We start from the raw sequence: 57,095 nt of genomic DNA, 5'->3' as shown, positions 1-57,095 counted from the left end.
AACCGTTGGTGCCGATGAGGCCGATCGCCTGGCCGCGGTAGGCGGTGAAGGTGACCCCCCGCACCGCGTGCACCTTGCGCACACCGCGTGGTTCGCCCTTGCCCCGGCGCATGATCCGGCTCAGCGCCGCGGTGGCGCTGCCCTTGCCGCCCCCCGTGCCGTTGACGCGGTACACGATGTGCACGTCGTCCGCGATCACGGTGGGGATGTGTCCCTGGGACGATTCCTCAGCCACGGCCGTACCGTTCCTCTGCCTTCCAGAAGTACACGAAGCCCACGACGCCCACCACGAGCGACCAGGCCAGCCCGACCGCCCAGACGTGCTGCGGCAGGTTCTCGGAGCCGTAGCCGTCGATCAGCGCGAAGCGGACCAGGTCCATGTAGATGGCCGCCGGGTTGTACTGAAGTACGTCGGCGATCCACTGCGGCTTGTCCGCCAGCATCACGGGGATGGAGAACATCACACCCGAGGCGTACATCCAGGTGCGCATGACGAACGGCATCAGCTGGGCGAGGTCGGGGGTCTTGCTGCCCAGCCGGGCCATCACGAGCGCCAGGCCGGTGTTGAAGAGGAACTGCATGGCCAGTGCCGGGATGACGAGCAGCCAGGAGAGCGCCGGGTAACTGCCGAAGGCGACCGTCACGGCGAGCAGCACGATCATCGAGTACATGAGCTGCTGGAGCTGCTGCAGCGAGAACGAGACGGGCAGCGAAGCGCGGGGGAAGTGCAGCGCCCGGACCAGTCCGATGTTGCCCGAGATGGAGCGCACCCCGGCCATGACCGAGCTCTGGGTGAAGGTGAAGACGAAGACACCCGTCACCAGGAACGGGATGAAGACCTCCTTGCTCATCCCCCTGGCGGTGCCGAGGATGATCCCGAAGATCAGGAAGTAGACCACTGCGTTCAGCAGGGGCGTGGCCACCTGCCACAGCTGGCCGAGCTTGGCCTGGCTGTACTGCGCGGTCAGCTTCGCCCTGGAGAACGCCAGGATGAAGTGCCTGCGGCCCCAGAGCTGCCGGATATACGCGAACAGCCCGGGCCGGGCGCCGCTCACCGTCAAGCCGTACTTGTCGGCGAGCTGGGACGCGCTCAGTCCCTCGTCGGCGGACGGCGGGCTGCTCAGCGCAATCCCGCCGTCGTGGGTCGTGTCACTCACAGTTAAGAACTCTCGTCTTCACAATGCGCAGCCGGTCGCGGGCGCGGCCGAGGCGGACAGGTTCCCCGTACGAATGAATACGGCTCATGGTCTCAGAGGAGAGCCTCTCAGATCACCGGCGGCCGGCCCAGCCTGGTCAGCCGCCATACCGTACGCCACCTCATCGGGCGCCGGGGTCCGCAGGGCTTCGTCCAGCCTTCCCGGAAACCTCCGAACCATGCTTTGAGAGCCGGGAGGGAGGGCCTGCGGACCAGGGTGAGGAGCAGCCAGACCCCGACGTAGAGGGGAACCAGGGGTGCGGGCAGGTTCCGGCGGGCGAGCCAGACGCGGTTGCGGGCCACCATGCGGTGGTAGACCGCGTGCCGCGAGGGAGCGGTGGTGGGGTGGTTGAGCACCATGTCCGCGCGGTACTCGATCGCCCAGCCCGCGTCCAGGGCCCGCCAGGCGAGGTCGGTCTCCTCGTGGGCGTAGAAGAACTCGCCGGGGAGCGGGCCCGCCTCGGCGATCACCTGGCTGCGCACGGCGTTCGCACCGCCGAGGAACGTCGTGACGCGGGACGAGCGCATCGGGTCGGAGGCACGCAGCCGCGGCACGTGCCGTCGCTGGGTGACGCCGGTGTCGGGATCCGCGATGCGGAAGGTGACGATGCCGAGCTTCGGGTCCGCCTCGAACGCCTGCCGGCAGAGCTCGGCGGTGTCCGTGTTCGGCAGGTGCCCGTCGTCGTCGAGGAAGAGCAGGGCGTCCACATCGGCTCCGGAGGGGCCGAACGCCTCGATGCCGACGTTGCGGCCGCCCGGAATGCCCAGATTCTCGGGCAGCTCGACGGTCCGTACGCCCGCGGGGACGTCGGGGACCGGGGCGCCGTTGCCGACGACGACCACCTCGATCCGGTCGCCGTCCTGCTTGGCGACCGAGTCGAGAAGGGCGCGCAGTTCGTCGGGGCGGTTGCCCATGGTGATGATGACCGCGCCGAGTTTCATGGGAGAGCTCACTTCAGCCTGCTGGACGCCAGGATCGACACCAGGTGCAGGACGGTCTGGAGAAGGGCGATGCCGGCCATGACGGCGACGGCGAGACGGCTGAAGAAGAGGTCGTCCCTGACCGTGTCGAGTACGGCCACCACCAGGATGACGAAAGACGCCTCGATGCCGAGGATCAGCCGGTGGAACTTGAGTGCGCCGGCCGCACGGCGGGCGAGCGCCATGCCGGAGGACCGGGGCTCGGACGCGGCCTCCTTGACGGGCGGCAGCCCGCCCTGGTGGCGCGCGACACCGACGAGATCGGTCTCGGCCTTGATCATGATGGCGCCGAGCGCGGCGAGCGTGCCCAGAAAGGCCCACAGCCAGTCGATGCGGCCCGTGCCCCACAGGTCGGCTGCACGCAGGCCGAAGCCGACCAGCACCGCCGCGTCGCAGAGGTAGGCGGCCACCCGGTCCAGATAGACCCCGCCCAGGGAGTACTGCTTCTTCCAGCGGGCCACTTCGCCGTCGACGCAGTCGAACAGCAGGTAGAGCTGGACCGCGACCACGCCGAGCAGCGCACCCGGGATGCCCGGGACCAGCAGGGCGGGCGCCGCGAGCACGCCGGCGACGGTCATCACGTAGGTCAGCTGGTTGGGCGTGACCCTCGTGGTCACCAGGCGCCGGGTGATGCGCAGCGAGATCTCGCGCATGTAGAGCCGACCCGCCCAGTGCTCACCGCTGCGCCGGTCCTTGACACCCGGCGGGTGCACGACCGGACGGAGTTCAGCTATGGATGGCTTTTGCATAGTCGGCGTACGCGTCCCTGATCTGGTCGGTGGACAGGTTGAGGTGCTCCAGGATCGTGAAACGTCCCGGGCGCGTCTGCGGGGCGTAGTCGACGGCCCGCACGAATTCTTCGGTGGTGAAGCCGATCTCCTCGGGCAGCACCGGCAGCCCGTGACGCCTCAGCACGGACGCCATGTGGACGGACTCCTCGTGCGCGCCCCGCAGGTGCATGGCGAAGCAGGCGCCGAGGCCGACCTGCTCGCCGTGGCTGGCGGCGCGCTTGGGGTACATCAGGTCGAAGGCGTGGTTGATCTCGTGGCACGCGCCGGAGGCGGGCCGGGAGTCCCCGGCGACCGACATCGAGATGCCCGTCAGCACGAGGCCTTCGGCCAGCACCTTGAGGAAGGCGTCGTCGCCGACCCCGCCGGGGTGGCGCAGCACGGCCTCGCCGGCCTGCCTGGCCATGGCGGCCGCGAGTCCGTCGATCTCCTCGCCCCGCACCTCGTGGGCAAGCTCCCAGTCGGCGACACACGAGATGTTGGAGACGGCGTCACCGACACCCGAGCGCACATAGCGTGCGGGCGCCTCACGGATGACGTCGAGGTCGATGACCACGGCGATCGGGGTGGGCACCCCGTAGGATCCCCGGCCGTTGTCGTTGTCCAGGGTGGCGACCGGCGAGCAGAGCCCGTCGTGGGACAGGTTCGTCGCGACGGCGACCATGGGCATGCCCACGCGGGCCGCGGCGTACTTAGCGACGTCGATGATCTTGCCGCCGCCCAGACCGACCACGGCGTCGTAGCGGTTGCCCTTGATGCCGTCGGCGAGCCGTACCGCGGAGTCGATCGTGCCGTCGACCACCGGGTACCAGTCGGCCCCCGGCAGCACCGGAGCGAGCCTGTCCCGCAGGGCACGCCCGGAACCCCCGCTGATGGCGATGGCGAGCTTGCCGGATGCGGAGATCCGCTGGTCGGCGAGGAGACCGGCCAGGTCGTCCATGGCACCGCGCCGGATGTCGACGACGACCGGGGACGGGATGAGGCGGGTCAGTACAGGCACGCGATCTCCCTGCCCCGGGCAAGGTCGTCGTGGTTGTCGATCTCGACCCACGTGACCTCTCCGATGGGGGCGACGTCGACCGTGAAGCCGCGGTTCACCAGCTCCTGGTAGCCGTCCTCGTAGTAGAGGTCGGGGTCGCGCTCGAAGGTGACCTTCAGGGCGTCGGCGAGCTCCTCGGCCGCCTCGGCCTCGATCAGCGTCACACCGATGTACTCGCCGGTCGCGGTGGCGGGGTCCATCAGCTTGGTGATCCGCCGGACTCCCTTGTCGCCCTCGGTGATGACCTTCATCTCCTCGTCGGCGAGGTTCTTCACCGTGTCGAGGGCGAGGATGATCTTCTGACCCTTGCCGCGCGCGTCCAGGAGGGTCTTCTCGACGGAGACCGGGTGCACGGTGTCGCCGTTGGCGAGGATGACGCCCTGCTTCAGGACGTCACGCGCGCACCACAGGGAGTAGGCGTTGTTCCACTCCTCGGCCTTGTCGTTGTCGATGAGCGTCAGCGTCACGCCGTACTTCGCCTCGAACTCGGCCTTGCGGGCGTAGACCGCCTCCTTGCGGTAGCCGACGACGACCGCGACCTCGGTGAGTCCGACCGCCGCGAAGTTGGCCAGCGTCAGGTCCAGGACCGTCTTCTCGCCGTCCACGGGCACCAGTGCCTTGGGCAGCGTGTCCGTGTAGGGACGCAGACGGCGTCCGGCACCGGCAGCCAGTACGAGGCCGATCATGCGAGTTCTCCTTCGTCGTGTACGGCAGGGGCCGAGGAGGACACCCAGAAGCGGATGGACTCCACGAGCACCACCAGAGCCACGGCGGCCGCGAGCGCGGTGAGAGCCGTGGTGAAACCTGAACCGTGGATCAGTACGGCGGCGAGGACGGCCACGACCAGGGCCCGGCCCTCGTGCCCGCCGATGGTGCGCACCAGCCACTGGGGCGGCGCTCCGGTGCCGCCCCGGATGCGGTACACCGTGTCGTAGTGATGGTAGGCGACGGCCGAAACCAGGCCGAATGCCGCGGGGACGGCGTGCGGCACGTCACTGCGGGCGGCCAGCACCAGGATCGTGCAGTACTCGGCGGCCCGGAAGACCGGCGGGACGAGCCAGTCGAGCGCACCCTTGAGCGGCCGCGAGACCGCGAGGCCGGAGAGGACCGCGTAGACCGCTGCAGCGCCGACGGTCAGCCATCCGCCGTAGGGCGTGAACACTGCGGCGGCGACCATCACCAGCGCCCCGGCGAGCGCCAGGAACGGGGCCGTGAAACCGCCTCCCGGGCGCCGGAGCACGGTGGCGACGGCCTGGGCGAGGGGTCCGGAGTCGGCGAGGTCGGCGAGCGCCCCGGCCGCCCGGTCGGTGCGCTGCGCCTTGCGGGTCAGCGACCGCAGCAGCCGGCCCGCCGTGGTGTAGCAGGCGGCCAGGGCGCAGCCGATGAGGAGGGCGTAGAAGACGATCCGGGGCGTGGTCACGGCGGTGAGCACGGCGATCATGGCCCATCGTTCGCCGATGGGCAGCACTATCATCCGGCGCAGCCAGACCGTCCAGCCGACGCTGTCGAGCTTGTCGGAGAGCGCGGCGGTGGGGCTCGTGTTGGACACCGCGTCGTGGTTGGCCTCGTTGAACGAGAAGTCGACGACATGGCGGCAGGCCTGGAGCACCATCGCGCCGAGCGCGAGGACCCACACGTCGTCGCCACCACGGGCGGCGCCGAGGGCGAGGCCCGCGTAGTAGGCGTACTCCTTGGCCCGGTCGAAGGTGGCGTCGAGCCAGGCGCCCATCGTCGAGTACTGGAGCGAGTAGCGGGCGAGCTGCCCGTCGGTGCAGTCCAGGACGAAGGAGAGGAGGAGCAGCACTCCGGCCGCGACGTAACCGCCGCGGGTGCCGGTCGCCGCGCTGCCGGCCGCGATCAGCGCGGTGATCAGCGAGGCGGTGGTGACCTGGTTCGGGGTGAGGCCCCGGCGTGCGCACCAGCGGGCGATGTAACGGGAGTACGGGCTGATGAAGTACGTGGTGAAGAAGCCGTCGTGGGCCTTCACCGCGCTGCGCAGCCGTACGGCCTCGTCGTCGACGGCGGCCACGGCGGTCCGCGCGGCGTTGCGTTCCTCGGGCGCGGTGGGCACCGCGGCCGTGAGTGAACCGAGCTCGGGGCGCTGCACGGCGGTGCCTTCCGCGTCCAGTGCCACGGCCAGCCGGCCGGGCACCGTGCGGTCCTCGGTGACGGGTTCGGCACCGGGAGGCGCGACGGGGATTCCCGCACCGACGGCGGCCACGGCCCGCTGGAGGGCGCGGAGCAGCGCGGGGCGGGCCTCGGGCTGCGCGGTGAGCGCTCCGGGGATCGACGCGGCGGCGAAGCGGGGGTCGGTGAGTCCGAGCCTGAGGGCGTGGACGTGGCCGACGAAGCGGGGGTCCACGAGCGCGACACGCCTGCTCGCGGGGACTGCGGCGAGCAGCTCGGCGGCCTCGGAGGCGTCGGCTGCGGCAGTCACGTCAAAGCCGAGTGACCGCAGATCGTCCTCGAGCGACGACCCGGGTACCGGCGCACCGGTGAGAATGGCGGTCGACAGACGAACTCACTCCTTGGTGCTGTGACGGGAACGGCGCGCGGCATGCGGCCCGGGGGCGGGCCGGCGGCACGTCGGCTGAGGCTATCGGATGAACGGAAGACCGAGTTCACCACCCGTTTGCGCTCCGTTCGGGCGAATCGGCCATCATGCGGCGCCGTTCGCGATCATCATCGTTGATCACCGCCTCGACTCACAAACCGCGTCCGGGCAGCGCATGGGGCGGCCGGCGATCGGTGGGCGGCCCTCCTCACCGGCCGGTCTAAGCTGACGGGCATGACGTGGTTGATCACAGGCGGAGCCGGTTACATCGGGGCACATGTGGCGAAGGCCATGGCGGGGGCCGGGGAGCGGGTGGTCGTCCTCGACGACATCTCGACGGGCATCGAGGCGCGGCTGCCCTCGAACGTCACGCTGGTAAGGGGGTCCGCCTCGGACCGCGAGGTCCTCGACCGGGTCCTGGCGGAGCACGCTGTCACGGGCGTGGTGCATCTCGCGGCGAAGAAGCAGGTCGGTGAGTCCGTCGAGAAGCCGCTGCTCTACTACCGGGAGAACGTGGGGGGCCTGACCGTCCTGCTGGAGGCCGTCGTGGCGGCCGGTGTGAGGCGCTTCCTGTTCTCCTCGTCCGCGGCGGTCTACGGCGTTCCCGACGTGGACCTGATCACGGAGGAGACGCCGTGCGCGCCGATCAACCCGTACGGCGAGACCAAGCTCGCCGGGGAGTGGCTGGTGCGCGCGACGGGGCGGGCCCACGGCATCTCGACGGCCTGTCTGCGCTACTTCAACGTGGCCGGGGCCGCCGAGCCCGAGCTGGCCGACACGGGTGTCTTCAACGTCGTGCCGATGTTCTTCGACCGGCTGACGCGGGGCGAGGCCCCGCGGATCTTCGGTGACGACTACCCGACGCCGGACGGCACCTGTGTGCGCGACTACATCCATGTGGCAGACCTGGCGGAGGCGCACCTCGCCGTAGCCGGACACCTGGACAAGAACCCGGGCGGCGGCGACCTCACCGTGAACGTCGGCCGGGGCGAGGGCGTGTCGGTGCGCCGTCTCGCCGAGCTGGTCGCCGAGGTCACGGGTGTGCGCACGGAGCCGGCCGTCGAGGCGCGGAGGCCGGGGGACGCGGCCCGGGCGGTCGGGTCGGCCGCCCTGATGACCGGGGAACTGGGCTGGACGGCGCGCCGCAGCATGCGCGAGATGGTCGAGTCGGCCTGGGAGGGCTGGTGCCTGCACCACCCGGAGGCCCGCAGCGCGCGCTAGGGGACAGCAGCTGCGCGACGCTCTGACCTGCGATCGTTTCCGCAGGTCAGAGCATATGACAACGGTGTTCAGTGCCGTGTTGCCCCCTGCCCCGCCCCCGTAGTTCACTGGCCGCATCGGGCGAGGTGAGTCCGAGCTGTCTCAGGGCTCGGCGGGATTGCGGAGGCGTTCACATGGGGGCTGGCCATGATCACGGGCATACGCACGGAGGGACGCCCCCTACGGGAACGGCAGCCGCCGCTTACCGGGGCCGGCTCCGGGTCGCCCTGGGCATCACCCTCGGCGTCATGGTCATGGAGCTCGTCGGCGGACTGCTCGCCGACTCGCTCGCCCTGATCGCGGACGCGGCCCATATGGCGACCGACGCGCTGGGGCTCGGCATGGCCCTGCTGGCCATCCACTTCGCGAACAGGCCCGCGGGCCCCAATCGCACCTTCGGCTTCGCCCGTGCCGAGATCCTCGCCGCACTGGCCAACTGCCTGCTGCTCCTCGGTGTCGGCGGTTATCTGGTCTTCGAGGCCGTCGACCGCTTCATCAGCCCGGCGGAGACCAAGGGCGGCCTGGCCATCGCGTTCGCCGCCGTCGGCCTGGTGGCCAACGTGGTCTCCCTGTCGCTGCTGACGCGAGGCCGGCAGGACAGCCTGAACGTGCGGGGTGCCTATCTCGAGGTCGTCGCGGATACGCTCGGCTCGGTGACGGTGCTCGTGTCGGCGGGCATCATCATGGCCACGGGCTGGCAGGCCGCCGACCCCGTCGCCTCGCTGCTGATCGGCCTCATGATCGTCCCGCGCACGGTGAAACTCCTGCGGGAGACGCTCGACGTACTCCTGGAGTCGGCCCCCAAGGGGGTCGACATGGAGGAGGTCCGCGCCCACATCACGGCTCTGCCCGGCGTGCTGGACGTCCACGACCTGCACGCCTGGACGATCACCTCGGGCATGCCCGTCCTCTCCGCCCATGTGGTCGTGCACCAGGAGATGCTGGACTCGATCGGGCACGAGAAGCTCCTGCACGAACTCCAGGGCTGCCTCGGCCACCACTTCGACGTCGAGCACTGCACCTTCCAGCTGGAGCCCAGCGGGCACGCGGAGCACGAGGCACGGCTCTGTCACTGAGCCGCCCGCGCCCAGTGCTAGTGTCTGGGCCGTGTCTCCGAGTCCGGAGCCCGGTGAAGCCAGAAGGAGCTGAGGTTGATGACGGTCATGACGACGGCTGCCCCGCGCGGCAATCAGTCCTTCATCTTCTTCCGGGTCACCGGCTGACCGCTCGCCCTTCCTGAGCCGCGTCGGCCGGGGCCCTCTCACTCAAGGGTTCCCGTCTTGACCGACAACACGTACAACGCATTCTTCGCACTGCACCACGGGCTGCCCCGGCAGAGCCCCGGTTCCGACGCCACCACCAGGCGGCTGCTCGCCATGGCGGGCCCGCGACCGGACCGCCCGCGCGTGCTGGACCTGGGCTGCGGCCCGGGCAAGGCCTCTCTGCTGCTCGCCGCAGAGGCCGGCGCCGAGGTGACCGCGGTCGATCTGCACCAGCAGTTCCTCGACGAGCTCACCGAGGCCGCGGAGGCCCGCGGGCTCGGTGACCGGATCCGCACGGTCAGGGCCGACATGGCCGACCTCACCGGACCGGACTTCGCGGACGGGTCCTACGACCTGGTCTGGGCCGAGGGTTCCGCCTGCATCGTCGGTTTCGACACCGCGGTGCGGGACTGGCAGCGGCTGCTCGCCCCCGGCGGATCGATGGTGATCACCGAGTGCGTCTGGACCACCGGCTCCCCGTCGGCCGGGGCGCGCGCCTTCTGGGACCCGCAGGCCTCGCTGCGCCCCGTCGCCGGGAACGCCGCGGCAGCCGTGGAGGCGGGTTGCCATGTGATCGGCGGGCTGGTGCAGCCGGACAGCGACTGGGACGAGTACTACGTCCCGCTGGCCGGCCGGGTCGCCTCGGCGGACCCGTCGGCTCCCGGCATGCCGGAGGCGCTCGCGGCCACCCATGAGGAGCTGCAGGTGCGCCGTCGCCACGGCGCGGAGTACGGCTACGCCGGCTATGTGCTGCGCCCGTTCGATTCCCGCTGGCGGACCCGCCCCGAGACGGCCGCCGACCGCGACGCGGTGCACGAGGTCGTCGGGGCCGCCTTCCCCACCAGGGCCGAGGCCGATCTGGTCGACGCCCTGCGCACCGACCCGGGGGCGTGGCTGCCCGGTCTCTCGTACGTGGCCGAGGCCCCGGACGGTTCCGTCGCGGCCCACGCGCTGCTCACGCGGTGCCTGGTCGGGGAGAGCCCGGCTCTCGCACTGGCCCCGGTGTCCACCGCGCCCGCCCACCAGCGCCGGGGCGCCGGGCGTGCGGTGGTCCGGGCGGTGCTGGACGCGGCGCGGCTGCGGGGGGAGTCACTCGTCCTGGTACTCGGGCACCCGGAGTACTACCCGGCCTTCGGTTTCGTGCCGGCGTCGAGGTTCGGGATCAGGCCGGGCTCCGAGGTTCCGGACGAGGCGATGATGGCCCTGGTCCTCGACGATTCCGTGCCGGTGCCGAGGGGCAGGATCCACTACCCGGAGGCCTTCGGAATCTGACGCCGTGTCCGTCCCGCCGCGCCCTCCGGGGTGCGGCGGGACGGACATGCCAGCGGCCGAAGTGCGGACAAGCGGCTTTTGTACGGCAGACTTGACCGCACTCGAGGGGTCCGGCGCACGAGGCCGGGAACCAAAGCGAAGGATGGGTATGCCGACCACACCAGCCACCGCGGCGAACAGCTCGTCGAACGGCACAGCAGACGCGATCATGCTCGAACTGGTCGATGAGAGCGGCACCACCATCGGCACCGCGGAGAAGCTCGCCGCTCATCAGGCCCCCGGTCAGTTGCACCGGGCCTTCTCCGTCTTCCTCTTCGACGAGCAGGGGCGGCTGCTGCTGCAGCGCCGTGCGCTCGGCAAGTACCACTCCCCCGGCGTGTGGTCGAACACCTGCTGCGGCCACCCGTACCCGGGTGAGGCGCCGTTCGCGGCTGCCGCCCGGCGCACGTACGAGGAGCTGGGCGTTTCGCCCTCGCTCCTCGCCGCGGCGGGCACGGTCCGCTACAACCACCCCGATCCGATGTCGGGCCTGGTGGAGCAGGAATTCAACCACCTGTTCGTCGGAATGGTGCAGGAGCGCCTGCGGCCGGACGAGGAGGAGGTCGGCGAGACGGCCTTCGTCACCGCTGGTGAACTCGCGGAGCGGCATGCCGCCGCGCCGTTCTCGGCGTGGTTCATGACCGTGCTGGATGCCGCGCGGCCCGCGGTCAGGGAGCTGACGGGGCCGTCCGCGGGCTGGTGAAGCCGCACACCGCGCAGGGGGCGGTCAGAGCTGCGTCTTCAGGGGCAGCGCCGCCCAGATGATCTTCCCGCCTCCCGCGGTGTGCTCCACGTCGCAGGTACCGCCGGCCTCGGCGGTGATCTCGCGCACCAGGAGCAGCCCTCGCCCGCCGGTCTGCGCGTAGTCGGTGACGAGTGCCGTCGGGCGGTAGGGGTGGTTGTCCTCGACCGAGACCCTGATCCACTCCGCCCCGATGGCCACCTCGACGGCCAGCTCCGGCGAGAGCAGCGCCGCGTGCCGGACCGCGTTGGTGACCAGTTCCGAGACGATCAGCAGCAGCCCCTGGAGGATGTCGTCCTCGACGGGTACGCCCTGACGCTCGAGCAGGTCCCGGACCGCGCGCCGTGACTGCGGGACCGAGACGTCGACGGCGGGGGCGGTGAAGCGCCACACGCCCTCGTACGCAACGGGATGGGCCGGAACACTCCCACGGCTCTCCATGGACCGCCACCCGCTCTCGACTCGCATGTCACTGACCATCGAGTAATGAGTGTCGGGAAGAGTGTGGTCCGGACCGCAGCTCTGACCGGAAGTGGTCTCTTCTTGAACCGATTTGACCGGGAGAGTGTGGCGGCGTCAGGTGATTGGACTACTTCTCGCCTTTTTCGGGCGTCATCTGGTCCGTCACCAGACTGACGACCTGTCGTCCGCCCACACCGAATGCGATCAGTCCGAGTCCGTCGAACAACAGGGCGAGTGAGAAGAAGCAGCCGAGTACGTAGAGGCTGCTGTGCGGCCAGTCGACGAGCACCAGCACGCCCAGCACGAGCCCGAAGGCCCCCTGCAGCAGGGTCCAGCCGAACTGCGGGCCCCGCACGACCACGCTGCCGACCAGCCGGAACACTCCCCCGGTGAGGAAGAGCAGCGCGGCGAACATCGTCAGTGCCTCGGCCGTCTCCACCGGATTCCTGATGACGACGACACCGGCGGCGATGTTCAGCGCGGCGACCACCACTCCGAGCCAGAAGAACGCGGTGCCGCGCGCCTGGACGGCGTGCAGGAGGCCGACGAGACCGCCGATGAGCAGCAGCCAGCCGAAGAGGATCATCGAGGTGAGTGTGGCGACGCCGGTGTAGACGAGGCCGACGAGCCCGGCGACGACCAGCAGGACGCCTAGCAGGGTGAGCCCTTTGAAGCTCCGGTCGAGCTTCCTGCCCTCGGTCGTGGGTCCGGCCATCGACGACTCCTCGCGGTGCGTGCTCGCTTCGGGACCCCTTCTTGATCATAGGTTCGGGCCGTACGGATAGCATCCGGCGCATGGACCCCACGGAGCAGCCGGCACGGACGGAGCCGGGGCTGGAGCACACGGTCGTGGACGGCGTCGCCACGGTCGTCATCAGCAACCCCGCCAAGCGCAACGCCATGTCCTCGGACATGTGGCAGGCGCTTCCGGTGCTGCTGGAGGGACTGGCCGCGGACCCCGGCGTACGCGTCCTCGTGCTCACCGGCGCCGGTGACACCTTCTGCGCCGGTGCGGACATCGCCTCCCTCCGGGACCCGGCCGTGCGGCCGCAGACGCTCGCCGTCCAGGCGGAGGAGGCGCTGGCCGCGTTCCCCCGGCCGACGCTGGCCGCCGTACGCGGCTACTGCGTGGGCGGGGGCAGCCAGCTCGCGGCCGCCTGCGACCTGCGGTTCGCCGAGGAGGGCGCGTCCTTCGGTGTCACCCCGGCCAAGCTCGGGATCGTCTACCCGTCCTCGTCCACACGGCGCCTGGTCGCGCTGGTGGGACCTTCCGCCGCGAAGTACCTGCTGTTCTCCGGTGAGCTGATCGGCACGGAGCGGGCTCTGCGCACGGGGCTCGTCGACGAGGTGCTGCCGGCGGGCGGGCTGGAGGACCGTGTGCTCTCGTTCGCGCGGGTCCTGGCGTCACGTTCGCAGCTGACGCAGGCCGCGGCGAAGGAGTTCGCCGACGGACGCCTGGACCGGGACGCGCACTGGTCGCGGCAGGCGCGCGGCAGCGGCGACACCGCGGAGGGGGTCGCCGCTTTCCTGGAGCGCCGCACTCCTCGCTTCACCTGGACGACGGGGAGCGCGGGGGCCACGACTACGTCAGGATGAACCGGCTCTTCGCCCGCCATTGCTCGACCATGGCTGCCGGGGCCTTCTCCGGTGATCCGTTGCCGTAGGGCGGCTGGGGATCGTACTCGGTCACCAGCCGTACGGTGCGGGCGTGCTCGTCGCCCGCGATCCTGCCCAGCGGAGTGAGGCCCATGTCGATGCCGGAGGAGACACCGGCGGCGGTGACGTACTTGCCGTCGATGACCGCTCGCTCCCCCGTCGGCTCGGCCCCGAAGGTGCTCAGGAGGTCGAGTGCGAGCCGGTGCGAGGTGGCTCGACGCCCGGTGAGCAGCCCTGCGGCCCCGAGCCCCGCGGGCCGGCGGTGCCGCCCCTGGACTACCTCACGTACCAACCAGTCGGTAACGTGCGGGCATGAGTACTCTTCCCCCGCGTGCCGGACGCCGCTGCCACAACGCGCTCAACCCGCTGCACTCCTGCGTCTACTTCTCCCCCGACCTCGGCAAGGAGTTCGGGGAGCTGGGCATCGACAACGAGAGCCGGGTCTACTTCGCCGCGCGGGGCGCGGCTCTGGGCGCGGTCGGCGCGGGCACGGTCACCGCGGCCTTCTACAACTTCAAGCACGAGCTGGTGGCCCGCCATCTGCCCGCCGTCTGGTCCGACATCACCCCCCGGGCGGCGCTCGACGCCCGTCTGCGGGCCGCCGACTCGACGCTGCGCCGGGTGCTCGGCGAGGAGGCCCTCGCCTCCCCTGAGATGGCGGAGGCTGCCGGGCTGGCCCTGCGGGCCTCCGAGGCCTGCACGCGTCACGCCCGTCCGCTGTACTCCGCGCACGCGGACCTGGACGTGCCGGACCAGCCGCACATGGCGTTCTGGCACGCGGCGACGCTGCTGCGCGAGCACCGCGGCGACGGACACCTGGCCGCTCTGCTCGCGGCCGGCCTCGACCCGCTCGAGGCCCTGGTCAGCCACACCGCCACAGGCAAGGGCATGGCGCCGCGCTGGATCGTCGCCACCCGCGGCTGGCGGCGCGCGGACTGGGACGCGGCGGTGGAGCGGCTGCGTGGCCGGGGCGTGCTGGACGCGGAGGGCGAGCTGACCGACGCGGGCACCGCGCTCAGGGCGGAACTGGAGGAGGCGACGGACCGGATGGACTCGGCACCGTACGAGCACCTCGGCGCCGGGGGCGTGGAGCGGCTCACGGAACTGGGCCGCGGGTTCCTCTTCAGGGCGGCCTCCGCCGGCGCGTTCCCCGACGACCTGGTCGGCAAGGGCTGAGCCACCGCACGTTTACGGCGGGCGCAACGGGCCAGGCGGTAGACACACCCTACGAAGGAGGCACACCGTGTTCCGTGCGATCGCCAACGCCCTGAGTACCGTCGGCTCGGCCATTGCCACCGTGGTGACTCTGCCCTTCCGGCTCCTGGCAGGCCTTTTCGGCGGCGCGTCGCGCAGCGGAAGGCGCGCGTGACCGGACCGTCCGGCACGACGCCGGGGGCCGTGATCGCCATGTGACCGACCAGGTCACGCGACACGGCCCCCGGCCACCCGGCACAATGCAGGCGAAGGGGACCACCGGGTGTGGATCACCCCGGTGGTACAGCCAGCACAGCCAGTACGAGAAGGCGAGTCGGGAAAACCGTGACGACGTCCATCGAAGGCAGGATCGCCGAGGAGCTCGGCGTACGTGAGCGTCAGGTGAAGGCGGCCGTCGACTTGCTCGACGGCGGGTCGACCGTGCCGTTCATCGCGCGCTACCGCAAGGAAGCGACCGAGATGCTCGACGACGCGCAGCTGCGCACGCTCGAGGAGAGGCTTCGCTACCTGCGGGAACTCGAGGACCGCCGCACGGCGGTCCTCGATTCCGTGCGTGAACAGGGCAAGCTCGACGCGGCCCTGGAAGCGCGGATCCGGGCGGCCGACACCAAGGCGCGGCTGGAGGACATCTACCTGCCGTTCAAGCCGAAGCGCCGGACGAAGGCGCAGATCGCGCGCGAGGCGGGCCTGGGACCCCTCGCCGACGCGCTGCTCGGCGACCCCTCCACGGACCCTCTCGTCGCCGCTGAGGCGTTCGTCGACGCCGAGAAGGGTGTGGCGGACCCGGCGGCGGCGCTGGAAGGCGCCCGGGCGGTCCTGACCGAGCGCTTCTCCGAGGACGCCGACCTGACCGGCGAACTGCGCGAGCGCATGTGGTCGCACGGCCGGGTCGTCGCGAAGGTGCGGGACGGCAAGGAGGAGGCGGGTGCGAAGTTCGCCGACTACTTCGACTTCGCCGAGCCCTTCACCGCACTGCCCTCGCACCGGGTCCTGGCGATGCTCCGGGGCGAGAAGGAGGACGTGCTCGACCTGGTCCTGGAGCCGGAGGAACCGTCGGAGCAGCCGGGCCCCTCGTCGTACGAGAGCATGGTCGCCCGGCGGTTCGGCGTCGCCGACCGCGGCCGGCCCGGGGACAAGTGGCTGGGTGACACGGTCCGCTGGGCCTGGCGTACCCGCATCCTCGTGCACCTCGGTATCGACCTGCGGCTCCGGCTGCGCACCGCGGCGGAGGACGAGGCCGTACGCGTCTTCGCGTCGAACCTGCGGGACCTGCTGCTCGCCGCCCCGGCCGGGACCCGGGCGACGCTGGGGCTCGACCCGGGTTTCCGTACGGGTGTGAAGGTCGCCGTCGTGGACGCGACCGGGAAGGTCGTCGCGACGGACGTCATCCACCCGCATGTGCCGGCGAACAAGTGGGACCAGTCGCTGGCCACCCTGGAGCGTCTCGCCAAGGAGCACCACGTCGACCTGATCGCGATCGGCAACGGCACGGCTTCCCGTGAGACCGACAAGCTCGCCGGTGAACTGTGTGACAAGCACCCGGAGTTGAAGCTCACCAAGGTGATGGTCTCGGAGGCGGGCGCCTCCGTGTACTCGGCGTCGGCCTTCGCCTCGCAGGAACTCCCGGACATGGACGTGTCGTTGCGCGGCGCCGTCTCGATCGCGCGCCGGCTGCAGGACCCGCTGGCCGAGCTGGTGAAGATCGACCCGAAGTCGATCGGGGTGGGGCAGTACCAGCACGACCTGTCCGAGGTGAAGCTGTCGCGCTCCCTGGACGCGGTGGTCGAGGACTGTGTGAACGGGGTCGGCGTCGACGTCAACACCGCTTCGGCACCACTGCTCTCACGGGTGTCGGGCATCGGGTCCGGGCTGGCCGAGAACATCGTGGCCCACCGGGACACGAACGGGCCGTTCCGCTCCCGCCGGGCGCTGAAGGACGTGGCGAGGCTGGGCCCCAAGGCGTACGAGCAGTGCGCGGGCTTCCTCCGGATCCGCGGCGGCGACGACCCCCTGGACGCGTCGAGCGTGCACCCGGAGGCGTACCCCGTGGTGCGGACCATGGTGAAGCGGACGGGCGGTGACGTCGCCTCGCTGATCGGGAACTCGGAGACTCTGCGCTCGCTCAGGCCGGACGACTTCGTGGACCAGAAGTTCGGTCTGCCGACGGTCACCGACATCCTCAGGGAACTGGAGAAGCCGGGCCGCGACCCGCGACCCGCATTCCGGACGGCCACGTTCAAGGAGGGTGTCGAGAAGCTCGGCGACCTGGCCCCGGGGATGGTGCTGGAGGGTGTCGTCACGAACGTGGCGGCGTTCGGCGCGTTCGTGGACATCGGCGTCCACCAGGACGGTCTCGTCCATGTGTCGGCGATGTCCCGGACCTTCGTCAAGGACCCGCGGGACGTCGTGAAGCCGGGTGACATCGTGAAGGTGAAGGTCATGGACGTCGACCTCCCGCGCAAGCGCGTCTCGCTGACCCTGCGGCTCGACGACGAGGCCGCGGCGGGTCAGGGAGGCGGACAGGGCCCGAAGCGCGAGCGGAACGCACCGCAGGGTGGCGAACGGCCGCCCCGGCAGCGGCAGGCGCAGGGGCAGGACGGCCGCCAGGGAGGCGGCGGTCAGCGCCATGACAGGCGCGGTGGCGGTGGCGCGGCGCGTCCCGCCGCGGCACCCGCCAACAGCGCGATGGCTGACGCGCTTCGGCGGGCGGGCCTGACGGGCGGCTCCGACAAGGGCGGACGCAAGCACTGAGGCGAACGGCGACGGGCGGACGGGGCAGCGCCCTGTGCGCCCGTCGCCGTTTCACCGAACCCGCACCGCTGACCGGGCACGACACCCTCGCACCGGACAGGTGTCGTCGGAACCATTGACATGCTCAGGACTCGCCATCACTCTGAGTGCCAGCCCGGGATGCAACCGGTTGCATCGCACTGGTTGCGTCCCGGCAGCACGGGCCGCATGCCGGAGGAGTGAGGTCCCCCCACCTCTCGCACCCCCATCGACTCCCCGGCGGAAAGGACTGCCGATGCCGCTCACCCCACGAAGACCCGTCAGCGCCGCCCCCGCCGCGGCGCCCGGAGCCACCCGCTCCGCACCCGCCCGGCCCTCTTCGGCTTCCTGACCCGTGACCGTCCGTGCAACCGGTTGCAGGTGACCAGGCCCGGCGGACGGTCGTGGCCCCGCTTCTCCGGTATGCACCGGGGTCCGGCAGGGGTACGTTCGGGGACAGGCGGCCGATGCCGCAGGGCGGGCAAGGGGATACGACCGTGGCGATGACCATCCGTGATGTCGCGCAGGCAGCGGGGGTGCACGTCTCCACCGTCTCGCGGGCCTTCTCGGCCTCCCATCTCGTGAAGCGGGAGACCCTGGACCGGGTGCTCGCCGTAGCGGCGGAGCTTGGCTACCAGCCCAACGAGACGGCACGGGCGCTCACCACGGGCCGCACCCGGAACCTCGGGCTGATCGTCTCCGACATCGCCAACCCCTTCTACCCGCCGCTCATCAAGGCCGCCCAGTCGTACGCCCGCGTCCGCGGCTACCAGGTCTTCGTCGCGGACACCGACGAGGACGTCCGGACGGAGGAGGAACTGATCCGGACCCTGGCCCGCCAGGTCGACGGTGTGGTCCTGGTCAGCCCCAGGCTGGCCAACGACGTCATCGCCCGGCTGGGCGGAGATCTGCCCTTCGTACTGGTCAACCGTCAGGTGCCGGGGCTCTCCGCCGTACTGATGGATGTGGCGCACGGCGCGGCCCTCGCGGTGGAACACCTCGCGGAGCTGGGCCACGGGCATCTGGCTCTCGTCGCCGGCCCGCGCGGGTCGTGGACCAGCGCCCAGATGCGCCGGGCCGCCGGGCGTGCGGCCGCGGACCGGGGGATCCGGTTCGACGTGGTCGGCCCCAACGCACCGACGGAGCACGGCGGGATCACAGCGACGGCAGCCGTACTGAGGACGGGAGCAACCGGGGTGATCGCCTACAACGACCTGGTCGCCATCGGACTCATCGAGGGGCTGCACGACCGGGACGTGCGGGTGCCGCGTGACCTCAGCGTGGTCGGTGTCGACGACACCGTGGCCGGCCGGCTGAACCGGCCGCGGCTCACCACGGTCGCCATGCCCACCGCGCCGGCCGGCCGGACGGCCGTCGACCTGCTGATCCAGACGGTGGAGACGGCGGACACCCGTCCCTCCACGGCGCAGACCACGCTGGCCACCTCACTGGTCGTCAGGGACTCCACCGCGACGGCGGATCCGTCGGCCCGCTGATCGTCCGCATCTCCTTCTTGACCGCTCCGAACAGGTGACGTACCGTCACCGCTGTTCGCATATCAGAACTCGGTTCAACATACGGAATCTTGTTTCCGGAGCCGGGAACAGCCTTCATCACCGCACCAACCACTGACAGGTGCCTGCGGAGGACGCCGCAGGCGGTGAAAGGAATGACCAGTGCGCACTGAGAATCAGCACGTCAGGAGACGGAGTGGCCGCGCGGCCGCCACCGTCGTCGCCGTGGTCTCGCTGCTCGCCGCGGGCCTCACGGCACTCTTCGCGGCCGGATCCGCCTCGGCAGCCCCGGCTGCGGGCTCGTACAAGCTGGCGAACGCCGGCAGCGGTCTGTGTCTGGGTGTACCGGGCTCCAGCACCTCGGCGGGGACCCAGCTCGCCCAGAGCTCCTGCACCGGCGCCGCCGACCAGACCTGGAAGCTCACCGCGTCGGGCGGCGGCTACACCCTGGCCGCCGCGAACAGCGCGAAGTGCGCCGGAGTGCGAGATGCCTCCACCAGCGCCGGCAAGGCCGTGGAGCAGCAGAACTGCAGCGGTGCGGCCACCCAGGTGTGGACGCTGACCGCCGTCAGCGGCAACACCTATCGCGTCGTCAACAGCAATGGCGGCAAGTGCCTCAACGTGAAGGACAGTTCGACCGCGGCGGGGGCCCTGGTCCAGCAGAACTCCTGCGACTCGGTGAGCAGCAAGAGCTGGACCTTCACCGCCTCGGGAACCGTACCCACGGACCCGCCCACCGACCCGACCGATCCGCCGACCGACCCGACCGATCCGCCCACGGACCGGCCGTCGTGGCCGACCGCCAACGGCAGTCAGGCCGTCTCATCGACCATCGAGGTCTCGGGGACCTACGACGGTGGCATGAAGCGCCTGTTCGGCAGCGGTGACCTGGGCAGTGGCGGTCAGGACGAGGACCAGCCCCCGATGATCAAGCTGGCGGACGGCGCCACCCTGCAGAACGTCATCCTGGGCGCCCCGGCCGCCGACGGGGTGCACTGCGCGGGCACCTGCACCATCAAGAACGTCTGGTGGGAGGACGTGGGCGAGGACGCGGCGACCTTCCGCGGCGGTTCCTCCTCGACGGTCCGCACGATCGACGGCGGCGGCGCGAAGCTGGCCGAGGACAAGGTGTTCCAGCACAACGGCGTCGGCACCCTGGTCGTGAAGAACTTCCAGGTCGACGACTTCGGCAAGCTGGTCCGCTCCTGCGGCAACTGCTCCACGCAGAACGCCCGGCACATCCAGCTGCAGAACATCTGGGCGACGGCCCCCGGCACGAGCCTGGTCGGGATCAACACCAACTACGGTGACACGGCCCGGATCTCGGACGTCACGATCTACGACGACGGCGACCGTGACATGAAGATCTGCACCAAGTACAAGGGCACGACGAGCGGTGAGCCGAGCGAGATCGGCTCGGGTGCGGACGGCACCAACTGCATCTACTCCTCGTCCGAGATCAGTTACGTCGACTGAGTCACGGCCCGTCCTTCGGAGCCCGTCCCCTCCCCCGTGGGGAGGGGACGGGCTCCTCGCGGATCAGGCGGGCTCGGTGACCCTGCCGCCGGACACCTCGATTCGGCGGGTGGTGCGGACCGCCTCCAGCATCCGCCGGTCGTGCGTGACCAGCAGGAGGGTCCCGGTGTACGCCTCCAGCGCCGACTCCAGCTGTTCGATCGCCGGAAGGTCCAGGTGGTTCGTCGGCTCGTCCAGGACCAGCAGGTTGACGCCCCTCCCCTGGAGGAGGGCGAGGCCGGCCCGGGTGCGTTCGCCCGGCGAGAGCGTGGTCGCGGGGCGCAGCACATGTGCGGCGCGCAGGCCGAACTTGGCGAGCAGGGTGCGCACCTCGGCGGGCTCGGTGTCGGGGACGGCGGCGCAGAAGGCGTCCAGCAGGCTCTCCGTGCCGTGGAACAGCTTGCGCGCCTGGTCGACCTCGCCCACCACGACGCCCGAGCCGAGCGTGGCGTGGCCCGCGTCGAGCGGAAGCCTCCCGAGCAGGGCGGCCAGCAGTGTGGACTTGCCGGCCCCGTTGGCGCCGGTGATGGCGACCCGGTCCGCCCAGTCGATCTGCAGGGTGGCCGGACCGAAGGAGAAGCCGCCGCGGACCACGGCGGCGTCACGGAGGGTGGCGACGACGGAACCGGAGCGTGGCGCCGAGGCGATCTCCATCCGCAGCTCCCACTCCTTGCGCGGTTCCTCGACGACGTCGAGGCGCTCGATCATGCGCTGTGTCTGCTTGGCCTTCGCGGCCTGCTTCTCGCTGGCCTCGCTTCGGAACTTACGGCCGATCTTGTCGTTGTCGGTGGCCTTGCGGCGGGCGTTCTTGACGCCCTTGTCCATCCAGCCACGCTGCATCTGGGCCCGGCCTTCGAGCGCGGAGCGCTTGTCGGCGTACTCCTCGAACTCCTCGCGGGCGTGGGAACGCGCACGTTCGCGCTCCTCGAGGTAGGAGGCGTAGCCGCCGCCGTAGAGGTTGATCTCCTGCTGGGCGAGATCGAGCTCGAGGACCTTGGTGACGGTGCGCATCAGGAACTCGCGGTCGTGGCTGACGACGACGGTGCCGGCGCGCAGCCCGGAGACGAAGCGCTCCAGGCGCTCCAGGCCGTCGAGGTCCAGGTCGTTGGTGGGCTCGTCGAGCAGGAAGACGTCGTAGCGCGACAGCAGCAGTGAGGCCAGGCCGGCGCGCGCCGCCTGGCCGCCGGAGAGGGCCGTCATGGGGAGATCGAGCCCGATGGTCAGGCCGAGGTCGGCGGCGACCTCCTCGGCGCGTTCGTCCAGGTCGGCGCCGCCGAGGGACAGCCAGCGCTCCAGTGTCTCGGAGTACGCGTCGTCCGCGCCGGGCGCTCCGTCGACCAGGGCCTGGGTCGCCGTGTCCATGGCGGTCTGGGCCTCGGCCACGCCGGTGCGGCGGGCGAGGAATTCACGTACGGACTCACCCGCGCGGCGCTCGGGCTCCTGCGGGAGGTGTCCGACGGTGGCGGTAGGCGGGGAGAGCCTCAGCTCGCCCTCCTCCGGCCGGTCCAGCCCGGCGAGCAGGCGGAGCAGCGAGGATTTGCCGGCGCCGTTGGCTCCGACGAGACCGATCACGTCGCCGGGCGCGACCACGAGGTCGAGTCCTGCGAAGAGTGTGCGGTCGCCGTGTCCGGCGGCGAGTTCCTTGGCGACGAGAGTGGCAGTCATCAGGGTGCCGATCCTAACGAACCGGAGCGGTCGTGCTGTCCGCCGGACCCCGGTGCGACCATGGCCACTCCGGCCCTCGGCAGGCGCGGGGCGGCGTGGACACAGAGGTGAGCACGGTGGCGGACGTGATCGTGGTGGGTGGCGGGATCAGCGGGCTGACCACGGCGCTGGTGCTGGCGGAGCGCGGCCTGCGGGTGCGGGTCTGGTCCCGGGACCCGGCTGCGGCGACGACCTCCGCCGTGGCGGGCGCGCTGTGGTGGCCGTACCGGATCGAGCCCGAGGCGCTGGTGGGCGCGTGGTCCCTCGAGACCCTCCGGGTGTACGAGGAGCTGGCCGCCGACCCCTCGGAGACAGGTGTGCGCATGGTCGCCGGGGTGCACGGGGGCCGGCGGCCGGCCGCGCTGGGGCCGTGGGCCCGCGGCCTGCGTCAGGTGTCCGAGGTGGCGGAGGGGATGCGGGTGACCCTTCCGCTGATCGACATGCCGGCCCATCTGCGCTGGCTGGAGGGCCGGCTGTCCGCTGCGGGTGGTGTGGTCGAACTACGTACGGTGCGCGGCTTCGCGGAGGCGGCGGCCGAGGCACGGGTGGTGGTCAACTGCACCGGGCTCGGCGCCCGCGAGCTGGTCCCGGATCCCGGTGTGCGGCCGGTACGGGGCCAGTTGGTGGTGGTGGAGAACCCCGGCATCGACGAGTGGTTCACCCGGGCGGATCCGGCGTCGAGCGCCACGACGTATTTCTTCCCCCAGCCGGGCGGACTGGTACTGGGCGGAACGGCGGAGGTGGATGATCCGCGTACGGAGCCCGATGCCCGTACGGCGCGGGAGATCGTGGAGCGTTGCGCACGGGTGCGGCCGGAGATCGCGGGGGCCCGTGTCATCGGCCACCGCGTGGGGCTCCGGCCGGCCAGGGACGCAGGAGTGCGCATCGAGGCGGAGGAGCTGCCGGGCGGCGGTCTGCTGGTGCACAACTACGGGCACGGAGGCGCCGGGGTGACGGTGGCCCGGGGCTGTGCGCGTGCTGCGGCCCAGCTGGTGGGCTGAGCCGCAGCACCGGGGTCAGGCCGGGGGTTCGCCCTTGTGACGTTCGTCGGCCGTGACCTCCGCGGGTCCGGGACCGATCCGGATCTCGAAGTCCCCGTCGTACTTGGCGTGTCCCTGGATGACCGCGGTTTCCACGGCCTCCACGCCGAACTCCCTGCGGACGATCATCGGGTCGTGCCGCAGGTCCCTCATCAGGGAGACGCACATGCCGATCATGACGATGGTGAAGGGTGCGGCCACGAGAATGGTCAGGTTCTGCAGTCCGGCGAGCGCGTCGCCCTGGCCGTCACCGATGAGCAGCATCACCGCGGCCACGGCGCCGGTGACGACGCCCCAGAAGATCACGACCCACTTGGCGGGTTCGAGGACGCCCTTCTGGGAGAGCGTGCCCATCACGATCGATGCGGCGTCGGCACCCGAGACGAAGAAGATTCCGACCAGGACCATCACCAGGATGCTCATGAGGGTCGCGACCGGGAACTGCTGAAGGACACCGAAGAGCTGTGCCTCCGGGGTGTCGCCGACACCCTTGAGCTGTCCCGCGTCCTGCAGCCGGATCGCCGAGCCGCCGAAGACCGCGAACCAGACCAGACTGACCGTGCTGGGCACCAGGATCACGCCGCCGACGAACTGACGGATCGTGCGGCCCCGGCTGATCCTGGCGATGAACATGCCGACGAAGGGCGTCCAGGAGATCCACCACGCCCAGTAGAAGACCGTCCAGCTGGCGAGCCAGTCGGCGACCTCTCCCTTTCCGGTGGCCTCGGTGCGCCCGGCGAGCTGGGCGAGGTCGGCGAAGTAGGCGCCGATGGACGTGGGCAGCAGGTCGAGCACGATGATCGTGGGCCCGGCGATGAAGACGAAGACCACCAGGATCAGGGCGAGCACCATGTTGATGTTGGACAGCCACTGGATGCCCTTCTCCACGCCGGACACGGCGGAGGCGACGAAGGCGATCGTGAGCACGGCGATGATCCCGACCAGCAGGCCCGTTCCGGTCTTCTCCATCCAGTCGAGTTCCTGGAAGCCGCTGCCGATCTGGAGCGCACCGAGGCCGAGCGAGGCCGCGGAGCCGAAGAGGGTCGCGAAGATGGCGAGGATGTCGATGACCCGGCCGATGGGCCCGTGGGCGCGCTTCTCACCGATGAGAGGCACGAAGACCGAGCTGATCGTCTGCCTCCTGTGCCGGCGGTAGGCGCTGTAGGCGATGGCGAGCCCGACGACCGCGTAGATCGCCCAGGGGTGCAGTGTCCAGTGGAAGAGGGTGGTCGCCATCGCCGTCTGCATCGCCTCGGCGGCGTCCTCGGGGCGGGTCCCCGGCGGCGGATCGATGAAGTGGGCCAGCGGCTCGCTCACTCCGTAGAACATCAGGCCGATGCCCATACCCGCACTGAACATCATCGCGACCCAGGAGACCGTACGGAATTCGGGCTCCTCTCCCTCCTGCCCCAGCGCGATCTTCCCGTAGCGGCTGATCGCGAGCCAGAGGGCGAAGACCACGAAACCCGAGGCCGCCAGCATGAAGGCCCAGCCACCGTTGTGGATGAGACCGTTGAGCAGCCTGCTGGAGACGTCCTCCAGCGAGTCGGTGGCCGTGGAACCCCAGACAACGAAGGCGACGGTCAGCACCGCCGTGACACCGAAGACCACCCGGTCGGTCGTGGGCCGCCGGCCGTGATGCGGATCGGCGGGTAGATCGGCCGTGACCGGGAGATAGTCCCCCCGCCCGCCCGAATCCTGCTCGTCGTGTGACACAAATGGCACCTTTCACGCAGTGCGAAATTTCGCTCTCCGTAGGCAGTACCACACGCGGTGTCCATCACGCGGGACCAACAAGCCGTTCCGGCTTGACCATTTGTGTCCCGATATGTAACCACGCTCACGGTGCGATCACCTGCCCGGATGCCCGGACCGGACGGTTAGGCTGACGGCGTTCGTGCCGAACCCGCCAGTTCCAGCCGTTCCCAGCCGGGACGCGCGTGTACGAGGAGCGACTCTTGCCCGACCCGACCCCCGACCCGCAGCGTGACGTCCGGCCCACCCTGGAGGCTGTCGCGGCTCTCGCCGGGGTGTCCAGGGCGACGGCGTCCCGCGTCGTCAACGGCGGCGCGGGCGTAAGGCAGCCCCTGGTGGACCAGGTGCGCCAAGCGGTCGAGGAGCTCGGCTACGTCCCGAACCACGCGGCACGGACGCTGGTCACCCGGCGCAACGGCGCGGTCGCCGTGATCATCGACGAGCCCGAGTTCCGGGTCTTCTCCGACCCGTTCTTCTCCCGCCAGATCCGCGGGATCAGCCGCGAACTCAACGCCCACGACGCGCAACTGGTCCTGCTCCTCGTGGAGGGCAGCGGCGACTTCGAGCGGGTCACCCGTTATCTGGCCGGCGGCCACGTGGACGGGGTACTGGCCTTCTCGCTGCACACCGACGACGGACTGCCCGCGATCATCCGACGGTTCCGGGTCCCGACGGTCTACGGCGGCCGCCCCGAACACCCGGCGGGCGGGGAAGCCCCACAGGTCCCGTACGTCGACTGCGACAACCGGGGCGGAGCCCGTGAGGCGGTACGCCATCTGGTCTCGCTCGGCCGGCGCCGCATCGCGCACATCGCGGGGCCCCGTGACCAGACATCGGCCCTCGACCGGATGGACGGGTATCACGACGTACTCCCGGACGCGGGAGGGGGTCTCGTCGCGGACGGCGACTTCACCGCGGAGGGCGGGGCCCGGGCCATGGCGGATCTACTGGACACCCATCCGGACCTCGACGCCGTCTTCGTGTCCAACGACCTGATGGCGTCGGGTGCCCTGAGGGTGCTGCGCGAGAGGGGCGTCCGGGTGCCGGAGGACGTCGCGGTGGTCGGATTCGACGACATGACCTCGGTGGCGGAGGCCGCCGTGCCGCCGCTGACGACGGTCCGTCAGGATGTCGAGGGTATGGGGCGGCTGATGGTGCGGCTGCTGATGGAGCGCCTGAACAGCGGCACGGGCGCATGGCCAGAGTCCGTGATCACCCCGACCGAGCTGGTCCGCCGGGCCTCGGCCTGAGGTCCCCCCGCGACGGCGGGTGGCGGTCGGGCCCGGCCCGGGGGGACTGCCGGACGGTCCGTCGGCCGGGTCCGGTCACCCCACCCCGGCCGGCCGTCGCAGGCCGGCGCGCCACTCGGCCCGCGCCGACCGGGCGAGCGGCAGGTAGCGCAGCCGTTCCGGGAGCAGGGGCACGATGCGCCGCACCACAGCGCCGAAGCGCCGCAGTCGGCGCTCCTGCCGCGGGGTCCAGTCGAGCCCGATGGCCTGCCGGGCGTCCGGCGGCATCAGTCCGACGGTGATGAAGCTGCGGAAACGGGCCAGCGGCGGGAGAAGCGCCGGCCAGAGCGCCTTCAGGCACAGCCGCAGCCAGAGGGGCCCGCGGTCGGGCGGTGGTACGGGGGCGTCCGCGGCGACCAGCTCCCTCACGACGACGGTGGCCTCCACCTCCTCGGCCAGCATCTTCCGGTAGTACGGCCAGAACTCCTCGATCGTCTGCGGCATGTCCCGGTCGTGGATGCCCAGAATTCGTCCGACCTGGAGCCATTCCCCGTACAGGGCACGTTCCTGCGCGCCGGTGAGCGGGCGGACCAGATAGCGAGCCGCGTGCTGGTAGACCGGGAACCCGGTGGCATGCACCCACGCGTAGTTCGCGGGCGTCAGCGCGTGGTACCGGCGGCCGCGGGTGTCGGTTCCCTGGATCGTCCGGTGCAGCCTCCTGAGCCTGCGCCCCTCCTCCGCCGCGGCCTCTCCCCCGTACACCCACAGCTGGAGCGATCTCAGGGACCGCTCGCCGCGCCCCCAGGGGTCGGTGCGGAAGACCGAGTGATCGTCGACACCGGCACCGACGGCCGGGTGGGCGACCTGGAGAGTGAGGGCGGCGGGCAGCATCAGCAGTCCGCGGACGTCCCCGGCGAGGCTCCACAGCACGCCGCCGGGCGGGGGCGGTGCGGGTTCTGCTGCGCCGGTCATGCGGGTGCTCCCAGGGGTCGGCGGGTGCGGGGATCGGTGCCCGGCCCGTGTCTGTTCCAGTATGCGATCGCGAGGGCGCCGGCGACCCGCAGGGGCGGGGGGACCAGCGTCACGAGCACCCGCATCTGCCGGACGAAGCGGCGCAGGGCGCGTTCCGCCCGAGGCTCCGGTCCAGGCCGAGGCGCTCACGCAGCACCGGGGGCAGGGTGCCGACGGTGACGAGCAGGGCGTAGCGGGCGGCCTCGGCTGTCGCGCTCATGTCCGTGCCCGTGCGGACCCCCTTCTTCGAATCTGTGTCAGCAGTGTTGACGCACCTCGTGAAACAAGTCAATAGTATTTGTAACTTTGACTCTCAAGGGCGAGAGGAGCCGGCAAATGTCCTATTCAGCAGGCGAGTTGAGCCCAGAGGGCCGGACCCACTGGAAGCGATCTGGGCACGCGGCGCTCCTGGCCGGGATCGAGAACGGATCGCCCGAGGGTGTCTGCGTATCGATGAAGCAGAGGCTTCCGCTGGTGGGTGAGGTCCTCGTCGACGCCGGCGACGTCCGCTTCACGGGGCTCCACCGCGGGCCCTTGCGCCTGAACCCCCCGTCCACAGAGGAGACGCACATCATGGGCCGATACAGCCGACTGCAGGAGATCCGCCGGATGGACCCCGCCCGGGACTGCGCCGAGATACTCCGGCTCATGTCCCAGTACGAGTTCCCGTGGGACTACAGACAGGGCATCAGCATCGCCTTCCTGCGCGACTACGGGGTGCCCAGGATCTCCGTACTGCTGGACCGCACTCAGGAGTTCGAGCGCAACGGACAGAAACGCTACGACGACACCGTCCTGTTCGGATACGAGATGGCGGCCGAAGGCTTCGAATCGGAGCGGGCCCGGGCCGCGGCCCGCCACCTCAACCGGATCCACGGCAGGTACCGCATCCCCAACGAGGACTACCTCTATGTACTGGCCACCACCGTCGTCGGGCCCAAACGCTGGATCGACCGGTTCGGATGGCGGCCGCTGTGCGCGCAGGAGGCGGGAGCGCTGGCCGAGGTGGGGCGGCGGATGGCCGCCATGATGGGGATCGAGGGCGCACCCGACACCTACGAGGGCTTCGAGGAACTGCTCGACGCCTACGAGGAGCGGATGTTCGCCTACGACCCGGCGAACCGCAGGGTCGCCAACGCCACCTTCCGGGTCATGGCCGCCTGGTACCCGGCCCCGTTACGCCCCCTGGTGGCCAGGCTCTCGCTCGCCCTGCTGGACGAGCCGCTGCTCGGGGCGCTGGGCTTCCCGGAGCAGCCACGGTGGGCACGAGCGGCGGCCGTACGACTGGTGCGCGCCCGGTCGCGCGGTGTCCGGCTGCTTCCGGCCCGGCCCCGGTGGCTGCCCTCCCGCCCCCGGCCGCGCAGCTATCCCTTCGGGTACGAGCTCGACGACCTCGGTCCGCACTGGGCACAGAACCGTCCGCTGGAATCCCTGCCCATGGAGAAGTCATGACCACCGGGACGGACCGTGCGGTGCGCGGCATCGCCAACACGTCGGCGCACTCGCCAAGGGTCACCCGGCGCTGAGCAGAGGCACCAGACAGCGGCGGGCGAAGACCCGCACCTGCTCGTCGTCGTCGAGTTCGAAGCAGCTCACCGGGTTGAGGAGGAAGGAGACGGTGATCCGCACCATGAGTTCGGCGATCGGTGTCGGATCCGTCTCCGGCCTGCCTTCGGCGCGCTGGGCGTGGCGGAGGCGGTCGGCCAGATACTCACGCATCGCGAGGAAGGCGGGGCCGCTCTCCAGCGTGAGGAAGGGCAGCATGATCTCCGGCTCCAGCCTCAGCAGCCCTCCCACCAGGGGGTGTTCACGAATGTGCTTGAGGACGGCGACGAAGCCGGCGACGAGCCGGTCCTCGATGGTCGGCAGCGCGGCCACCGCCTCGTCCACGTCCTCGACGAATCTTCGGTACTCCCGCAGCAGGCAGGCGGACACCAGGCTGTCCTTGTTGCCGATCCGGCGGTACACGGTGACGCGCGAGACCTTGGCGCGCTTGGCGACGTCGTCGACGGTCGAGCGGCGCAGCCCGAAGGTCATGAACTGTTCGCGGGCCGCGTCCAGGATCTGTTCGTTCAGCGCGTCGGAGGGAGGTGTCCCGACGAGCGCGCCGGCCAGCAGTGCCTCGTTCGTACCCGGTGCCGTCATGGCCCTTCTCCCGTCCGTCGTCACCACTCAACCACATCGACGATGCAACAGTGATACCCATGACGTCCCTTTGTAACGTGATGATGGGTGGCTACGGCTACGCGAGCGGGCTACGGCCTCCGAGGGCAACCGGCCGGGCGCCCCCGCTCCTGGGTGCCGTACCGCCCGAGGGCGCGCCCCGTGGCGCCCTCACCCGAAGTCGTACACCGTCACCTCGATGCCCCGGCTCACCAGCCGCTCGGCGACGAGAGGTTCCACCCGTGACCAGGTGCCGCCCGCCAGTCCGCATCCGATCCTCGGCATGTGGACCGAGGCGCCCAGCTCCGCGGCCCGTACCGCCACCTTGCGCAGACCTTCGTCGATCGCCTCGTAGCGCACCGGAACGCCCTTGCTGCCGGTGCGTATCCCCCGCTGACCCACCACGTTCGCCACCCACGTGAAGCGGTCGACCTGGACGAACTGCACGGCTCCCAGCCCGAAGTCGTTGCCCGAGCGCTCCCGGTGCCAGCGTCGGTAGGCGGATTCCGGCTCCGGCCAGCGCCGGGACAGGGCGAGGACGAAGCCCTTTCCCCAGCCGCCCAGGTCGTTGCAGACGTGCGCGATCAGCTTGACGCCCTTGCCCCGGGGAGCGGTGGCGTCCCCCTGCACATACGTGATCCCCGACATGCCGCCACTGACAGCGGCCGTCCTCACATCCGTCCTCCGCGTACAGCGCGTCGAGAACGAGCAGGGCCACGAGGCAGGAACGCCCGTCGCCGTGGACGAAGACCTGTCCTGTCTGCCGGACTGGCGGGTCCGTTCCGGCGGTGGGACTGCGCTTCGATGCTGCCGGACGCTTTCACAACAGTGGTGAGACAGCAATACTGTTGCACCTGATCGCTGCACAGGCGGAAGCACGTACGTACGGATACCAGCACCGGCGGCAGCGGTGCGCCGGCAACGAGGAGTGGACATGGCGACCGGTACGGACGAACCGACGCTGACCGTCGACGAACTGGCGGCGCGCGCGGGCGTCACCGTGCGCACCGTGCGCTTCTACGGCACCAGAGGTCTGTTGCCGCCCCCGGTGATCGGCCCCCGGCGCGTCGGGCACTACGGGCAGGACCACCTCTCTCGGCTGGCCCTCATCGAGGAGCTCCAGCACCAGGGCATGACGCTGGCCGCCATCGAGCGCTACCTCCAGCAGCTGCCGCCCGACCTCAGCGCGCAGGATCTGGCCATCCACCGCGCCCTGGTGGCGTCATGGGCGCCGGACTCGGCCGAGAACATGGAGCGCGCCGAGCTGGAGCGGCGGGCGGGCCGGGCCCTCAGCGGGCAGGACGTCGAACGACTGGCGGCCATGGGGGTGCTGGAGCGCCCCGCGACGCCGGGTGGGCCGTTCCTGGTGGACCCGGGTCTGCTGCGGCTCGGGGTGGAGCTCCTGGACGTACCCATCGCGCACGAGACGATCCTGGCCGCGCGCACGGTCCTTCTGGAGCACACCCGTTCGGCCGCCCACGAGTTGACCCGGCTGTTCCGGGACGAGGTGTGGAACCCCTACCGGGAGCGGGAGTCGGACCCGGAACACGTGAAGGCGATGAAGTCGCTCTCGGCCCATATGCAGCCGATGGTGCTCCAGGCGCTGCTGACCGCCTTCCAGCGCTCGCTGAAAGAGGAGTTGCGGGCCGCGTTCAACGCCGGCGAGGAGCGGTGAACACGGCCCGCGGGTGCGCCGTCAGTCGTGGAAGGTCTCGCCCTTCTCCGCCTTCTCCAGCAGCAGCGCGGAGGGCAGGAAGCGGTCGCCGTAGCGCTCGGCGAGCTGCCGGGCGCGCGCCACGAAGCCGGGCAGGCCGCCCTCGTACCCGTTGATGTACTGGAGCACGCCACCGGTCCAGGCAGGGAAGCCGATGCCCATGATGGAGCCGATGTTCGCGTCGGCGACGGTCATCAGGACGTTCTCCTCCAGGCAGCGGACGCTGTCCAGTGCCTCGGAGAAGAGCATCCGCTCCTTCATGTCCTCGAAGGGCACGTCGGTGCCGGACTTCGTGAAGTGCTCGCGCAGGCCCGGCCAGAGCGCGCCCCGGCTGCCGTCCTCGCCGTACTCGTAGAAGCCCGCTCCCCCGCTGCGTCCGGGCCGTCCGAACTCGTCGACCATCCGGTCGATGACCCCGTCCGCGGGGTGCGTGGCCCAGCTGCCGCCCGCCTCCTCGACTGCGCGCCGGGTCTCGTCGCGGATCTTGCGCGGCAGGGTGAGCGTCAGCTCGTCCATGAGGGAGAGCACCTTGGCCGGGTAGCCGGCCTGTGCCGCCGCCTGTTCGACCGACGCGGGCTCGACGCCCTCGCCGACCATCGCGACGCCCTCGTTGATGAAGTGGCCGATGACGCGTGAGGTGAAGAAGCCGCGCGAGTCGTTGACGACGATCGGTGTCTTCTTGATCCTGCGCACCAGGTCGAAGGCGCGTGCCAGGGCCTCGTCCCCGGTCTTCTCGCCCTTGATGATCTCGACGAGCGGCATCTTGTCGACGGGCGAGAAGAAGTGCAGCCCGATGAAGTCCACCGGCCTGCTGACGCCTTCGGCGAGCACGGTGATGGGCAGCGTCGAGGTGTTGGAGCAGAGCAGGGCGTCGGGGTCGATGACGTCCTGGATCTCCTGGAACACCTTGTGCTTGAGCGCGGTGTCCTCGAAGACCGCCTCGATCACGGCGTCGCAGCCCGCGAGGTCGGCCGCGTCCCCGGTCGGGGTGATGCGGGCCAGCAGCTCGTCGCGCTTCGCCTCGGTCGTGCGGCCCCGGGAGAGCGCCTTGGCGAGGAGCTTCTCGCTGTACGCCTTGCCCTTGGCGGCCGCTTCCGTGGAGACGTCCTTGAGGACGACGTCGATGCCTGCGCGGGCGCAGGAGTAGGCGATGCCCGCCCCCATCATCCCGGCGCCGAGGACGGCGACCTTGCGGACCTGGCGCTCCTCGACGCCCGACGGACGGCTGGCTCCGGAGTTGACGGCCTGGAGGTCGAAGAAGAACGCCTGGATCATGTTCTTCGCGACCTGGCCGGTGACCAGCTCGGTGAAGTAGCGGGCCTCGATGGTCTGCGCGGTCTCGAAGTCGACCTGCGCCCCCTCGACCGCCGCGGCCATGATGTTGCGGGGCGCCGGCATGGGCGCGCCGGCGAGCTGCTTCTTCAGGTTGGCGGGGAAGGCGGGCAGGTTGGCCGCGAACGTCGGGTTGGACGGGGTGCCGCCGGGAATCCGGTAGCCCTTGACGTCCCAGGGCTGCTGCGACTCGGGGTTGGCGTCGATGAAGGCGCGGGCCTTGTCGAGCATCTCCTCGCGGGTGGCGGCGACCTCGTGGACGAGGCCGTTCTCCAGGGCCCGCCGCGGGGTGTACTGGGTGCCCTGGAGGAGGACCTTCAGCAGTGCGTCGGCGATGCCCATCAGCCGTACGGTGCGGGTGACTCCGCCGCCCGCGGGCAGCAGGCCGAGGGTGACCTCGGGCAGGCCGATACGGGATCCGGGTGCGTCCAGGGCGATGCGATGGTGCGCGGCGAGCGCGATCTCGTAGCCGCCGCCGAGCGCGGCGCCGTTGACGGCGGCCACGACCGGCTTGCCGAGGGTCTCGATACGGCGCAGGGACCTCTTGATGGCGGTGCCGGCGTCGAACGCCGCCTGGGCGTTCTCGGGACCGATCCTGATCATGTCCTTGAGGTCGCCGCCAGCGAAGAAGGTCTTCTTGGCGGAGGTGTAGATGATGCCCCGGATGGAGTCCTTCTCGGCCTCGGCGCGCTCGGCGACGGCCGCGATGGACTCCTTGAAGCCCTGGTTCATCGTGTTGGCGGACTGGTTGGGGTCGTCCAGTACGAGGGTGACGACGCCGGTCTCGTCCTGTTCCCAGCGGATGGTCGTGCTCTCGGTCATGTCGGTTCTACTCCGTAAGCGGTGAGGGCCGGGGGACGGTCAGAGACGCTCGATGACGGTGGCGACGCCCATGCCGCCTCCGACGCAGAGGGTGGCGAGGCCGTAGCGCTTGTCCTGACGCTCCAGTTCGTCGACGAGCGTGCCGAGGATCATCGCGCCGGTCGCGCCGAGCGGGTGGCCGAGGGCGATGGCGCCGCCGTTGACGTTGACCTTGTCGAGCGAGAGGCCCATGTCGCGGACGAAGCGCAGCACGACTCCGGCGAAGGCCTCGTTGATCTCGACGAGGTCGATGTCGTCGATGGTGAGCCCGGCCTTGGCCAGCGCCTTGCGGGTGGCGGGGGCGGGTCCGGTGAGCATGATGGTCGGCTCGGATCCGGAGACGGCCGCGGAGACGATCCGGGCGCGGGGGGTGAGTCCGTAGCGCTCGCCGGTCTCCCTGGAGCCGATCGCGACGAGAGCGGCGCCGTCGACGATCCCGGAGGAGTTGCCCGCGTGGTGGACGTGGTCGATCTTCTCGACCCAGTGGTACTTCTGGAGGACCACGGCGTCGAAGCCGCCCATCTCGCCGATCGTGGCGAACGAGGGCTTGAGGGAGGCGAGGGAGTCGGCGGTGGTGCCGGGGCGCATGTGCTCGTCGCGGTCGAGGACGAGCAGGCCGTTGCGGTCCCTGACCGGGACGACGGAACGGGCGAAGCGCTCCTCCTTCCAGGCGGTGGCGGCGCGTTCCTGGGAGAGGGCGGCGTAGTCGTCGACGTCCCGGCGCGAGAAGCCCTCGATGGTGGCGATGAGGTCGGCGCCGATGCCCTGCGGGGCGAAGCCGGTCTCGAAGCTGGTCATGGGGTCCATGGCCCAGGCTCCGCCGTCGGAGCCCATCGGCACACGCGACATGGATTCGACGCCGCCGGCTAGGACGAGGTCCTCCCAGCCCGAACGCACCTTCGCGGCGGCGAGGTTGACGGCTTCCAGGCCGGAGGCACAGAAGCGGTTCTCCTGTACGCCCGCGACGGAGTCCGGGAGCCCGGCGGCGATGGCGGCGATACGGGCGATGTCGGAGCCCTGGTCACCGAGCGGGCTGACCACGCCGAGGATGATGTCGTCGATGGCGGCGGGGTCGAGGTCCGGGAATCGGCCCTGGATCTCGTGGATGAGGCCGACGACGAGGTCGATCGGCTTGGTGCCGTGCAGGGCGCCGTTGGCCTTGCCTCGGCCGCGCGGGGTGCGGATCGCGTCGTAGACGAATGCTTCGGTACTCAAGGCAGCTGCCTTTCGGGTTCGGTGCTGGGCGGGGAGGTCAGGCGAGCAGCGAGCGGCCGATGATCTCTTTCATGATCTCGGTCGTCCCGCCGTAGATGGTCTGGATGCGGCCGTCGGTGAAGGCCCTGGCGACCTGGTATTCCGTCATGTAGCCGTATCCGCCGTGTAGTTGCAGGCAGCGGTCGGCCACCCGCTTCTGCAGTTCGGTGGCCCACCACTTGGCCATCGACGCGTGCACGGCGTCCAGCGTCCCCTCGGAGTGGTCGACGATGCACCGGTCGAGGAAGGCCCGGGTGACGGCGCACTCGGTGGCCATCTCGGCGATCTCGAAGCGGATGTGCTGGAGCTTGGAGAGCGGGCGCCCGAAGGCCTCGCGCTCCTTGACGTACCGGGTGGTGATCTCGAGGAGGTGTTCGGCGGCGGCGATCCCGGCGACCGCTATGCCCATCCGCTCCTGGGCCAGGTTGGTCATGAGGTGGACGAAGGCGCCGTCGCGTTCGCCGAGGAGGTTCTCCTTGGGGACGCGTACGTCGTTGAAGAACAGCTCCGCGGTGTCCTGGGATTTCTGCCCGATCTTGTCGAGGTTGCGGCCCCGCTCGAAGCCCTCGGCACCGCGCTCGACGACGAGCAGCGAGAGGCCCTTGGCCCCGCCCTCCGGTGAGGTCTTGGCGACGACGATCACCAGGTCGGCGAGGATGCCGTTGGAGATGAAGGTCTTCGAGCCGTTGAGGAGCCAGTGGTCGCCCCTGTCCTCGGCCGAGGTGCGGATGCCCTGGAGGTCGGAGCCCGCACCGGGTTCCGTCATGGCGATGGCGGTGATGGTCTCGCCGCTGCAGAAGCCGGGCAGCCAGCGCCGCTTCTGCTCCTCGGTGGCGAGGCCGGTGAGGTAGGGGCCGATGATGTCGTTGTGCAGCCCGAGCGCGAGCCCGGGCGTCCCGGCCCGGGTGAACTCCTCGGCGATCACGGCGCTGTAGCGGAAGTCGGCGTTGCCTCCGCCCCCGTACTCCTCGGGTACCGCAAGGCCGAGCAGCCCCTGCCGGCCGGCCGCGAGCCAGGCCTCGCGCGAGACGATGCCGTCCTTCTCCCACTGCTCGTAGTGCGGGAGGACCTCCTTGGACAGGAAGGTGCGGACGGTCTCGCGGAACGCGTCGTGCTCTTCGGTGAAGATCTGCCGCTGCACTTCAAGCCCCCTGGAGCCAGTTCTTGACGGTGGAGATCAGCCGCGCCGGCTCGGGGCCGACGGGCGTGACGTTGAGCATGGTGACCCCGGCCTCCCCGAAGGCCTCGATGCGGTCGCGTACGTACCCCTCGGGGCCGCAGAGCGTCATGAGCTCGCAGAATTCGTCCGGGACGGCGGCCTCCGCCTCCCTCTTCTTCCCGGACAGGTAGAGCTCCTGGATGGTGGCGGCCTCCTTCTCGTAGCCGTAGGCGAGGTCGTTGTAGAAGTTCCTGCCCCGCGCGCGCATGCCGCCGACGTACAGCGCGATCTGCGGGCGGGGGCGGGCGTGCGGGAGTACACGTTGAGGATCGCCGCGCCGATCTTCAGGTGTTCCGTGCGGGCGGCGAGGTACCCCATGACGGTCGGCGAGTCGAAGCCGCACGCCTCGGCGACCCAGACGGCGTCGAGGCCGGCGGACTCGAGTACGGCGACCTCGTCGCAGGCTGCGCGCGGATCGCCCGCGTAGTTCAGCGGCAGGGAGAGTTCCATCAGAGGGTCGTTTCCTTCCCGGTGGTCAGCAGGCCCGGCACGCCCCAGTCCGCGGCGACGGCCTCGGTGTCCGCTCCGGGCAGCGCGGGTGCGCTGCGCACGGAGACGGGTGTCGCGGAGAAGCGGGGTGCGGGGGCGGGCTGGGTGAGGCCGCCGTGCTCCACGTAGGTGGAGCGGGCGGCGAGGTGGGGGTGGCCCGGCGCCTCACGGAGCGAGAGGACGGGAGCCACACAGGCGTCCGTCCCCTCGAAGACCTCGGTCCACTCGGCGCGCGTACGGGTGCTGAACCGGTCGGCGACCAGGGCGCGCAGCTCTTCCCAGCGCCCGGAGTCGTTGCGGTCGGGTGCCTCGTCCCCCAGCCCGAGGAGCTCGGCGAACTCCTCGTAGAAGCGCGGTTCCAGGGCTCCGACCGCCATGTGCAGGCCGTCGGAGGTCTCGTAGGAGCCGTAGAAGGGGCAGCCGCCGTCGAGGAGGTTGGAGCCGCGCCGGTCCTGCCAGCTGCCGGCGGCCAGCATGCCGTGGATCATCGTGGCGAGGTGGGCCGCGCCGTCCACGATGGCCGCGTCGACGACCTGCCCACTCCCGCCGGGCGTACGGGCGTGCTGGAGGGCGGCGAGCACACCGACGACGAGGTAGAGCGAGCCGCCCGCGTAGTCGCCGACCAGGTTGGCCGGCACCGTGGGCGGTTCGCCGGCTCTGCCGATCATGGACAGGGTGCCGGTGAGGGCGATGTAGCCGATGTCGTGCCCCGCCCGTCCGGCCAGCGGCCCGTCCTGGCCCCAGCCGGTCATCCGTCCGTAGACGAGCCGCGGGTTGCGCTCCAGGCAGGCGTCGGGGCCCACGCCGAGGCGTTCGGCGACGCCGGGCCGGTAGCCCTCGATCAGGACGTCGGCACGCTCGACGAGGTCGAGCACCTGCCCGGCTCCGCTCTCGGCCTTCAGGTCGACGAGGACCGACCGCTTGTTGCGGTTGGTCAGGTCGAAGGCGGGATCGATACCGATCACCGGGCCTCCGGGCCGGTCGACGCGCACCACGTCGGCGCCGAGGTCGGCCAGGAGCATGGCGGCGAACGGCCCCGGGCCGATGCCGGCCAGTTCGACGACGCGCACTCCGGTCAGCGGGCCCTGCGACCCGTGTCCTGTCGTTGCCATCAAGCCCCCAGCAGTGTGACACAACTGATGTAACATCGATGATGCTAAGAACGGACCACGCTCCGCACAACCCTTTTGGCCGAGCAAGCGCTTAGCTCTTCCCCGGATCCTCTCGCACGGAGCCCCTCCCGGCCGCACAGCGCCACGAACGGCTCCGCTACCCTCTGCCTGCTACATCGGCGTCGGCCCCCGCGGAGGCACTCATGAACAGGCAGAACAGGGCAGAACGCCCTTATGACGTCGTCCTTTTCGGAGCCACCGGCTTTGTGGGGGCGCTCACGGCCGAATATCTCGCCGCACATGCCCCGGACGGCTGCCGCTGGGCCCTGGCCGGCCGCAGCCGCGGCAAGCTGGAACAACTGCGCGACCGCCTCGCCGTGGAGAACCCGCACTGCGCGGACCTGCCGCTGCTGACGGCCGACGCGGACGATGACGGCGCCCTGCGCGAGCTGGCCGGTTCCGCACACGTGGTGGCGTCGACGGTCGGACCGTACGTCTGGTACGGCGAGAAGCTGGTCGCCGCCTGCGCGGAGGCCGGGACCGACTACACCGACCTCACCGGGGAGGCGGAGTTCGTCGACCGGATGTATCTGGAGCACGACGGCCGGGCCCGCGAGACGGGTGCCCGCCTCGTGCACGCCTGCGGCTTCGACTCCGTACCGCACGACCTCGGCGCCTACTTCACCGTCCGGCAGCTCCCCGAGGGGGTCCCGCTGACCGTCGACGGCTACGTCCGTACCAACGCGGTCTTCTCCGGCGGTACGTTCGCCTCGGCGCTCACCGCGATGGGCCGCGGCCCGCAGATGATGCGGGCCGCGCGTGAACGGCGTCTGCACGAGCCGCGTCTGGTCGGCCGGCGGGCCCGCGCCCCGCAGGGGTCACCGCACTTCAGCCCGGTGACGGGCACCTGGGCGCTGCCGCTGCCGACTCTGGACCCGCGCGTCGTGGAACGGTCCGCGCGCGGGTTGGAGCGCTACGGCCCCGACTTCCGCTACCGGCACTTCGCCTCGGTGAAGCGCCTCCCCATGGCACTTGGCGGCTCGGCGGCGACGGCCCTGCTGGTGGGGGCCGCCCAGATTCCCGCCGCGCGGGAGTGGCTGTCGGCGCGGGTCGCACCGGGCACGGGGCCCGGCGAGGAGCGCAGGAAGCGGAGCTGGTTCACGGTCCGCTTCGTCGGGGAGGGTGGCGGCCGGAGGGTCTGCACGGAGGTGTCGGGCGGTGACCCCGGCTACGACGAGACGGCGAAGATGCTCGCCGAGGCGGCCCTGGCGCTCGCTCTCGACGACCTGCCGGCGACATCGGGCCAGGTCACGACGGCCGTGGCGATGGGCGACGCACTGCTGGAGCGTCTGACGGCGGCCGGTCTGCGTTTCCGGGTCGCGGCGGTGCGCTGAACCCGGGAGGTGGGCCGCACCACCCGGTCAGGCCATCCAGGACGCCAGCGTGACGACCATGGACACGGTCCAGGCGGCTCCTGCGAGGACACCCAGGGTCATGCCGACGGCGACGCCGCGCTGGGAGAGACGTATGGTTCCGGTGCTCATCTGAGGAGTGTGGTGGTCGATCATGTGTACCAGCCTGCCCTCGATGTTCGACGAGGAACATCCGTACATGTACTCAGTTGGCAACAGATCACCGAGAGGGCCCGGTCAGCCGGCCGCTTCGCGGAGAGCGGACCGGCACAGGGCATCGGCCCTGCGTGTGGTCTCGGGCTGACGGAAGCCGCGGGTCAGTGCGAGGGTGTGGGCGCACGCGTTGTCCAGGCCGGTCCTGTGACCGACGGAGACGAAGACGGGTTTGGTTGCGTCCCGCGTGCGCAGGGCCCGCCCCACTTCCTCGTCACCGTCCATGAGCGGGGTGAAGTCACCTCGCCGGGGCCCGGGTTGCTCGTAGCGGAAGGTGAAAGGGTTCTTCGCCACGCCGATGACGGGCAGGCCGGTGAGCACGCCGAGATGGCTGGCGAGGCCGAACCTGCGCGGGTGGGCCCGGCCGTAGCCGTCGCAGACGACGAGCCCCGGGTCCACCGGCAGGCGCTCGAGCGCGGCCAGGACGGCCGGGATCTCCCGGAAGGCGAGCAGCCCGGGCACATACGGAAACGTCACGCGGCCGTCGGCGGTGGACTCGGCCACCACCTCCAGGGTCGCCGCGTCCAGGACGACGGCCGCCGCCACGACGAGGTCCCGCTCGTCGTCGTAGGCGACGTCGACGCCGGTGACCCGGCCGGTCCCGGGCGGCGGCCCCGGCTCGTCCAGCACCACCCGTGCGCGCAACGCGTCCTGGACGGCGCGGGCTTCGGCCTCGTCGGCGGGCATCCGGAAAGTCGTCATGACGGGCCAGTCTAGGCAGCCCGGTAGCCTGGCGATCATGTTCGTACTCGAGTTGACCTACACCGCACCGGTCGAGCGCGTCGACGCCCTGATGACGGAGCACATCGCCTGGCTGGACGCGCAGTACGCTGCCGGGGTCTTCATCGCCTCCGGACGCAAGAACCCCCGCGACGGCGGGGTGATCCTGGCCGTGGGCGCGGACCGTGCCGGGATCGAGAGGATCGCGGCCTCCGACCCCTTCGCGGTGCACGAGGTGTGCGCCTACCGGATCACGGAGTTCCTTGCGACGAAGACCTCGGACGCGCTTGCACCGTACCGGCAGCAACTGCCCGGCTAGAGCGTGCCCTTCGGGCCGTGGGCCTCGTCCATCACGCTCGTCGCCGGGTCGGTGGTCCACGGCCAGGCGGCGGGGCGACCGGCCTCGATGAGACCGACCATCCTGAACGCGGCGTCCGTGAGGCCGCCGAAGGTGTGCCGGTGGGGGCCCGTGGGGCCATGGGCGGGACGGTATCCCGCCAGGTTCCAGGTGTAGACGGGGGTGCCGGCCGGCACCGGGTCCGCAGGCCCGACCGGGCCGTGGGGCGCGGCCTGCTCGTCGGTGACGATCAGGACCCGGTCGTGTCCGTCGAAGTGCCTGCGCACCGCTTGAGCGGTCTGGGTGCCCCCGAGACCGTGGAACCGTTTCAGCACGTCGAGCACCGGTTCCCCCGCCCGGAACGGCACCACCGCGCTGGACCAGCCGAACTCCACCAGGTCCGCGTGCTCGGCTCGCAGCGCCAGCGCGGCACCGAACACGGCGGCCGCGTCCGCCCGGGTCAGTTCGGAGCGCTCGGAGACGGTGTCCCAGAACATGGAGTCGGACCGGTCCACCAGGACCAGTGTCCGGCCGGGCAGGGTGGGTACGCCGGCCAGCGAGTGGCCCAGTGCCCGTTCCAGCGGGGCCGCCCAGCGCGGTGACGGGGCGTGCCGGTGGGCGGAAAGGTAGCGGAAGGGCAACTGCCGGGACCTGGCGACGCCGGTGGCGTCCGAGATCCGTGTGGCGACCCTGGCCGCCACATCGTCCGGGACACCCGCCTCGTCGAAGTTCCGCAGGTTCCGCAGGAGCGCCATGGGTGCCATCGAGGGAATCACGGCCTCCCAGACGGCGGCGTCCATCGGCCCCTGGAGCCAGCCCGCCGTAGCTTCCCACGTCATGCCCCCCTCGGCCAGGCGCTCGGCACCCCCCGGTCCGGTGGCCACGCCCCGCCGCTCGCCGACCGGCAGCTCCATGAGTGCGCGGTGCGCGGTCAGCATCCGGTCGGAGGCCGGCGGGACCGCCCGCTCCGCGTGATGGCGGCGGTCAAGGGCATGCCGGAACAGCGCGCCCTGCCACGGCTTGTCCGGGTCGGGGGAAGCATGCACCAGGTTGAGCACGTCACCGAAGCGGAACTCCTTGGACGCGGTGTCGTACTTCAGCAGCGACCGGGAGGAGTACAGCCGGCGCACGGCGTCGGCGATGCCCCGCTTCACGGGCTGCGGCACGTTCCGACCGTATGCCGAGGTCCAGTGGGCCAGCAGCTCTCCGGGTTCGTCGGCGCGCTGGAGCACCGAGGCGATCACTGACCGGTTGGACGGGCCTTCCGACGTCCCGGCCTCGAGCCGGGCCCGGACGTACGCGGCGGCGCCCACCAGGGACGCCGTGCGCATGGTGCCCTCGCTCCGGAGCCAGCGCAGCAGGCCGGCCGTCCATGCGGGGTCCTCGACGGCGAGCCGGCCCACGAGGCGGGCGTACCGGTCGTCGCGCTCCTGGCCGCTCTCGTAGAAGGTCTGCTGGGAGACGAAGTTGCCGACGGCCAGCAGGAAGAGCTCCTCCCGGGGCTCCCGGACGAAGGCCGGGCCGCCTTCGTGGGTGCGGAGCGCTTGCCCGGCAGGGCAGCGAAGACGCAACCCCGGGTCCGCCGGGGTTCGGGCGGCCGCCGAGACATGCGGGGCCACGAGCATCTCGGTCCAGATCTTGGAGACGCGCTGGGTGTGACGAGGCAGTGAATCCCCCCGGATTCGAGGAACGGACCACCCGCGGCCGCGTGTGCGACGGGGACGGTGCGGGAAACGGCCGCGCCACCCGAGATCAACAAGAGGGCCGCGGCGTCACTTGGTTCGAAGGAAGTAGCCGCAGCCGGGCGCATCGGGGGGCGCGGTCGCGCAGCCACCCTAGGCGTGCCGCCGGACAGCGCACCACTGATTTTGACGCCCGCCCTGTGCGTCACCGTGGACCGCGGTCCAGCGGTGCGCCGCGCGAATCGGGGCAGTCGACGGGAGGAGGGGTGAGGGGCGGTGACGCAGCTCACCCCGCCCGACAGTGCACGGATGGAGGCGTTCCGTCGTCTACTCCAATGCCGGGAACCGTCGTCAGAGGCGAGAGGGAGCAGGTCTTGTCCAGCGTTATCGAGCAGTCCGTACAGGCCCGTATGGTCGCGTCCGCGCCGCGTATGGAGACTCTGCCTGCCACTCTGCACTACGACCGCGGGGACCCCTTCGCCGTCCGCATGGCGTTCCCCGCGCCGGCGACCCTCGAAGGCACCGAGGTCGCGTGGGAGTTCTCCCGTGAGCTGCTCGCGGCGGGCGTGGACGCGCCGGCCGGTGTCGGCGACGTCCGGGTGCGGCCGTTCGGGTACGACCGTACGGTGCTGGAGTTCCACGCCGTCGAGGGCATCGCGATGGTGCACGTCCGGACGTCCGAGCTGCGCCGCTTCCTGAAGCGGGCGCAGGAGCTGGTCCCGGTGGGGGACGAGTACCGCTTCATGGATCTCGACGGCGATCTGACCGACCTGCTGGGCGGGCCCGCCTGAGCGGCTCCCCCGAGAGATTCCCGCCGAGCCGGCCCTTGCTCCGCACAAGGCATCCTGGCCATGCCGCCCCCGGGAGAGCGGGGCCGCCCGAAATCGGTTGCGTCCCGCGGGGCTCGCCCCTAGCGTCTTCGGTGTCCTCGTCGTCGTCGGATCGGAGAAGGACGTTGCTCCACATCTGAGGTGTCCGCCCACCGTGCCACGTGCCTCGACGCACGTGTGCCCCTGCGCGGCCCACCCCGATGTCCGAGCCGTTCTCCGTGATTTCCCCGACACAGCCGGGAGGCCCCCGTGCCCTCATCAACGACGCATGTCCTCTGCTCCTCCCTCTCGTTCGCCTGGCAGGACGGGAGCACGGTCTTCGACGGCTTCCAGCTGGCCGTCGGGCCCGGCCGGACCGGACTCATCGGCCTCAACGGCTGTGGGAAATCAACACTGTTGCGGCTGATCGCCGGTGAACTCGCCCCGACCGCCGGACACATCGAAACGGACGGGGACATCGGCTACCTCCCCCAGGACCTCGTCCTGGACACCGCTCTGCGGGTGGACGAGGTCCTGGGGGTGGCGAGCGCGCGGGCGGCGCTCCTCGCCATCGAGGCGGGCGACGCCGGCGAGGAGCACTTCGCCGTGGTCGGGGACGACTGGGACGTCGAGGAACGAGCCCGCGCCGTACTCGGCCGACTGGGCCTGGCCGATGTCGGTCTCGACCGCACCATCGGCGAGCTGTCCGGCGGCGAGTGCGTGCTGCTGCGCCTGGCGGCACTGCTGCTGGCACGTCCGTCCGTCCTGCTTCTGGACGAACCGACCAACAACCTCGACGTGTACGCCCGCGAACGGCTGTACGAGGCGGTGGACGCCTGGACGGGCGTGCTGGTCGTGGTCAGCCACGACCGGGAGATGCTTGAGCGGGTGGACCGGATCGCGGATCTCCGCGAAGGTGCGGTCACCTGGTACGGCGGCAGCCTGTCGGCGTACGAGGAGGCGCTTGCCGTGGAGCAGGAGGCGGCGGGACGGATGGTGCGGGTCGCGGAGGCCGACGTACGGCGGCAGAAGCGCGAACTCGCCGAGGCACACGTCAAACTGGCCCGGCGGAAGCGGTACGGGCAGAAGATGTGGGACACCAAGCGCGAGCCGAAGGCCGTGATGAACCTGCGCAAGCGGACCGCCCAGGAGTCGGCCGGCAAGCACCGCATCATGCACACGGAGCGACTGGCGGACGCGGAGGAGCGTCTCGACGAGGCGGTCGGGGCTGTGCGGGACGACGAGGTGATCCGGATCGAACTGCCGCACACCCGGGTACATCCGGGCCGCGGCGTGCTGGTGCTCCGCGATCTCGAACTCGCCCACGGGCCACGGGTGCGGGGCGAGTGGGACCTGCGCGGCCCCGAACGGATCGCACTGGTCGGCCGCAACGGCGCGGGGAAGACGACGCTTCTGCGCACGATCGCGGGTGAGCTGGATCCGGTGTCGGGCGAGGCTGCCGCACAGGTGCCGGTGGGTTTCCTGCCGCAGCGTCTCGACGTCCTCGACGGCGGGCTCTCCCTGGTGGACAACGTGGCACGCGTCGCACCCGGCGCCACGGGCAACGCCATCCGGGCGAGACTGGCGCACTTCCTGTTCAAGGGCGGGCGTGCGGACCGGCCGGCCGACGCCCTCTCGGGCGGTGAGCGCTTCCGGGCCACACTGGCGGCGCTGCTGCTCGCCGAACCCGCTCCCCGGCTGCTGATGCTGGACGAGCCGACGAACAGTCTCGATCTGTCCGGCGTGCGCCGCCTGACCTCGGCGCTGGAGGCGTTCGAGGGAGCGCTCATCGTGGCCAGCCACGACATGCCGTTCCTGAAGTCGCTGGGAGTCACCCGCTGGCTGCTGCTGGACGAGGACGGGCTGCGGGACATCGCCCCTGGCGAATTGCCGGGAATCAGCGCCGCAGACGCCTGACTTGCCCCCTGTATGCACCTATGAACTGCGTGGATGACAGCGGGTGAGCAGGCGCCTCGAGGGCCGGGCTTGGCTATGGCCTTACCGCCGCCTTAACCTACGGTCACGTAACCTACGAAGCCGTAGGTATTTTCTCCCGTCCCCAGGAGCCCCCGTGACGATCACCTCTCCCCATATCGGCAGTTCGAAGGCGTGGACAGACGCCCAGCTGCTGTACGCACTGGAGGAGGTGGTGGAGAAGGAACTCAACCGCCATCTCAAGGTCGCCAAGGACTGGATGCCCCACGAGTACGTACCGTTCACCGACGGCCGGAACTTCCCCGGTGTCTTCGAGGACGGCGAGGCGTGGGAGACCAGCCAGTCCAAGGTCACCGACATCGGGCGCATCGCCCTCGTCGTGAACCTGCTGACCGAGGACAACCTCCCCAGCTACCACCACGAGATCGCCTCGCTCTTCGGCCGCGACGGCGCCTGGGGCACCTGGGTGCACCGCTGGACCGCGGAGGAGGGCAGGCACGGCATTGTCATGCGCGACTACCTGCTCACCTCGCGAGCCGTGGACCCGGACAAGCTGGAGCAGTTCCGCATGGCGCACATGGCGGAGGGCTTCGAGTCCGACAACCGCCACTCCATGCTGCACTCCGTGGCGTACGTCGCCTTCCAGGAGCTCGCGACCCGCGTCTCGCACCGCAACACCGGCCACCAGTCCGGCGACCCGGTGTGCGACCGGATGCTGGCCCGGATCGCGACCGACGAGAACCTGCACATGGTCTTCTACCGCAACCTGCTGGGCGCGGCGTTCGAGCTGGCTCCGGACCTCACCATGCAGTCCGTCCGCGACGTCGTCGTCGACTTCCGGATGCCCGGCCACGGCATGCCCGGCTTCGAGCGGGCGGCCGCGCAGATGGCGATCGGCGAGATCTACAACATGCGCATCCACCACGACGACGTGATCCAGCCCGTCCTGCGCTACCTGAAGGTCCTCGACATCGACGGCCTCGGCCCGGAGGGCCTCAAGGCACAGGAGGAGCTCGGGCTGTACATGAGCGGCCTGGACAGCGAGGCGTCGAAGTTCGACGAGAAGCTGGCGGCCCGCAAGGCCCGCCTGGCGGCCCGGGCCAACCAGGGCTGACCCGCCGGAGAGCCCGCCCGGCGGTCTCGGGATCCGCTCCCCGCCCCCGCCGGACAGCGGCGGCGCACGCGTCTCGCGTGCGCCGCCGCTTCTCGCTCGGGCTGCCCCCGCAGCTTCACGGAAAGTACTCTGTGCCGGGTGAAACCTGTGACGCGTCTCGTTCTTTTCGGTGCACCCATCGCCATCGCCGCCTCGATCCTGTTCAACGGCGGCGGCTCGGAGCCGCCCACGGTGACCCCGCAGGCGGCCGGCCCCGGGGAAACCGGCACGGCGGAGCCGGAAGCGGCCGAACAGGTGGACGAGCGCTCCGAGGAGATCGACGCACTGCCGCCCGGTCTAGCTGCTCCGGCGATGAAGGAGACCGCGTCACGGCTGGTGGCCAGCGCCGAGGCGTCCACCCTGGACTGGCGCAGCCAGTACGGAGCGATCGAGGACATCGGCGACGGCACCGGCTACACCGCCGGCATAATCGGCTTCTGTTCCGGTACGAACGACATGCTGCAACTGGTCGAGGACTACACCGATCGGCACCCGGACAATCCGCTCGCCCCGTTCCTCCCCGCTCTGCGGGCGGTGGACGGTACCGACTCGCACGAGGGCCTGGATCCCGGCTTCACCGACGCCTGGCGCCGGGCCGCCGAGGAACCGGCCTTCCGGGAGGCCCAGGAAACGACGCGCGACAGGCTGTACTTCGAGCCCGCGGTCAGGCTGGCGAAGATGGACGGCCTCGGCACCCTGGGGCAGTTCGTCTACTACGACGCGATGGTCCTGCACGGGCCAGGTGTCGGGGCGGACGGCTTCTACGGCATCCGCGACGCCGCGATGGCGTCGGCGGACACGGCCGCGGAGGGCGGCGACGAGACCGCGTATCTGGACGCATTCCTCGACGAGAGCCGGTCGGCGATCAGGGCCCGTAAGGTGCAGCGGGACACGACCCGGATCGACACGGCGCAGCGGGTGTTCCTGCGCGAGGGCAATCTCGGGCTGGACAAGCCGCTGGTGTGGCAGATGTACGGCGAGACCTTCCGGATCGCCTGACGGGATCTCCTGACGGGACGGCCTGACGGGGCCCGCAGTGCGCGGGCCTCGCCCGGAGCGGCGCTCAGCGCCGGCCGGACCGGCTTCTGCGCAGTCGTTCCCGCTCCTTCTCGGACATCCCGCCCCAGACGCCGAAGCGCTCGTCGTGGGTGAGTGCGTACTCCAGGCAGGCCACTCTGCCCTCGCAGGCGTTGCACAGCTGTTTGGCCTCCCGGGTCGAGCTGCCCGGCGCCGGGAAGAAGAAATCGGGCCCGGCCTGCGCGCACAACGCGGTCTCCCGCCATAGGAGCTCTTCGGTCATGGTGTTGATCGGCATGGGGCACATGGTGCCCGGTCGCGATAAACAAGTGATCAACGACCGTTCAACGACCGGGCCGGCCGCGGATCCCCCGCTCCCGGCCGCGCTGTCCGGCCGCTCAGTCCAGCGGCATCGGCACGGGCTTGATCACGGCGAACGCCGCACCCGCGGGGTCGGCGAAGTGGGCGATCCGGCCGACCTCGGGCACGTCCGCGGCGGCCGTGGTCACCCGGCCGCCGAGCCGCTCCACACCGGCGACCACCGCGTCGGTGTCGTCCACGGCGAAGTACGGCAGCCAGTGCGGCCCCGCACCGGTCTGGCCGGGCACCGCGTCGAGGTGCTGGAGCCCTCCGAAGGAGGCCTCGGCACCGTCACTTCCGGCGGGCCGGATCATCGTGTAGGGCTCGCCGGGAAACGCCATGACGTCGGTCTTCCACCCGAAGACGGTGTGGAAGAACGCGGCCGCCGCGGGAACGTCCGGCGTGTACAGCTCGGACCAGATCAGCGCGCCGTTTTCCATGATCATCCCGAGGCCGGGGTTGGTCCCGGGCTGCCAGACGCCGAAGTACGCGCCGAGACTGTCCGTGAAGCCGCCCATGCGCCCGTAGTCGAGCACGTCGACCGGGGGGAACGCGGCGGTACCTCCGGCCTGCTCGACCGTCCGTGCGGTGGCGTCCGCGTCGGGGGTCTGGAAGTAGACCGACCAGGCGGGCTGCCCCTGGTCCTCGGGCACGGTCATGACCCCCGCGACCGTCCTGCCCCGAAGCTGGTACATCCCGTAGCCACCGGTCTCCGGGCCGCCGGGCACCAGGTCCCAGCCGAAGAGGCCGCCGTAGAAGGCCGTGGCCGCCTCGATGTCGGGGGTGCCGAGGTCGATCCAGTTGGGGGCGCCGGTGACGAAGGCCGGGTCGAGCATGGTGTGCTCCTTCAGCGAGTCCCGTGGTCCCGCTCGTCTTGTCGGAGATGGATGCCGCTCGTCTCCGAGTCTTGCACCAGGCACCGACAACCGCAGTTCGCACCGGCCCGCCGGCCGCGGCCTCAGTGCTCGTGCGCGTCCGCCGTACCCGCCGCGTGGTGCGGCGGGTCGTATCCCGGCACCGTGCCGTCCGCCTTGGCGACGAGCAGCAGACCGGCCATCCCCATGTCGGAGTGGCTCTGGACGTGGCAGTGATACATCCATGCGCCGGCCCCCACGTGCTCGCCCGCGATGATCTGGAAGCCGAAGGAGTCGGCGGGTCCGCAGATCTTCGTGTCGACCACACGACTGGGGTCGTCCGGGCCGGTGAGCAGCCCGGTCCTGTTGTCCGCCCAGCGATGCCCGTGGATGTGGAACGTGTGGTAGTACTCGCCGTGCGTGATCATCACGATCTCGACCCGGTCGCCCACCGTGGCCTCGAAGTCGGGGCTCTCGTGGGCGGCCTTGTTGTTGATCGTCATGTCGTTGAAGACGATCGTGATCGTCTTGTCCGGCAGGACATCCCCCTTGCGGCGTACGACGAGTGGCCCGTACAGGCCCTTGCGGATGCCGCCCGTGCCGTGGTCCGTGCCCACGACGTGGTCGTGATAGTGCCAGTAACCGGCGCTGCCCGCCCGCCAGGTGCCGTCCGTACGGCGGCCGGGGACGTGGGTGCGCCAGGTGTACGTGCGGGTGCCGCCGGGCTCGACGTGACTGCGGTTCATCCGGGTGCCGTCGCTGGCGATGTCGTAGTCGACGCCGTGGACATGGAGGCTGGCGTCGACGTCCGTGGTGTTCTCGAACTCGATGTGCAGCGTGTCGCCCTCGGTGATCTCGATGAGCGGCCCGGGGATCGACGCCTCGCCCTTCTCGAAGCCGTATCCGAGCTGACCGTCCGCCAGCTTCTCGGCGTACAGCTTGAGGTGGCGGACGACCCCGCCCGCCGGGGCGGTCTTCGCCGGGTTCTCCGCGGAGGTGGCCTGCACCGCGCCGAGTGACATCGATGTCACTCCAGTGGCCGCCACCACACCGCCGCCCACCAGCATCCGGCGGTTGAAGGTCCTTCGGTCCATGTCGAACTCCCCACTGCGAGAAGGAAACTGGCGCGCTGCTCCCCTGGACGGCCCACACGGTAGCCGGGGGCCGTTGGTTTATCCACGCTCAGGACAAAGTTCGTTCGATTGCTGCCGTACCTATTGGCGGGCCACGAAAAGAGGTCTAGCTTCGTGCGCTGTCGCAGCGACCACAGAGGCGCGGTGACGAGGAAGTGACCAGAGAAGTGACCAAGAGGGGTGGGTGACCACATGCAGCGCACACCACATCACAGGTCCAGATCGCGCCGCGGCATCGCGGCGGCCGTGGCGGCAGGTGCCCTGACCGCGTCCCTGCTCGGCGGCAACGCGGCCACTGCCAGCCCCTATCCGGACCCCGGACTCGAGGAACGGATTGCGACAACGTTGTCCCTTCCCACGCCACCGGGCGGGGCCGACGTCAGGGTGCTGGTGTTCCACGCCTCGGCGGGCGATGAGCCCCCGACCGTGGACGCGGGTATCGCGGCCATCGAGAAGATCGGGCTCAGCGGCCCCGAGGCCGGGCGCTTCAAGACCGTCGCCACCGACGACGCGGCGGTCTTCACCAACGGCAGGAAGCTCGGCAGGTTCAACGCGGTCGTCTTCCTGACCGGCGGCGGCGACGTGCTCGACCCTGAGCAGGAGGCCGGCCTGGAGGCGTACATGGAGGCCGGCGGCGGCTTCCTCGGCATCCATGACGCGGCGCGCACCGAACCGTACTCCGACTGGTTCACCGGCCTGGTCGGCGCACGTCCCGCGGCGGACAGCCCGACGGCGGTCCAGCGCGCCACCGTGGAGATCGGCGACCGGCAGCACCCGGCGACGAAGAACCTCCCGCTGGAGTGGAAGCGTCCGGACAAGTGGCTGGACTGGAAGGAGAACCCGTCCGGTGACGTGCACACCGTGGCCCGTGTCCGCGAGCTGACGTACACCCCGGGCAAGAGCGCCAACGGCTGGGACCACCCGGTCTCCTGGTGCCGTGACTACGACGGCGGCCGCTCCTTCTACACCGGCATGGGCGGCACGGCCGCGAGCTTCGCCGAGACTGACTTCCGGGATCATCTGCGCGGCGCGCTGGCCTGGACGAGCCGGATCTCGCAGGCCGACTGCAAGGCCACGATCGACTCCAACTACACGGCGGAGAGGCTCACGCAGCCCAATCAGCCGGGACAGAACGACCAGATCGGCGAACCGCACGGTCTGGTGACCGCGAAGGACGGGCGGGTCTTCTACATCGGACGCGGCGGCGCCGACAGCAGCGCGCCGGTGGTCACGGACTGGAGCAATCCGGACATCGGCAAGGGCAATGGCGAGATCCACGTCTACGACCCCGCCACCAAGAAGGTCTCCCTCGCCGGCAAGCTGAGCGTCTTCGGCAACAAGGGCGGCGGCGACGAGCTGGTCAAGGTGGAAGAGGGCCTGCTCGGGATCGAGCTGGACCCGGACTTCGCCACCAACGGCTGGGTGTACCTGCACTACACCCCGCACGCGAAGATCGACCGCGACAAGCGGATGGCGGTCCGGCAGGTCTCGCGCTTCACCTTCGACCGCACCACGAACAAGCTGGACCTGGCGTCCGAGAAGGTGCTGCTGAACTGGCCGGTCCAGATCCACAGCTGCTGCCACGCGGGCGGCGGCATGGCCTGGGACTCGAAGGGCAACCTCTACGTCGCCACGGGTGACAACAACTCCTCGGGCTTCAGCGACGGTTACTCGGGCAACAACCCGCAGCCGAACTACAAGGGTGTCTCCTTCGCCGACGCCCGCCGCACGGCGGGCAATACCAACAACCTCAACGGCAAGATCCTGCGGATCCACCCGGAGGACGACGGCACGTACACCCTGCCCGAGGGCAACCTCTTCACCGGCGAGGAGCCGGACGAGGGAGGCGGCAAGACCCGCGGCGAGATCTACGTGATGGGTGTCCGCAACCCGACGCGCATCTCCGTCGACACGTCGACCGACACGCTGTACGCGGGCTGGGTGGGCCCCGACGCGGGCGCGCCGAGCACGACCTGGGGTCCGGCGAAGTACGACACGTTCGCCGCGATCACCAAGGCGGGCAACCACGGCTGGCCGTACTGCATGGGCAACAAGCAGCCCTACCGGGACCGCAACCTGCCCGACCCGTCCAAGCCGCTGGGCTGGTACGACTGCAACGCCCCGAAGAACGAGTCGCCGAACAACGACGGCCTGGTGAAGCTGCCGCCCGTGACCGGCAACACCATCTGGTACTCGCCGCAGGGCGGCGGCGTGGACTACCCGCGTGACGCGAGCGGCATCCCCAGCTACGAGGTGGAGGACCAGAAGCAGCTCCTGCCCTGGCTCAAGGGCGGCGGCCAGGCCACGATGAACGGCCCGGTCTACCGCTACGACGCGGCGAGCACGAGCGGGGCCAAGTGGCCTTCGTACTGGGACGGCAAGTGGTTCGTCGGTGACTTCTACGACGACACCCAGCCGCGTCACGCCGTGCTGACCGACCCGAAGACGGTCGGCAAGGGCGGCCTGCCGACGCACGCCGAGTCCCTGAAGAAGATCGTCCCGGTAGGTGCGAACGGCATCCGCAACCTCATGGACTGGAAGTTCGCCCCTGACGGTTCCCTCTACGTCCTGGACTACGGGCGCGGCTTCTTCACCTCCGACTCCAAGTCCGCGCTGTGGCGCGTGACGTACAAGGGCGGCGGTCCGACCCCGGCCGCCGCAGACCTGGCCAGGAAGGCGGCAGCGCAGTGAGACACCCTTCGCTCCTCGCGCGAAAGCGGTATGGCCCCGCCCGGTGGTGGGTGGCCCTGCTCGGTTCGTTCCTGATGGTCCTCGGGCTGGCGTCGACCGCCGCGTACGGCCGCGACGACGACCGGGCGACGGCGGCTGCCGACCAGGTCCTCACCTGGACCGCCGGCGACCCCATCGACCACTACCTGTCGGCTCCCAGGACCGCGGTGGCCGGCCCCGCGACGATCGTCTTCGAGAACAGCGCGGCCACCGGCAACACCACGGGAATGCCGCACACGCTGACCTTCAGCGTCTCGGACGTGGAGTTCAACAACGACGTCCCGCTGAACATCCTTGCCAACCCCAGTGACAGCGAGGGCGGCAAGCACAGCGTCGAGGTCACCCTCTCGCCGGGCCGGTACTTCTACCACTGCACGATCCCCGGCCACGGCTCGATGCAGGGCATCCTCACGGTGACCGAGGACGGCGGCGGCGGTGAGGACACCACCGCTCCAGAGACCTCGGCGACGGTGGACGGCGACAGGAACGCCGACGGCGCGTACATCGGCCAGGCCACCGTCACCGTGGCGGCCACCGACGCGGGATCGGGCGTCGACACCGTCGAGTACGCGATCGGCGCCGACGGCGCCTGGCAGCCGTACACCGCGCCCGTCGTGGTGAACGAGGTCGGGACGCACACCGTCCGCTACCGCGCCACCGACAAGTCCGGCAACGCGGCAGCGGAGAAGAAGGCCGACTTCGCCGTAGCCGCGCCCCCGACCGACGACGAGACGCCGCCGGAGACCTCGGCGACCGTGTCGGGCGAGAAGGACGACGCGGGCGCCTACCTCGGCATGGCCACGGTCACCGTGACCGCGTCCGACACCGGGTCGGGAGTCAACACCATCGAGTACGCGACCGGGGCGGACGGCGCCTGGCAGCCGTACACCGCACCCGTGATGGTGCATGAGGCGGGGACACACACCGTCCGCTACCGCGCCACCGACAAGTCGGGCAACGCCGCCGCGGAGAAGTCCGTCGACTTCACCGTCGTCGAACCGCCGTCGCAGGACCGGAGCCCGCCGGAGACCTCGGTGGTGGTGGCGGGCGACAAGAACTCGGACGGCGCGTTCATCACCAGCGCCAAGGCCACGGTCACCGCGACCGACGCGGACTCGGGTGTGGACAAGGTCGAGTACTCCCTCGACGGCGGCCCGTACCTGGCCTACTCCTCCCCCGTCATCGTCGACCGCGTCGGCTACCACACCTTCGCCCACCGTGCGACGGACAAGTCGGGCAACACCTCCGAGGCGAAGCATGCCTCGTTCACCGTCGCGCGGAGCGGCGGTGTCCCGGCCCCCAACTGCCCGGAGTTCGACGAACGGCTGACCGTGATCGTCGGCACGGTCGACACGGGTGTCCCCAACCGGCTGACCGGCAGCCGCTGCACGATCAACGAGCTCATCGAGGACGAGAAGGACTGGTCCTCGCACGCGCTGTTCCTCAAGCACGTGGACAAGGTCCTGGACAAGCTCCTGACCGACGGCGTCATCGACGCCCGTGAGCACAGGAAGATCTACAGGGCCGCCAAGCAGTCCGGCATCGGCAAGCCGGGCCAGGACGAGGGCTACCGCAAGCTGTTCGACGGCACGGCCGACTCCCTCGCCAGGTGGCAGCAGGTCGGCGGCGGCCAGTTCGCACTGAACGAGGAGGAAGGCTCGATCACCAGCTCCACCACCGTGGACGGCATGGGAATGCTGTGGTTCCCGGCCCGGAGTTACGGGGACTTCTCGCTGAAACTCCAGTGGCGGGACGACGCCCCGGGAGCGGGCAACGCCAACGGAGGAGTGTTCGTCCGCTTCCCGAGCGTCCACGACCACCCCGAGGAGACCCGTCCGGAGTGGGTCGCCATCAAGTACGGCCATGAGATCCAGGTCAACGACCGGCCCGACGGAGACATGTACAAGACCGGTTCCGTCTACGGCTTCGACCGGGTCGGTCTCGGAGGGGCCGGGGTCACTCCCAAGGGCACCTGGAACGACTACGAGGTCCGGGTGGTGGACCAGCACTACTCGGTCTACCGCAACGGTGTCCTGCTGAACGAGTTCGACAACAACGGCGGCCAGCTGTTCGAGCCGCCGCGGGGCGACGACCCGGGCACCGACGGACGTCGGTACGCCTCCGGCTACATCGGGCTCCAGGTCCACGGCACCACGGACGTGATCTCCTACCGCGACATCCGCATCCAGGAGTTGTAGGGGCGCGTCACACCCGGGCGGCCGTGGCCGCGTGCTCCGGCACGCGGTCGCGGCCGCCCGGGTGCCGGTGGCGCCAGACCCAGAAGACCGTGCAGGAGACCAGCGCCCAGGCCGCCAGCACGAGGTACGGGAAGAGGTACTGGTGGCCCCGGTAGTAGACCGCCGTGTGCTGGGCGTTGACGGAGGCCCCGGGCGGGAGCCAGCGCCCGATGTGTCCCAGGAGTGAGGGCAGCAGCGGCCAGGACACCGCGCCGCCGGACGACGGGTTGCCGAGCAGCACCATGACACCCCAGGTCGGGATCATCGCCCAGCGGCCCATGAGGGTGTTGAACATCGTGAAGACCATGCCCGACGTGAACATGGTGAACGCCAGGATCAGCCAGGACTGCGCGAAGGGCAGATCGAGCGCGCCGAGCCCCCAGTCCACCACCGCCGCGATGGCGAACCCACCGAGCAGGGCGTACACGGCTGTGAAGAGTATCCGCTCCAGCGGGATCAGGGCCCGGGCGTGCACACTGAGCTGGATCGCACCGAGGAAGCCCATGATGACGGCGGCGAGAGAGATGTAGAAGAGGGCGAGACCCCGCGGGTCACCCTCCTGGAGCGGCTTGACGTCCTCGACCGTGAGCGGGACTCCGACGGTGTCGGCCACCTTCACCCCGGTCTCGCCCAGCAGCTCGGCGACGGTGGCGCCGGAGGCACCGGCGACCTGCATCACCACTCCCTTCCCGGCGCTCCGGAGGATCACGAACACTTTCTGCTCGTCCAGTGCGGCGCGGGCCTGTGCGGCATCCGGATACCTCTCGAGTTCGAGGGAGGCGTCGAGCGCCTTCTCCATCCCCTTGACGAACTCGGTGGCGTACGGCGTCCTCGGGCCCTCGACGACCGCGGCCGGGATCCGGTGCGGCGTCGGATTGGCCATCGCGTAGGTGTACGAGCCGGCGAAGAGGCCCGCGGCGGCCGACACGATCAGGACCAGTACCACCGCGGGGAGGTACGGCGACTGCTTGTACGTCTCCCACTTCTCCCGCCGGGTCGGAGGCCGGCCGTGCGCCCCGTGACCGCCACCGGCCCCGGACGTCATACGGGGTCGCCGTCGTCGTGCCGGGCGCGGCTGGGCTGCACCCGCTTGGGCTCGCCCGGCATCTTCGGATACTCCGGCGGATAGGGCAGGTCGCCCAGCTCGTGCTCGTGTTCGTCACGCCGTGCGAGCTCCAGCACCTGGTCGAGCCGGTAGGCGTGGTCGTCCATGTCGGCGTGCAGATCGCCCAGCTCGGTGTACCGGGCGGTCATGGTGCGGAGGTCGAAGTCGCGGGGCTCCGCGTCGTCGATCTCCTCCCAGCGGAGCGGGGCGGAGACCGGGGCGTGGGGAAAGGGGCGTACGGAGTACGCGGAGGCGATCGTGCGGTCGCGGGCCGTCTGGTTGTAGTCGACGAAGATCCTCTCGCCGCGCTCCTCCTTCCACCAGGCCGTGGTCACCCGGTCCGGCATCCTGCGTTCCAGCTCCCGCCCCACCGCGATGGCGGAGCGCCTGACCTGGGTGAAGGTCCACTCGGGGACGATCGGGACGAAGACGTGGATGCCCCGCCCGCCGGAGGTCTTCGGCCACCCGCGCAGTCCGTGGTCGTCCAGGACCGAGCGCAGTTCGTGAGCCGCCCGTACCGCGTCGGCGTAGTCCGTCCCGGGCTGCGGGTCGAGGTCGATGCGCAGCTCGTCGGGGTGGTCGGTGTCGGCCCTGCGCACCGGCCAGGGGTGGAAGGTCAGGGTGCCGAGGTTGGCGGCCCACAGGACCGAGCCGAGTTCGGTGGGGCACATCTCGTCGGCGTGCCGGCCGCTGGGGAATTCGATCCGTGCGGTGGGGGTCCAGTCGGGGAGGTTCTTCGGTGCGCGCTTCTGGTAGAAGAAGTCGCCCTCGACCCCGTCGACGAAGCGCTGGAGCGTGGTCGGCCGCTCGCGCAGGGCGCGGAGGATTCCCGGCCCCACTGCCAGGAAGTACTCGGCCACGTCCCTCTTGGTGTAGCCCTTCTCCGGGAAGTACACCTTGTCCGGATTGGACAGTCGCACGGCCCGTCCGTCCACGTCCAGCTCCACCGCTGTTCCTGCTCCCATGTCGGACACCGTAGGCCGGGCCCACATATGCCGCATATCGGAGGACGCACCCGGTGCGGCGGGTGAGAATCGGGTCATGGACCTGCCGGTGATGCCTCCTGTGAAGCCGATGCTCGCCAAGTCCGTCTCCAGGATCCCGCCGGGGATGCAGTACGAGGCGAAGTGGGACGGCTTCCGGGCGATCGTGTACCGGGACGGCGACGAGGTGGTGATCGGCAGCCGGACCGGAAAGCCCCTCACCCGCTACTTCCCCGAGGTGGTCGCCGCCGTGCGGGACAATCTGCCGCCGCGCTGCGTCATCGACGGCGAGATCGTCCTGCCGTACGAGGGACGGCTGGACTTCGACCGGCTGAGCGAGCGCATCCATCCGGCCGACTCCCGGGTGCGGATGCTGGCCGAGCAGATCCCGGCGGGTTTCGTCGCCTTCGACATCCTCGCCCTGGACGACGTCTCCCTGCTCGCCACTCCGCAGACCGGACGGCGGACGGCCCTGGAAGGGGCCCTGGCCGGCGCCTCGGCACCCGTCCACCTCGCCCCGGCCACCACGGACCCGGAGCTGGCGCGGGAGTGGTTCGAGCGGTACGAGGGCGCGGGGCTCGACGGGGTGGTCGCCAAACCGCTCGATCTCCCGTACAGGCCCGACACCCGTGTGATGTACAAGATCAAGCACGAACGGACCGCCGACTGCGTGGTGGCGGGCTACCGCTTCCACAAGAGCGGCCCCGTGGTGGGCTCGCTGCTGCTCGGCCTGTACGACTCCGGGGGCGCTCTGCAGCACGTGGGGGTGTGCGCGGCCTTCCCGATGAAGCGGCGCGCCGAACTCGTCGAGGAGCTGGCCCCGTTGCGTATCGATCCCGCCGGCCATCCGTGGGCGGCCTGGGCGGACGCGTCCGCGCACGAGGGCTCGCGGCTGCCGGGCGCGCCGAGCCGCTGGTCGGGGAAGAAGGACCTGTCGTGGGTGGCCCTCGCTCCGGAACGGGTCTGCGAGGTGGCGTACGACCACATGGAGGGCGACCGTTTCCGCCACACCACCCAGTTCCGGCGGTGGCGGCCGGACCGCACCCCCTCCGGCTGCACCTACGCGCAACTGGAGGAAGTGGTGCGGTACGACCTGTCCGAGGTGCTCGACGCCCGCTGATCCGTCAGGCGGTTGGGGTGGGGCAGGGATCCTCGGCGGGAACCGCCGGATCGGGCGTCTCCGCGGGGTCCGTGGGACAGCCGGGACCGGTGGTGCTGGGCTCCGGGTCGGGGGTCGTCGTGGGGTCCGGCGTCGTGGTCGGATCCGGT

50 protein-coding genes and 3 pseudogenes (1 of these 53 running past the window's edge) are annotated in these 57,095 nt (G+C 70.6%); 24 read left to right on the top strand and 29 right to left on the bottom strand.

The features are described 5' to 3' along the window. The 7 genes from BFF76_RS13280 to BFF76_RS13250 all read right to left on the bottom strand — a co-directional run. Window positions 1-235: the 5' portion of an ABC transporter ATP-binding protein gene (locus BFF76_RS13280; RefSeq protein WP_053929201.1), read on the bottom strand. It extends 551 nt beyond the left edge of the window; only the first 235 of its 786 coding nucleotides appear in the window; the start codon lies at window positions 233-235; its stop codon lies off the left edge, out of view. Continuing rightward, window positions 228-1,157 carry an ABC transporter permease gene (locus BFF76_RS13275; protein WP_031094876.1) on the bottom strand — a complete coding sequence of 310 codons (930 nt, stop codon included), beginning with the start codon at window positions 1,155-1,157 and terminating at the stop codon, window positions 228-230. The genes BFF76_RS13280 and BFF76_RS13275 overlap by 8 nt, the downstream gene beginning before the upstream one ends. Before the next feature lie 107 nt (window positions 1,158-1,264). Continuing rightward, window positions 1,265-2,137 (bottom strand): glycosyltransferase family 2 protein, encoded by an 873-nt coding sequence (locus BFF76_RS13270; protein ID WP_031094874.1) that lies wholly within the window; start codon window positions 2,135-2,137, stop codon window positions 1,265-1,267. Window positions 2,138-2,145: 8 nt separating this feature from the next. After that, window positions 2,146-2,925: a CDP-alcohol phosphatidyltransferase family protein gene (locus BFF76_RS13265; protein ID WP_031094975.1), complete on the bottom strand. Its 780-nt coding sequence runs from the start codon at window positions 2,923-2,925 to the stop codon at window positions 2,146-2,148. Continuing rightward, window positions 2,903-3,964 carry an iron-containing alcohol dehydrogenase family protein gene (locus tag BFF76_RS13260; protein ID WP_031094872.1) on the bottom strand — a complete coding sequence of 354 codons (1,062 nt, stop codon included), beginning with the start codon at window positions 3,962-3,964 and terminating at the stop codon, window positions 2,903-2,905. Before BFF76_RS13260 ends, BFF76_RS13265 begins: the two co-directional genes overlap by 23 nt. After that, the gene (locus tag BFF76_RS13255; RefSeq protein WP_031094871.1) at window positions 3,952-4,689 is read right to left on the bottom strand and encodes a phosphocholine cytidylyltransferase family protein; all 738 of its coding nucleotides are present in this window, start codon (window positions 4,687-4,689) and stop codon (window positions 3,952-3,954) included. Before BFF76_RS13255 ends, BFF76_RS13260 begins: the two co-directional genes overlap by 13 nt. Further along, a complete protein-coding gene (locus BFF76_RS13250; protein ID WP_053929200.1) occupies window positions 4,686-6,440 on the bottom strand; it encodes a DUF5941 domain-containing protein in 1,755 nt (584 codons plus the stop codon). Before BFF76_RS13250 ends, BFF76_RS13255 begins: the two co-directional genes overlap by 4 nt. Window positions 6,441-6,791: 351 nt before the next feature. On the opposite strand from BFF76_RS13250, the gene galE reads away from it, so the two are divergent. From galE to idi, 4 genes are all read left to right on the top strand, one after another. Next, window positions 6,792-7,778 carry a UDP-glucose 4-epimerase GalE gene (galE, locus tag BFF76_RS13245; RefSeq protein WP_053929199.1) on the top strand — a complete coding sequence of 329 codons (987 nt, stop codon included), beginning with the start codon at window positions 6,792-6,794 and terminating at the stop codon, window positions 7,776-7,778. A gap of 173 nt (window positions 7,779-7,951) precedes the next feature. After that, complete coding sequence (locus BFF76_RS13240) at window positions 7,952-8,893, top strand: cation diffusion facilitator family transporter (RefSeq protein WP_053929198.1); 942 nt, start codon at window positions 7,952-7,954, stop codon at window positions 8,891-8,893. A gap of 204 nt (window positions 8,894-9,097) precedes the next feature. Then, window positions 9,098-10,351 (top strand): bifunctional class I SAM-dependent methyltransferase/N-acetyltransferase, encoded by a 1,254-nt coding sequence (locus tag BFF76_RS13235; protein ID WP_065848270.1) that lies wholly within the window; start codon window positions 9,098-9,100, stop codon window positions 10,349-10,351. Between the two features lie 148 nt (window positions 10,352-10,499). Continuing rightward, a complete protein-coding gene (idi, locus tag BFF76_RS13230) occupies window positions 10,500-11,093 on the top strand; it encodes an isopentenyl-diphosphate Delta-isomerase (protein ID WP_031094865.1) in 594 nt (197 codons plus the stop codon). A gap of 24 nt (window positions 11,094-11,117) precedes the next feature. Here the strand turns inward: idi and BFF76_RS13225 are convergent, their stop codons facing one another. Together BFF76_RS13225 and BFF76_RS13220 are read right to left on the bottom strand one after the other, a co-directional pair. After that, on the bottom strand, window positions 11,118-11,573 hold the full coding sequence (locus tag BFF76_RS13225; protein ID WP_065848269.1) for an ATP-binding protein: 456 nt from the start codon (window positions 11,571-11,573) through the stop codon (window positions 11,118-11,120). A 148-nt stretch (window positions 11,574-11,721) separates the two neighbouring features. Further along, window positions 11,722-12,309: an HdeD family acid-resistance protein gene (locus BFF76_RS13220; RefSeq protein ID WP_031094862.1), complete on the bottom strand. Its 588-nt coding sequence runs from the start codon at window positions 12,307-12,309 to the stop codon at window positions 11,722-11,724. A gap of 80 nt (window positions 12,310-12,389) precedes the next feature. On the opposite strand from BFF76_RS13220, the gene BFF76_RS13215 reads away from it, so the two are divergent. Next, on the top strand, window positions 12,390-13,190 hold the full coding sequence (locus BFF76_RS13215) for an enoyl-CoA hydratase/isomerase family protein (RefSeq protein WP_031094861.1): 801 nt from the start codon (window positions 12,390-12,392) through the stop codon (window positions 13,188-13,190). Here the strand turns inward: BFF76_RS13215 and BFF76_RS13210 are convergent. Next, window positions 13,177-13,497 (bottom strand): annotated as a pseudogene (locus tag BFF76_RS13210) (DJ-1/PfpI family protein); the annotation flags it as partial. The gene BFF76_RS13215 and the pseudogene BFF76_RS13210 overlap by 14 nt on opposite strands. Before the next feature lie 65 nt (window positions 13,498-13,562). Here BFF76_RS13210 and BFF76_RS13205 point away from each other — a divergent pair. The 6 genes and pseudogenes from BFF76_RS13205 to BFF76_RS34665 all read left to right on the top strand — a co-directional run bounded on the left by BFF76_RS13205 (window position 13,563) and on the right by BFF76_RS34665 (window position 20,224). After that, on the top strand, window positions 13,563-14,426 hold the full coding sequence (locus BFF76_RS13205; RefSeq protein ID WP_053929196.1) for an SCO6745 family protein: 864 nt from the start codon (window positions 13,563-13,565) through the stop codon (window positions 14,424-14,426). 67 nt (window positions 14,427-14,493) lie between these two features. After that, the gene (locus tag BFF76_RS34440) at window positions 14,494-14,619 is read left to right on the top strand and encodes an LPFR motif small protein (RefSeq protein WP_267882489.1); all 126 of its coding nucleotides are present in this window, start codon (window positions 14,494-14,496) and stop codon (window positions 14,617-14,619) included. Window positions 14,620-14,789: 170 nt separating this feature from the next. Next, window positions 14,790-17,216: a Tex family protein gene (locus tag BFF76_RS13200; protein WP_065848268.1), complete on the top strand. Its 2,427-nt coding sequence runs from the start codon at window positions 14,790-14,792 to the stop codon at window positions 17,214-17,216. A gap of 521 nt (window positions 17,217-17,737) precedes the next feature. Beyond that, on the top strand, window positions 17,738-18,730 hold the full coding sequence (locus tag BFF76_RS13195) for a LacI family DNA-binding transcriptional regulator (RefSeq protein ID WP_053929238.1): 993 nt from the start codon (window positions 17,738-17,740) through the stop codon (window positions 18,728-18,730). A 180-nt stretch (window positions 18,731-18,910) separates the two neighbouring features. Next, window positions 18,911-19,453: pseudogene (locus BFF76_RS34670) on the top strand (RICIN domain-containing protein); the annotation flags it as partial. Beyond that, window positions 19,427-20,224: a pectate lyase gene (locus BFF76_RS34665; protein WP_381824692.1), complete on the top strand. Its 798-nt coding sequence runs from the start codon at window positions 19,427-19,429 to the stop codon at window positions 20,222-20,224. The pseudogene BFF76_RS34670 and the gene BFF76_RS34665, both read left to right, overlap by 27 nt. Before the next feature lie 63 nt (window positions 20,225-20,287). Here the strand turns inward: BFF76_RS34665 and BFF76_RS13185 are convergent, their stop codons facing one another. Next, complete coding sequence (locus BFF76_RS13185) at window positions 20,288-21,928, bottom strand: ABC-F family ATP-binding cassette domain-containing protein (protein WP_031094847.1); 1,641 nt, start codon at window positions 21,926-21,928, stop codon at window positions 20,288-20,290. 107 nt (window positions 21,929-22,035) lie between these two features. On the opposite strand from BFF76_RS13185, the gene BFF76_RS13180 reads away from it, so the two are divergent. After that, the gene (locus BFF76_RS13180; RefSeq protein ID WP_031094844.1) at window positions 22,036-22,968 is read left to right on the top strand and encodes an FAD-dependent oxidoreductase; all 933 of its coding nucleotides are present in this window, start codon (window positions 22,036-22,038) and stop codon (window positions 22,966-22,968) included. A 15-nt stretch (window positions 22,969-22,983) separates the two neighbouring features. Here BFF76_RS13180 and BFF76_RS13175 read toward each other — a convergent pair whose 3' ends face one another. Continuing rightward, a complete protein-coding gene (locus BFF76_RS13175) occupies window positions 22,984-24,723 on the bottom strand; it encodes a BCCT family transporter (RefSeq protein ID WP_031094842.1) in 1,740 nt (579 codons plus the stop codon). Between the two features lie 242 nt (window positions 24,724-24,965). On the opposite strand from BFF76_RS13175, the gene BFF76_RS13170 reads away from it, so the two are divergent. Then, window positions 24,966-26,012 (top strand): LacI family DNA-binding transcriptional regulator, encoded by a 1,047-nt coding sequence (locus BFF76_RS13170; RefSeq protein ID WP_053929192.1) that lies wholly within the window; start codon window positions 24,966-24,968, stop codon window positions 26,010-26,012. A 75-nt stretch (window positions 26,013-26,087) separates the two neighbouring features. Here the strand turns inward: BFF76_RS13170 and BFF76_RS13165 are convergent, their stop codons facing one another. Further along, on the bottom strand, window positions 26,088-26,963 hold the full coding sequence (locus BFF76_RS13165; RefSeq protein WP_053929191.1) for an oxygenase MpaB family protein: 876 nt from the start codon (window positions 26,961-26,963) through the stop codon (window positions 26,088-26,090). Window positions 26,964-27,072: 109 nt separating this feature from the next. Continuing rightward, complete coding sequence (locus BFF76_RS33330) at window positions 27,073-27,222, bottom strand: hypothetical protein (protein WP_199831494.1); 150 nt, start codon at window positions 27,220-27,222, stop codon at window positions 27,073-27,075. A gap of 353 nt (window positions 27,223-27,575) precedes the next feature. On the opposite strand from BFF76_RS33330, the gene BFF76_RS13160 reads away from it, so the two are divergent. Beyond that, window positions 27,576-28,454 carry an oxygenase MpaB family protein gene (locus BFF76_RS13160; RefSeq protein ID WP_031094838.1) on the top strand — a complete coding sequence of 293 codons (879 nt, stop codon included), beginning with the start codon at window positions 27,576-27,578 and terminating at the stop codon, window positions 28,452-28,454. Window positions 28,455-28,514: 60 nt separating this feature from the next. On the opposite strand, the gene BFF76_RS13155 is transcribed toward BFF76_RS13160, so the two are convergent. After that, complete coding sequence (locus BFF76_RS13155) at window positions 28,515-29,147, bottom strand: TetR/AcrR family transcriptional regulator (RefSeq protein ID WP_031094837.1); 633 nt, start codon at window positions 29,145-29,147, stop codon at window positions 28,515-28,517. A gap of 189 nt (window positions 29,148-29,336) precedes the next feature. Next, on the bottom strand, window positions 29,337-29,813 hold the full coding sequence (locus BFF76_RS13150; protein ID WP_031094835.1) for a macro domain-containing protein: 477 nt from the start codon (window positions 29,811-29,813) through the stop codon (window positions 29,337-29,339). A 286-nt stretch (window positions 29,814-30,099) separates the two neighbouring features. On the opposite strand from BFF76_RS13150, the gene BFF76_RS13145 reads away from it, so the two are divergent. After that, window positions 30,100-30,840: a MerR family transcriptional regulator gene (locus BFF76_RS13145; protein WP_031094833.1), complete on the top strand. Its 741-nt coding sequence runs from the start codon at window positions 30,100-30,102 to the stop codon at window positions 30,838-30,840. Between the two features lie 21 nt (window positions 30,841-30,861). Here BFF76_RS13145 and BFF76_RS13140 read toward each other — a convergent pair whose 3' ends face one another. The 5 genes and pseudogenes from BFF76_RS13140 to BFF76_RS13120 all read right to left on the bottom strand — a co-directional run bounded on the left by BFF76_RS13140 (window position 30,862) and on the right by BFF76_RS13120 (window position 37,146). Next, on the bottom strand, window positions 30,862-33,033 hold the full coding sequence (locus BFF76_RS13140; protein WP_065848267.1) for a 3-hydroxyacyl-CoA dehydrogenase NAD-binding domain-containing protein: 2,172 nt from the start codon (window positions 33,031-33,033) through the stop codon (window positions 30,862-30,864). A gap of 39 nt (window positions 33,034-33,072) precedes the next feature. Continuing rightward, on the bottom strand, window positions 33,073-34,287 hold the full coding sequence (locus tag BFF76_RS13135) for an acetyl-CoA C-acetyltransferase (protein WP_053929190.1): 1,215 nt from the start codon (window positions 34,285-34,287) through the stop codon (window positions 33,073-33,075). Window positions 34,288-34,324: 37 nt separating this feature from the next. Next, complete coding sequence (locus BFF76_RS13130) at window positions 34,325-35,467, bottom strand: acyl-CoA dehydrogenase family protein (protein WP_065848266.1); 1,143 nt, start codon at window positions 35,465-35,467, stop codon at window positions 34,325-34,327. Between the two features lies 1 nt (window position 35,468). After that, window positions 35,469-35,995: pseudogene (locus BFF76_RS13125) on the bottom strand (LLM class flavin-dependent oxidoreductase). After that, a complete protein-coding gene (locus tag BFF76_RS13120) occupies window positions 35,995-37,146 on the bottom strand; it encodes a CaiB/BaiF CoA transferase family protein (protein WP_065848265.1) in 1,152 nt (383 codons plus the stop codon). Before BFF76_RS13120 ends, BFF76_RS13125 begins: the two are co-directional and overlap by 1 nt. Before the next feature lie 203 nt (window positions 37,147-37,349). Here BFF76_RS13120 and BFF76_RS13115 point away from each other — a divergent pair, with 203 nt between their 5' ends. Further along, window positions 37,350-38,540 carry a saccharopine dehydrogenase family protein gene (locus BFF76_RS13115; RefSeq protein WP_065848264.1) on the top strand — a complete coding sequence of 397 codons (1,191 nt, stop codon included), beginning with the start codon at window positions 37,350-37,352 and terminating at the stop codon, window positions 38,538-38,540. 27 nt (window positions 38,541-38,567) lie between these two features. Here the strand turns inward: BFF76_RS13115 and mmpA are convergent, their stop codons facing one another. Further along, window positions 38,568-38,714, bottom strand: coding sequence for a morphogenic membrane protein MmpA (gene mmpA, locus BFF76_RS34435; protein WP_381824637.1), 147 nt, complete (start codon window positions 38,712-38,714; stop codon window positions 38,568-38,570). An 81-nt stretch (window positions 38,715-38,795) separates the two neighbouring features. Next, complete coding sequence (locus BFF76_RS13105; protein WP_053929187.1) at window positions 38,796-39,473, bottom strand: endonuclease V; 678 nt, start codon at window positions 39,471-39,473, stop codon at window positions 38,796-38,798. Between the two features lie 37 nt (window positions 39,474-39,510). Here BFF76_RS13105 and BFF76_RS13100 point away from each other — a divergent pair, with 37 nt between their 5' ends. Further along, a complete protein-coding gene (locus BFF76_RS13100) occupies window positions 39,511-39,810 on the top strand; it encodes a YciI family protein (RefSeq protein WP_031094818.1) in 300 nt (99 codons plus the stop codon). Here the strand turns inward: BFF76_RS13100 and BFF76_RS13095 are convergent. Continuing rightward, a complete protein-coding gene (locus BFF76_RS13095; protein ID WP_107418425.1) occupies window positions 39,807-41,453 on the bottom strand; it encodes a TROVE domain-containing protein in 1,647 nt (548 codons plus the stop codon). The two genes, BFF76_RS13100 and BFF76_RS13095, sit on opposite strands and share 4 nt — an antisense overlap. A gap of 431 nt (window positions 41,454-41,884) precedes the next feature. Between BFF76_RS13095 and ssgD the strand changes: the two genes are divergently transcribed. The 4 genes from ssgD to BFF76_RS13075 all read left to right on the top strand — a co-directional run bounded on the left by ssgD (window position 41,885) and on the right by BFF76_RS13075 (window position 46,406). After that, window positions 41,885-42,301, top strand: a complete 417-nt coding sequence (ssgD, locus tag BFF76_RS13090) for a spore wall synthesis regulator SsgD (protein WP_031094815.1) — start codon at window positions 41,885-41,887, stop codon at window positions 42,299-42,301. A gap of 288 nt (window positions 42,302-42,589) precedes the next feature. Then, window positions 42,590-44,236: an ABC-F family ATP-binding cassette domain-containing protein gene (locus tag BFF76_RS13085; protein WP_065848263.1), complete on the top strand. Its 1,647-nt coding sequence runs from the start codon at window positions 42,590-42,592 to the stop codon at window positions 44,234-44,236. Between the two features lie 154 nt (window positions 44,237-44,390). Beyond that, window positions 44,391-45,368 (top strand): acyl-ACP desaturase, encoded by a 978-nt coding sequence (locus BFF76_RS13080; RefSeq protein WP_065848262.1) that lies wholly within the window; start codon window positions 44,391-44,393, stop codon window positions 45,366-45,368. A gap of 147 nt (window positions 45,369-45,515) precedes the next feature. Further along, on the top strand, window positions 45,516-46,406 hold the full coding sequence (locus BFF76_RS13075; protein ID WP_065848261.1) for a chitosanase: 891 nt from the start codon (window positions 45,516-45,518) through the stop codon (window positions 46,404-46,406). A 64-nt stretch (window positions 46,407-46,470) separates the two neighbouring features. Here the strand turns inward: BFF76_RS13075 and BFF76_RS13070 are convergent, their stop codons facing one another. The 3 genes from BFF76_RS13070 to BFF76_RS13060 all read right to left on the bottom strand — a co-directional run bounded on the left by BFF76_RS13070 (window position 46,471) and on the right by BFF76_RS13060 (window position 48,732). Next, on the bottom strand, window positions 46,471-46,722 hold the full coding sequence (locus tag BFF76_RS13070) for a WhiB family transcriptional regulator (protein ID WP_031094807.1): 252 nt from the start codon (window positions 46,720-46,722) through the stop codon (window positions 46,471-46,473). Window positions 46,723-46,822: 100 nt separating this feature from the next. Further along, a complete protein-coding gene (locus tag BFF76_RS13065) occupies window positions 46,823-47,620 on the bottom strand; it encodes a VOC family protein (protein ID WP_065848260.1) in 798 nt (265 codons plus the stop codon). Window positions 47,621-47,742: 122 nt separating this feature from the next. Further along, a complete protein-coding gene (locus BFF76_RS13060) occupies window positions 47,743-48,732 on the bottom strand; it encodes a multicopper oxidase domain-containing protein (RefSeq protein WP_065848259.1) in 990 nt (329 codons plus the stop codon). Window positions 48,733-48,963: 231 nt separating this feature from the next. Between BFF76_RS13060 and BFF76_RS13055 the strand changes: the two genes are divergently transcribed. Next, entirely contained in the window at window positions 48,964-51,462 is a 2,499-nt protein-coding gene (locus BFF76_RS13055) for a ThuA domain-containing protein (protein WP_244167271.1), read from the top strand. Further along, window positions 51,459-53,699, top strand: a complete 2,241-nt coding sequence (locus BFF76_RS13050; RefSeq protein WP_065848258.1) for an OmpL47-type beta-barrel domain-containing protein — start codon at window positions 51,459-51,461, stop codon at window positions 53,697-53,699. The genes BFF76_RS13055 and BFF76_RS13050 overlap by 4 nt, the downstream gene beginning before the upstream one ends. Window positions 53,700-53,706: 7 nt before the next feature. On the opposite strand, the gene BFF76_RS13045 is transcribed toward BFF76_RS13050, so the two are convergent. Both BFF76_RS13045 and ligD read right to left on the bottom strand, forming a co-directional pair. Next, entirely contained in the window at window positions 53,707-54,783 is a 1,077-nt protein-coding gene (locus BFF76_RS13045) for a membrane protein (RefSeq protein ID WP_031094794.1), read from the bottom strand. Continuing rightward, window positions 54,780-55,790: a non-homologous end-joining DNA ligase gene (gene ligD / locus BFF76_RS13040; protein WP_031094792.1), complete on the bottom strand. Its 1,011-nt coding sequence runs from the start codon at window positions 55,788-55,790 to the stop codon at window positions 54,780-54,782. Before ligD ends, BFF76_RS13045 begins: the two co-directional genes overlap by 4 nt. 94 nt (window positions 55,791-55,884) lie before the next feature. On the opposite strand from ligD, the gene BFF76_RS13035 reads away from it, so the two are divergent. Next, a complete protein-coding gene (locus BFF76_RS13035) occupies window positions 55,885-56,946 on the top strand; it encodes an ATP-dependent DNA ligase (protein WP_053929182.1) in 1,062 nt (353 codons plus the stop codon). Window positions 56,947-57,095 lie beyond the last annotated feature (149 nt).

Source organism: Streptomyces mutomycini, from assembly GCF_001700505.1.
Classification (GTDB): Bacteria; Actinomycetota; Actinomycetes; order Streptomycetales; family Streptomycetaceae; genus Streptomyces; species Streptomyces mutomycini.
Note: the sequence above shows the minus strand (reverse complement) of the source record. Positions and strands in the feature narration are given on the sequence as shown.

Excerpts from the sequence above, each read along its gene's own strand:
- BFF76_RS13270 (WP_031094874.1), bottom strand. The coding sequence starts at position 2,137 with ATGAAACTCGGCGCGGTCATCATCACCATGGGCAACCGCCCCGACGAA.
- BFF76_RS13265 (WP_031094975.1), bottom strand. The coding sequence starts at position 2,925 with ATGCAAAAGCCATCCATAGCTGAACTCCGTCCGGTCGTGCACCCGCCG.
- BFF76_RS13255 (WP_031094871.1), bottom strand. The coding sequence starts at position 4,689 with ATGATCGGCCTCGTACTGGCTGCCGGTGCCGGACGCCGTCTGCGTCCC.
- galE (WP_053929199.1), top strand. The coding sequence starts at position 6,792 with ATGACGTGGTTGATCACAGGCGGAGCCGGTTACATCGGGGCACATGTG.
- BFF76_RS13240 (WP_053929198.1), top strand. The coding sequence starts at position 7,952 with ATGGGGGCTGGCCATGATCACGGGCATACGCACGGAGGGACGCCCCCT.
- idi (WP_031094865.1), top strand. The coding sequence starts at position 10,500 with ATGCCGACCACACCAGCCACCGCGGCGAACAGCTCGTCGAACGGCACA.
- BFF76_RS13225 (WP_065848269.1), bottom strand. The coding sequence starts at position 11,573 with ATGGAGAGCCGTGGGAGTGTTCCGGCCCATCCCGTTGCGTACGAGGGC.
- BFF76_RS13220 (WP_031094862.1), bottom strand. The coding sequence starts at position 12,309 with ATGGCCGGACCCACGACCGAGGGCAGGAAGCTCGACCGGAGCTTCAAA.
- BFF76_RS13215 (WP_031094861.1), top strand. The coding sequence starts at position 12,390 with ATGGACCCCACGGAGCAGCCGGCACGGACGGAGCCGGGGCTGGAGCAC.
- BFF76_RS13205 (WP_053929196.1), top strand. The coding sequence starts at position 13,563 with ATGAGTACTCTTCCCCCGCGTGCCGGACGCCGCTGCCACAACGCGCTC.
- BFF76_RS13195 (WP_053929238.1), top strand. The coding sequence starts at position 17,738 with ATGACCATCCGTGATGTCGCGCAGGCAGCGGGGGTGCACGTCTCCACC.
- BFF76_RS13185 (WP_031094847.1), bottom strand. The coding sequence starts at position 21,928 with ATGACTGCCACTCTCGTCGCCAAGGAACTCGCCGCCGGACACGGCGAC.
- BFF76_RS13165 (WP_053929191.1), bottom strand. The coding sequence starts at position 26,963 with ATGACCGGCGCAGCAGAACCCGCACCGCCCCCGCCCGGCGGCGTGCTG.
- BFF76_RS33330 (WP_199831494.1), bottom strand. The coding sequence starts at position 27,222 with ATGAGCGCGACAGCCGAGGCCGCCCGCTACGCCCTGCTCGTCACCGTC.
- BFF76_RS13160 (WP_031094838.1), top strand. The coding sequence starts at position 27,576 with ATGGGCCGATACAGCCGACTGCAGGAGATCCGCCGGATGGACCCCGCC.
- BFF76_RS13155 (WP_031094837.1), bottom strand. The coding sequence starts at position 29,147 with ATGACGGCACCGGGTACGAACGAGGCACTGCTGGCCGGCGCGCTCGTC.
- BFF76_RS13150 (WP_031094835.1), bottom strand. The coding sequence starts at position 29,813 with ATGTCGGGGATCACGTATGTGCAGGGGGACGCCACCGCTCCCCGGGGC.
- BFF76_RS13145 (WP_031094833.1), top strand. The coding sequence starts at position 30,100 with ATGGCGACCGGTACGGACGAACCGACGCTGACCGTCGACGAACTGGCG.
- BFF76_RS13140 (WP_065848267.1), bottom strand. The coding sequence starts at position 33,033 with ATGACCGAGAGCACGACCATCCGCTGGGAACAGGACGAGACCGGCGTC.
- BFF76_RS13120 (WP_065848265.1), bottom strand. The coding sequence starts at position 37,146 with ATGGCAACGACAGGACACGGGTCGCAGGGCCCGCTGACCGGAGTGCGC.
- BFF76_RS13115 (WP_065848264.1), top strand. The coding sequence starts at position 37,350 with ATGAACAGGCAGAACAGGGCAGAACGCCCTTATGACGTCGTCCTTTTC.
- mmpA (WP_381824637.1), bottom strand. The coding sequence starts at position 38,714 with ATGATCGACCACCACACTCCTCAGATGAGCACCGGAACCATACGTCTC.
- BFF76_RS13105 (WP_053929187.1), bottom strand. The coding sequence starts at position 39,473 with ATGACGACTTTCCGGATGCCCGCCGACGAGGCCGAAGCCCGCGCCGTC.
- BFF76_RS13100 (WP_031094818.1), top strand. The coding sequence starts at position 39,511 with ATGTTCGTACTCGAGTTGACCTACACCGCACCGGTCGAGCGCGTCGAC.
- BFF76_RS13095 (WP_107418425.1), bottom strand. The coding sequence starts at position 41,453 with ATGCTCGTGGCCCCGCATGTCTCGGCGGCCGCCCGAACCCCGGCGGAC.
- BFF76_RS13070 (WP_031094807.1), bottom strand. The coding sequence starts at position 46,722 with ATGCCGATCAACACCATGACCGAAGAGCTCCTATGGCGGGAGACCGCG.
- BFF76_RS13065 (WP_065848260.1), bottom strand. The coding sequence starts at position 47,620 with ATGCTCGACCCGGCCTTCGTCACCGGCGCCCCCAACTGGATCGACCTC.
- BFF76_RS13060 (WP_065848259.1), bottom strand. The coding sequence starts at position 48,732 with ATGGACCGAAGGACCTTCAACCGCCGGATGCTGGTGGGCGGCGGTGTG.
- BFF76_RS13055 (WP_244167271.1), top strand. The coding sequence starts at position 48,964 with ATGCAGCGCACACCACATCACAGGTCCAGATCGCGCCGCGGCATCGCG.
- BFF76_RS13045 (WP_031094794.1), bottom strand. The coding sequence starts at position 54,783 with ATGACGTCCGGGGCCGGTGGCGGTCACGGGGCGCACGGCCGGCCTCCG.
- BFF76_RS13035 (WP_053929182.1), top strand. The coding sequence starts at position 55,885 with ATGGACCTGCCGGTGATGCCTCCTGTGAAGCCGATGCTCGCCAAGTCC.